The sequence below is a fragment of the Betaproteobacteria bacterium genome, from assembly GCA_016720065.1.
Lineage (GTDB): Bacteria > Pseudomonadota > Gammaproteobacteria > Burkholderiales > Rhodocyclaceae > SSSZ01.
In genome coordinates this window covers 1-57,671 of sequence record JADJXY010000001.1, presented here as the reverse complement: position 1 = coordinate 57,671, position 57,671 = coordinate 1, and the positions used below count along the sequence as shown (strand labels likewise).

Here is a 57,671-nt window from a genome sequence, read left to right as displayed (position 1 = left end):
CGATGATGAAGTGCTCGATGGCCTTGATGCCCACCGGCGCAGCATTGATGCCCAGAGTACAGGCGGCCTCGCAGGGGGCCGGGCAGATGCGGCCCGTGAAGTCGGGGAAGTTGTTGGTGGAGTGCAGCACGTCCAACGCCTGCTTCCAGTTGCCCTTGTAAACCAGGTCATTCCAGTCGGGAATGATGTTGTTCACGGGGCAGCCGTTGTTGCAGAACGGGATGCCGCAGTCCATGCAGCGGGCGCCCTGGGTCTTGGCCTGATCGTCCGACAGGGTCTGAACGAACTCCTTGTAATGCGTCAGGCGCTGTTCGACCGGCTCGTACGCCTCTTCCAGGCGCTCGAACTCCATGAATCCAGTCGGCTTGCCCATTATGCTGCCTCCGCCGGGCCGCCCCAAGGAGGCAGCGAGTCAATACATGAGAGCCGCGCCAGCGGCGGCACCGTGGTTACCCCTTCCCGCGGGGCGGAGGCGGAAAACAGCGGAGCAGCGCTCCGCTCCGCCGGAGCGTGTGCGCAATGCAGTGCGCACCCTCCGGAGAAATGGGGGAAGGTCTGTTTCATGCGGCCTCCTTCTGTGCTGCGGCGGCCATCTCGGTGAGGGCGCGCTTGTACTCGTGCGGATAGACTTTGACGAACTTCTCGCGGTAGGCATCCCAGTTGGCCAGGATGGCCTTGGCTGTCTTGCTGCCGGTGTATTCGGCATGACGGGTCACCAGCTCCTTGAGCTGGGTCTCGTCGGCTTCACCACGGTGCAGGGGCTCTCCGGCGGCGTGCCGGTTGGCGGGCAGCACCTTTTCCAGGGCGACCTGAGCCAGGTTGCAGCGCTGCCTGAAGGAGCCGTCCTCGTCCAGCACGTAGGCGATACCGCCCGACATGCCGGCAGCGAAGTTGCGGCCGGTCATGCCCAGCACCGCGACGGTGCCGCCGGTCATGTATTCGCAGCCGTGATCGCCCACTCCCTCGACGACAGCGGTGCCGCCGGAGTTGCGCACGCAGAAGCGCTCACCGCCCACCCCTGCGAAGAAGGCCTCACCCTCGGTGGCACCATACAGGACGGTGTTGCCGACAATGATGTTCTGCTGGGTGTTGCCGCGGAAGTCCGGACTCGGCTTGATGATGATGCGGCCGCCCGACAGGCCCTTGCCGACGTAATCGTTGCCTTCGCCGGTCAGCTCCAGGGTCACCCCCTTGGCCAGGAAGGCACCGAAGGCCTGGCCGGCGGTGCCGGTCAGCTTGACGTGGATGGTGTCGTCCGGCAGGCCGGCATGGCCGTAGCGACGGGCCACTTCGCCCGACAGCATGGTGCCGCAGGTGCGGTTGACGTTGATGATGGAGGTCTCGATCTGGACCTTCTGGCCCTTTTCCAGGGCCGGCTTGGCCTCGGCGATGAGCTTGTGGTCCAGGGCCTTGGCCAGGCCGTGGTCCTGGGACTCCACGTGGAAGCGGGGAACGTCGGCGGGCACGGCGGGCTGATAGAAGATCCTGGAGAAATCCAGGCCCTTGGCCTTCCAGTGTTCGATACCCTTCTTCATGTCCAGCAGGTCGGTGCGGCCGATGAGGTCGTCGAACTTCCTGATGCCCAACTGGGCCATGATTTCACGGGCTTCCTCGGCGACGAAGAAGAAGTAATTGACCACGTGCTCGGGCTGGCCGGAGAAGCGCTTGCGCAGTTCCGGATCCTGGGTGGCAACCCCCACCGGACAGGTGTTGAGGTGGCACTTGCGCATCATGATGCAGCCTTCGACCACCAGCGGGGCGGTGGCGAAGCCGAACTCGTCGGCACCGAGCAGGGCGCCGACGACCACGTCCCGGCCGGTCTTCATCTGGCCGTCGACCTGGACACGGATGCGGGAGCGCAGGCGGTTCAGAACGAGGGTCTGCTGGGTCTCGGAAAGGCCCAGTTCCCACGGGGTGCCGGCGTGCTTGATGGAGGACTGGGGCGAAGCGCCCGTCCCGCCGTCAAAGCCGGCGATCACCACGTGGTCGGCCTTGGCCTTGGCGACGCCGGCGGCAACGGTGCCGACGCCGACTTCGGAAACCAGCTTGACCGAGATGGAAGCGCGGGAGTTGGCGTTCTTGAGGTCATGGATGAGCTGGGCCAGATCCTCGATGGAGTAGATGTCGTGGTGCGGCGGGGGCGAAATGAGGCCGACGCCCGGCACCGAGTGACGCAGAAAGCCGATGTACTCGGACACCTTGTGGCCGGGCAACTGGCCGCCTTCGCCGGGCTTGGCGCCCTGGGCCATCTTGATCTGGATCTGGTCGGCGTTCACCAGGTATTCGGTGGTGACGCCGAAGCGGCCGGAAGCGACCTGCTTGATGGCGGAGCGCAGCGAATCGCCTTCCTTGAACACGTAATCACGCTCGATGCGCGAGGCCCCGACCACTTCGGACAGCTTCTGGCCGGCCTTGAGCGGCTGGAAGCGCTTGGAGTCCTCGCCGCCTTCGCCGGTATTGGACTTGCCGCCGATGCGGTTCATGGCGATGGCCAGCGTCGTGTGGGCCTCGGTGGAGATGGAGCCCAGAGACATGGCGCCGGTGGCGAAGCGCTTGACGATTTCCTTGGCGGGCTCGACTTCGTCCAGCGGAATCGGCGCGCCCTGGGGCTTGAACTCGAAGAGGCCGCGCAGGGTCAGGTGACGCCTGGTCTGATCGTTGATCAGTTGGGCGTATTCCTTGTAGGTGTCGTACTTGCCGGAGCGGGTGGAATGCTGCAGCTTGGCGATGGAATCCGGGGTCCACACGTGCTCTTCGCCGCGGATGCGGAAGGCGTACTCGCCGCCGGCGTCGAGCATGGTGGCGAGTACGGGGTCGTCGGAGAAGGCTTCCTTGTGCAGGCGAATGGCCTCTTCGGCCACCTCGAAGACGCCGATGCCTTCGACGTTGGAGGGGGTGCCGGTGAAGTACTTTTCGACGAAGCTCTTCTGCAGGCCGATGGCCTCGAAGATCTGGGCGCCGGTATAGGACATGTAGGTGGAGATGCCCATCTTGGACATCACCTTGTTGAGTCCCTTGCCGATGGCCTTGATGTAGTTCTTGGCGAACTTCTCGGCCTTCTCGGCATCGCCCTTGGCCAGGGAGTCGATGGTTTCCAGAGCCAGGTAGGGATGCACGGCCTCGGCGCCGTAGCCGCCCAGGAGCGCGAACTGGTGCACTTCGCGGGCGGAACCGGTCTCGACCACCAGGCCGGCGCTGGTGCGCAGGCCCTTCTTCACCAGGTGCTGGTGGATGGCGGAGGTGGCCAGCAGGGCCGGGATGGCGACGTGCTCGGCATCCACCTTGCGGTCAGAGACGATGAGGATGTTGGCGCCGGAACGGACGGCGTCCTCCGCATCCGCCGCCAGGGAAGCGAGGCGAGCCTCGATGCCGGCCGCGCCCCAGGCCACCGGATAGCAGACGTCCAGTTCGAGGGAACGGAACTTGCCCGAGGTGTATTTCTCGATGTTGCGCAGCTTTTCCATGTCGGCGAAGGACAGGACGGGCTGGGAGACCTCGAGGCGGATGGGCGGGTTGATGTCGTGGGTGTTGAGCAGGTTCGGCTTGGGGCCGATGAAGGACACCAGGGACATGACCAGTTCCTCGCGGATCGGGTCGATGGGCGGGTTGGTCACCTGGGCGAACAGCTGCTTGAAATAGGCGTAGAGCGTCTTGTTCTTGCTGGACAGCACCGGCAGGGCGGAGTCGGTGCCCATGGAGCCGGTGGCTTCCTCGCCGTTCTGCACCATGGGCTCCAGGATGACCTTGATGTCTTCCTGGGTGTAGCCGAAGGCCTGTTGGCGATCGAGCAGGGAAGCGGCGGAACCGTCGCACTTCTCGGCAGCTGCCGGGACTTCGTCCAGCTTGATGCGGATCTTCTCGATCCACTCGCGGTAGGGCTTGGCGTTGGCCAGGGAATCCTTGATTTCCTTGTCGTCGATGATGCGGCCCTGTTCCATGTCGATGAGGAACATCTTGCCGGGCTGCAGACGCCACTTCTTGACGATCTTCTTCTCGGGGATGGGCAGCACGCCGGATTCGGAGGCCATGACCACGAAATCGTCGTCGGTGACCAGGTAGCGGGCCGGACGCAGACCGTTGCGGTCCAGGGTGGCGCCGATCTGGCGGCCGTCGGTGAAGGCCACGGCGGCGGGGCCGTCCCAGGGCTCCATCATGGCGGCGTGGTACTCGTAGAAGGCGCGCCGGCTTTCATCCATGAGGGTGTGCTTTTCCCAGGCTTCCGGGATCATCAGCATGACCGCATGGGCCAGGGAGTAGCCGCCGCCCATGACCAGCAGTTCGAGGGCGTTATCGAAGGAAGCGGAGTCGGACTGGCCGGGGTAGTGCAGCGGCCACACCTTGTCCAGATCCTTGCCGAGGATGGGCGAGGAGATGGCCTGTTCGCGAGCCTTGAACCAGTTCACGTTGCCACGCACGGTGTTGATTTCGCCGTTATGGGCGATGTAGCGGAACGGATGGGCCAGATCCCAGGTGGGAAAGGTGTTGGTGGAGAAGCGCTGATGCACCAGGGCAAGGGCCGAGACGGTGCGCTTGTCCTGGAGGTCGAGGTAATACACGCCCACCTGGTCGGCCAGGAGCAGGCCCTTGTAGTTGACCGTGCGCGCCGAGAAGGACGGCACGTAAAATTCCTGGCCGTGCTTCAACTTCAGCTGCTTGATGGCGTTGGCGGCGCGGCGGCGAATGATGTACAGCTTGCGCTCCAGAGCATCGGTGACGAAGACGTCCGGGCCACGACCGACGAAAACCTGGCGGATCACCGGCTCCTTCGCCTTGACCGTCGGCGACATGGGCATGTCGCCATTGACCGGCACGTCGCGCCAGCCGAGGACCACCTGGCCTTCGGCCATGATGGAACGCTCGATTTCCTCGACGCAGGCGTGGCGGGACGCGGCCTCCTGGGGCAGGAAGACCATGCCGACGCCGTATTCGCCGGCCGGTGGCAGGTCAACGCCCTGCTTGGCCATTTCCTCGCGATAGAACTGGTCGGGAATCTGAAGGAGAATGCCGGCGCCGTCGCCCTGGAGCGGGTCGGCACCGACGGCACCGCGGTGATCCAGGTTTTTCAGGATCAACAAGCCCTGCTCGACGATGCCATGACTCTTCTGGCCTTTGACATGGGCAACGAAGCCCACGCCGCAAGCGTCGTGCTCGTTGGCCGGGTCGTACAAACCCTGCCGCTCAGGTACTGCCGGTTCCATCACTCGCGTTCCTTCAATAGACGTTGGCGTAGTGCCAAAGGTGAAAAAAGCCGGTGGGGCGCCGGCTTGTACGATGGTTTCGTGCGACCTGGGATTCTATCCCGAAACCCCTGTCAATTCAAGATTCTGCGCGGCCCTGGCGGCGCACCGGGATGGGTCGCCTCACCCCATTTTGGGGCAGCGGCGGGCGATCGCCGCTTCGACTTGCGGGGCTTTGGCGTCACCGTAAACGACTGCCCGGCCGACGGACTGCAACAGGACCAGACGCAGGACTCCGTCCTGGACCTTCTTGTCGTGCTGCATCAGTTCCAGATAGCGCCCGGTTCCAAGCGCGGGACCGCTGACGGGTAGGCCAGCGCGTTGAAACAGCCTTTCGCAGCGGACAACATCGTCCGGCGGCAGCCAGCCCAGGTCGTGAGACAGTTCGACGGCCATCATCGCCCCCGCCGCCACGGCCTCGCCGTGTAACCAGGTGCCGTAGCCCATGCCGGCCTCGATGGCGTGGCCAAAGGTGTGGCCGAGGTTGAGCAGGGCACGCTCCCCACTTTCCTTCTCGTCGGCGGCGACCACTTCGGCCTTGTTGGCACAGGAACGCTCGACGGCGAACATCAGCGCTTCCGCTTCCCGGGCGCGCAGGCGCTCGATATTGGCCTCCAGCCATGCGAGAAAGGGCAGATCCCGGATCAAGCCGTACTTGATGACCTCGGCGAGGCCGGCACTGAGTTCACGGTCGGGCAGGGTATCGAGGGTGGCAATGTCGGCCAGGACAAGGCGGGGCTGGTAGAAGGCGCCGATCATGTTCTTGCCCAGGGGATGATTGATCGCCGTTTTTCCGCCCACGGATGAATCGACCTGGGACAGCAGCGTCGTCGGCACCTGGATGAAGGGCATGCCGCGCTGGTAGCATGCCGCGGCAAATCCGCCCATGTCGCCGATCACCCCGCCGCCCAGGGCGACCAGGGTAGTGCTGCGTTCGCAATGGGAGCCCAGGAGCGCGTCAAAGATGCTGTTGAGGTTGTGCCAGTTTTTGTATTGCTCCCCGTCGGGGAGCACGACCGCCGCGGTTTCGACCCCGATAGCCGCCAGACTGCGCTGGAGACGGTCCAGGTAGAGGGGGCCCACCGTGGTGTTCGTGACGATCACCGCCTTCTTGTGGCGGAAGCAGGGCGCCAGCAGATCGCCCCGCTCCAGCAAACCCGTGCCGATGTGGATGGGATAGGAGCGGTCGCCCAGGGCGACGGTCAGGGTTCGCATGTTCTGAGGTACTCGCGCAACAAGTGGTTAACCATGGTGGAAGCCGGCATACGCGCCCCTTCGGCGATGCAATGAGCCGTTTCACGGTAGAGCGGGTCGCGCTGGGCGTAGAGATCCCGCAGACGAGCGAGAGGATCCTCGACGCGCAGGAGGGGCCGATTGCGGTCGTTGCGGGTGCGTTCGTGGAGGAGCTCCGGCGGCACGTTGAGATAGACGACCCAACCCGTGTCGTGGAGCGCCGAGCGATTTTCCGGGTTCAGTACAACCCCACCGCCGGTGGCCAGGACGATTCCTGACTCGCCCGTCAGGTCCTTGATGGTCTGGGCTTCCCGCCTGCGGAAGCCATCCTCCCCTTCGATTTCGAAGATGGTCGGAACACTGACACCGGTGCGCGCCTCGATTTCGTGGTCGGAATCCATGAAGCGGCGGCCCAGGCGCCGAGCCAACTGCCGTCCGACCGTGGTCTTTCCAGCCCCCATCAGTCCAACGAGGTAGATATTCATGGCGCCCGAATTCACCCCCGGATTTTACCCGATCGGGCCGCCCCAGCGAAAAGGGCCGGCATGTGCCGGCCCCTTCACGAGCATGGCCCCGTTCAGTTCAGGTTGAGATTCTCGCTGACGATCCGCGGCGTGATGAAGACCAGCAACTCGGTCTTGTCGTCGACAGTCTCGTTGTTCTTGAACAGCCATCCCAAGTAGGGGAGATCTCCGAAGACGGGAATCTTGTTGGTCGTGCTCTTGAGGTTCTGGGTAAAAATACCCCCGATCACCACCGTTCCGCCATTTTCGACCAGAACTTCAGTCTTGACATGCTTGGTGTCGATGGCGACGCCGGCCCCCTGGGTTGTCAGGGTCGATGGCGTATCTTTGTTGACGTCGAGAGTGAGCGTGATTTTTCCGTCCGGCGTGATCTGCGGCTTGACCTTCAGGGCCAGATTCGCTTTCTTGAACGACACGCTCGTTGCCCCGGAACTCGTCGCTTGCTGATAGGGGATTTCGACCCCCTGCTCGATCAGGGCTTCAACCTGATTGGCAGTCATCACGCGCGGGCTGGAGATTACCTTGCCACGACCATCGGCCTCCAAGGCAGAAATTTCGAGGTCGAGGAAGCGTGTCCGATTCTTGTCGTACAGGATGAACGACAAGGCACCCGCCGCGCCGGAGCGGGGCGTGGCAGGAAGGTTGACCATTTGCTGACCAAGGAAGGTTGGCGTTCCGCTGGTGATGCCCACGGCCTGCGAGGTGGTTTGAGCGTTGCCGCCACCGATCGCAAGATTGTTGCTTCGGCCATCCGCCCCACGGCCCGTGGACGGAGTGAAGGCCCCGAGCCGTACACCGATGTTCTTGGAAAAAGCATCGGATGCTTCGACGATACGTGCCTCGATCAGCACCTGGCGTGAAGGAATGTCGATTTCCCCGAGCATGCGGCGGATGTCGTCGAGCCGCGACGGGATGTCGGTAATGAAGAGTTTGTTGGAGCGAGAATCCATCACCACCTGACCGCGCTTGGAGAGGAGGGTCTGGGACTTGTCCTTGAGGGCGGCGAAGATGGTCTCCGCCTTGTGATAGTTGATCTGGAAAATCTCGGTACGGAGCGGTTCCAGGTCGCCGATTTGTTGCCGCGCTTCGTACTCGAGCTTCTCGCGGGTGGCGATTTCGTCGCGGGGGGCGATGAGGATCACGTTCCCGTTTTTGCGCATATCCAGCCCCTTCTGCTGGAAGATGATGTCCACCACCTGATCAGCGGGGACATCCTTGAGCACCAGAGTCGTCGTCCCGGTCACGGTTTCGCTGATCACAGCGTTCAAGCCCAACTCCTCGGCCATGAGGCGGAGAAGCGCCCGGACGTCACCGTTCTGGTAGTTGATGCTGACCCGTGGGCCCTGGTAGCCAATCTTCGTTCCCTGCACCAGCTTGTTCGGGTTCTCAATGATCTGCTTGACCTCGACGATGAACTGGTTGTCGGTCTGGTAGGCGTTGTGCTCCCACAGGCCCTTGGGCGTAATGGTCATTCGCACATTGTCCTGCTTGGACTCGGTCACCACGCCGGTCACCGGCGTGGCAAAGTCAGTGACATCGAGCTTACGGCGCAGATGGTCCGGGAGGTTGGTCTTCAGAAAATCAACAACCAGAGTTGATCCTTGCTGGCGAATATCGATACCGGTACCAACATCACTCAGATCGACGACGATACGCCCCTCGCCGTCCTTGCCGCGACGGAAGGTGATGTCGCGGATGGAGTGACGGGTGCCAACCAGACTTTCCTCGGCGAAACGCGTTGACTTCTGACCACTGGAATCCACCACCCGTGTCACGGGGGAGAGGGTGACCAGCAGGGACTTTCCTTCGACCCGGGCCGAGTAATTCATGTTGCGGACCAGGTTGAGTACCAGCCGGGTGCGTTCACCAGCCTGAACCACATTGAGACTCTTGAGATCGCCCTCATTGACCGACTGGGTATTGCGCCCCAGGCCATTTGCAGTGGAGGGAAAGTCAAAGGCAACCCGCGCCGGATTGGCGACGCTGAACCCGGCGGGGGGAGCACTCAGGGGCTCTTTGAGGTCTATCTTGACGATGACATCGCCACCCTGCTGAGCGACATTGAGGGCTTCGATGCTGTTCTGCTGGGCACCCGCGCTTCCTGCCGCGGCAAGGCAAAACACGGCGGCGAGGGCCGAAAACCAGTTCTTGAATTTCATTTCTTGCTTGCCTCCTTGCCTTGCAGGTACAGAGAGCTGGTCCGTTCGCTCCAGTCGCCCGCAGCATCCTGAATCAGTTCGCGCAAAGTGAGTTCCTTCTCGGTGATGTCGGTGACCACGCCGAAATCGAGGCCGATGTAGTCACCGATCTTCACTTGCTTGACCGCCTGGTCCACCTGGATGACAGCAATATGCTGTCGATTGACGTTGAGATATCCGATCATCCGCTGCGACTCCAGCGGGTACTTCTCGAGGATGCTGTTACGCACTTCTCGGGCTTCAAAATCGGGCTGCAAACCCCCTTTCGACACACCCTTGCCCCGCTTTGAATCGGGTTCGATCTTGGCTGCCTTGAAAGGATCGAGGATATCGGTGACCTCGTAGGGAACGGGTTCGTAGGGCTGGACGCTGGGAAGTTTCGGGATGTTGGGTTTCATGTCCCTGGTGTTTTCCTGCATCCATTGACGCAGGTCTTCATGGTCCCCTGAACACCCCGCCAGGGCCAGACCGCAGAAGGCAATCATCAGACACTTCACTTCTTGCCTCCCTTCGCATCTTTTTCCTTCTTCTTCTGAGCGGCGATTTCGGACTCGTCCAGATAGCGGAAGGTTTTGGTGACCGCGTCGAGAGCCAGACCGCCTCCTGCCCCCCCTACCGAGATGTTGTTCAGCGTAACGATGCGCGGCAGCTTGGCCACATCGGCGGCGAACGCACCAAAATCGTGGTAACCGCCGGTGATGCGCACCGTGATAGGAAGTTCGGCGTAGAAGCCCTTGATCTGCTCTGCACCAGGCTTGAAGAGCTCGAACTTGAGTCCGCGCCCCAGACCGGCCTGATTAACCTCAATGAGCAGGGCGTCGATTTCCGAGCGATTGGGCAACTGCTTGAGCAAAGCTCCGAAGGAACGGTCGATTTCCTCGAGCTGCTGGGTATAAAGCGGCAGATTCACCGCCTGCCGCTTCTTGTCGAGGAATTCCTGCTTGAGGCGCTCCTCGTCCTGCCGTTTGGTATCGAGGGTCGACAACTGATCGTTCCACAGCAGAGCCCAACCCGCCCCCAGCAAAGCCACAAAGAGGGCAATCAGAAGAGCGATCTTGGGAGCACGCGGCCACGAACCCGGATCGTTCGGGTTGAGGTTGCGGAAATCGTCCAGCAGTGCCTTGAAGTCAAGCTTTCTGAGACTATCCAGGGAAGGGGCCTTGGCGTTCATTTCTTACCCTTTCCGCCGGCGTCCTTGGCTCCGGCCTTGCTGGCATCGTCCGGCTTGGCTCGGGTCAGATAGACGTTCATGTTGAATTCGTTCAAAGGCCGCTTATCGACGACCACGGACTTGATTTCGAGCAGTTCGGGACGCTCCAGCCAAGGGGAGGCCTCCAGATTGCGCATCAAGGTGGAAACGCGGGCATTCGATTGGACATAGCCGCTCATGCTCACCTTGTCATTGCTCTGCTTTACCGATTTGAGGTAGATCCCTTCCGGAACCTGACGCACAAGCTCGCTGAGAAGATGCACGGTCTCACCCCGGTCGCGCTGCAGGCTCTCGATGACCTCCTTGCGTTTCTTGAGCGCTTCCACCTGCTCCTTCAAGCGCTTGATCTGATCGATCTCCTTGTCGAGGACGGCGATTTCCTTCTTCAGAAAGTCGTTCTTCTCCTCCTGATTGCCGATATAGCCATTGATGACGCTATAGACCAGGAAAACCACCAGGCCGCCCAACAGCGCGGTAAGCCCCAGAAGGCTGAAGAACTGCTGCCGGCGCGCCTTGCGTGCCAGCTCGCGGTGAGGGAGAAGGTTGATTCGCATCATGATGGATCGAACCTCCTCAGAGCCAGCCCGCAGGCCACCATCAGCGAGGATGAGTCGGCCAGCAGTGACTTTGCCTTGACCTTGTCCGAGAGGACCATGTTGGCAAAGGGATTGGCCACGATGGTATTGACCTGGGTTCGGGTCGCGACCACCTCGTCGATCCCCGGAATCACGGCACATCCCCCGGAAAGCACGATGTGGTCGACCTGATTGAACTGGGTCGAGGTAAAGAAGAATTGCAGCGCCCGCGACACTTCCAGAGCCAGGTTTTCCACGAAGGGGTTGAGCAACTCGGTCTCGTAACCCTCGGGAAGATTGCCCGTGCGCTTGGCAGCCTCGGCGTCCTCGTGACTCATGCCGTAGTGTCGCGCAATGTCCTGGGTCAGTTGAGCTCCCCCAAAGGCCTGCTCCCGGGCATAAACCTGCTGGCCGTTGCGCATGACAGTGAGAGTCGTCGCGACGGCCCCGGCGTCGACCACGGCGACGACCTGATTCTTGCCCCCCTCGGGCAACTGCTTTTCGATCAACTCGAACGAGGCCAGGGCAGCGAAGGACTCGACATCCATGACCATGGCCTTGAGGCCCGCGGCTTCGGCCACCGCCACGCGATCTTCGACGCGCTCCTTCTTGGAAGCAGCGATGAGCACCTCGATTTCGTCAGGCACGGCGGGCGCGGGCCCGAGCACCTGATAGTCGAGATTCACTTCGTCGATGGAGAAGGGAATGTACTGGTTGGCCTCGGTTTCGACCTGAACTTCCAGTTCGTCGTCCCGCAGGCCCGCCGGCATGATGACCTTCTTGGTAATCACCGCCGACCCGGGCAGCGCGAGGGCGACGTTGCGGGTCGAAGTTCCCATGCGTTTCCAGGCCTTCTTGACGCAATCCACCACGGCTTCCAGATTGACGATATTGCCGTCCGACACCGCATCCTTGGGCAACACCTCGATGGTGTAGCGCTCGACGCGGTAACCCTCTTTCCCGCCGGCAGACAGTTCGACCATCTTGACAGAGGACGAACTGATATCGAGCCCGAGCAAGGGGCGCGCCTTGGGATTGAATAACGCTGACAGATCGAGACCCACCTGACCCCCAAAAAAACCTTACAGAATGCGAAGTTAGGCAAACAACCAATAATTCACTTCAGATGCTAGCAACAAGCCCAGGGCATGTAAAGCCTTTTTTGGGCCGGCCACCGGCCAGCGTATAATCCGCGCAACGCCGCTACCCGAGCCCCATCTTGTCGAGTTCCCGCCTGATTCTACGCCTCATCGCCTACCCCGTCGCAGCCCTGGCCGGCCTTGTGGTCATGGCCGTCGCGCTTGCGCTCATCGTCCTGGTCCTCACCTATCCCAATCTTCCCTCCCTGGAAGTACTGACCGATTACCGGCCCAAGATACCGCTGCGGGTTTACACCTCGGACGGCTTCCTGATCGGGGAGTTTGGCGAGGAGCGCCGGGCCGTGGTGGCTTACCGCGACGTGCCCGAAGTCATGAAGCAGGCCATCCTGGCCGCCGAGGATGAGCGCTTCTTCCAGCATGGCGGCGTCGACTATCAGGGCGTTCTGCGCGCCGCCCTGGCCAATCTGACGAGCGGCGGCAAGAAGCAGGGCGCATCGACGATCACTCAGCAGGTCGCCCGCAATTTCTTTCTCTCCAGCGAAAAGACCTACACCCGCAAGCTTTACGAAATGCTGCTCTCGTTCAAGATCGAGAGCAGCCTTTCCAAGGAACAGATTTTCGAGCTTTACCTCAACCAGATTTTCCTGGGGCAGCGGGCTTATGGTTTTGCGGCGGCGGCCCAGATTTACTACGGCAAGTCCCTGGCCGACATCTCGGTGGCTGAAGCCGCCATGCTGGCCGGCCTGCCCAAGGCGCCTTCCGCCTTCAATCCAGTCGTCAATCCCAAGCGGGCCAAGATTCGCCAACAGTACGTGCTGCGCCGCATGCACGAACTGGGATTCATCGACACCAAGCAGCACGAAGCTGCGCTGAAGGAAACTCTGGTGGTGAAGCGCGATCTCTCGGACTATCCGGTGCACGCCGAGTTCGTCGCCGAGATGGCGCGCCAGATCGCCGCCGAGCAGTTCCCCGACGAGGTCTATACCCGGGGCTTCCGCATCGTCACCACCCTGACCCGCGACGAACAGCAGGCCGCCTACACCAGCCTGCGCAAGGGGGTCATGGATTACGACCGTCGCCACGGCTACCGGGGCGCCGAGTCTTTCGTCGACCTGGGCGCGGCGCCCGCCGACCAGGAGGAGTTCCTCGACGAAGCGCTGCAGGACGTTCCCGATGCGGGCGACCTCGTCCCCGGCATCGTCGTCGCGGCGAACCCCACCCAGGTCAAGGTCTATCGCCGGGGTGGCGAGACGGTCACGCTGAGTGGCGATTCCCTCAAGTTCGCCGCCCGCATGCTCGACGACAAGGCGCCGCCGCAGAAGCGCCTGCGGCGCGGTGCCGTCGTCCGCCTGCAAAAAGGCGAGAAGGGCTGGCAAATTGCCCAACTGCCCGAAGTGGAATCGGCCTTCGTCGCGGTCGACCCCCGTGACGGCCGCATCCGCGCCCTGGTCGGCGGCTTCGATTTCAACCGCAACAAGTTCAACCACGCTACCCAGGCCTGGCGCCAGCCGGGCTCCAGCTTCAAGCCTTTCATCTATTCCGCTTCCCTGGAAAAGGGCTTCAGCCCCTCGACCATGGTCGAGGACGAACCCATCGTCATCCCCGCCAGCCAGACCGGCTCCCAGGCCTGGGAGCCCCACAACTACGATGGCAAGTACGAAGGTCCGATGAAGCTACGCACCGCCCTGGCCAAGTCCAAGAACATGGTATCCATCCGCATCCTGCAAGCGATCACCCCGGCCTACGCCCAGGACTACGCTACCCGCTTCGGGTTCGAGGCCGAGAGGCACCCCCCCTATCTGACCATGGCCCTGGGGGCGGGGGCGGTGACCCCCTGGCAGATGGCCTCGGCCTACTCGGTTTTCGCCAATGGCGGCTACCGCATCCAGCCCTACGTGGTCATGGAAATCCGCAACGAACGCAACGAAGTCATCGCCGCGGCTGCTCCGGTCAATGTCGGCGAGGAATCCACCCGGGCCATCGACCCCCGCAACGCCTTCCTCATGGACGGCATGCTGCGCGACGTCACCATCTACGGTACCGCGGCCAAGGCTTCCGTAGCGCTCAAGCGCCACGATCTGGCCGGCAAGACGGGCACGACCAACGAGTATGTCGATGCCTGGTTCTGCGGCTACCAGATGACCGTCGCCGGCTGCGCCTGGATCGGCTTCGACCAGCCCAGGAAGCTGGGCGACAAGGAAACAGGGGGAGCCGCCGCCCTGCCCATCTGGATCGGCTACATGACCCGCGCCCTGCGGGACGTCCCGGTCAGCCTGCCGGAAGCCCCCGCGGGGCTGGTGGCTTACGGCACCGGACGCGATCGCAGCTATGTTTACAGCGAGAACGCCGAGAAGGAAGAAGCGGCCGCCTCAGAAGCCTCGAACGGGGAAACCCCACCCCAACCCGACCTGGACAAGCCCCCAACGGATTGAGGCTACGACGCCTTCACCGGCCCCCTCAACCGCAATCCTCAACCGCAATCCTCACCGGCACCCCGGCCTGCTCGCCCACCAGTTGCGTCAAACGCCCGAACAATTCGGCGCCACTGCGCGTATCGACCCAGCGCTGACCATCCCAGCGAAAATGGAAGCCCCCCGAGCGCGCCGCCACCCACATTTCCCGGGCCGCGCCGTGGCGATTGACGACCATGCGACTGCCGTCGGCAAACTCGATTTCCAGGATGCCGCCCCCCGCCCTTTCCCAGTCCAGGTCTGCGCCAGATGCCTCCAGGGCGGCCTCCAGCCTTGCGAGCACTTGCTCGGCACGGGATTCGAATTCGCTGTCGTTCATGATGTGCTACCATCCCCCGATTACTGACCGATCCGTCATTAACATGTCCCGACTCCCCCTGGCACTGCTGTTTTCCGGACTGATCCTGGGGGGCTGCGGCACCAAGGGCGCCCTCTCCCTGCCACCCGGACCAGCGCCTGATCCCCTTCTGGGCAAGTCATCCGCCCGCCAGGAAGCGGGGGGCCATGTTAACACGGACACCTCCTCCCCCAGCCGATGAGCCCCTTCTCCCGCCAGGCCGGCGTGCTCCACGCCGAGTCCGTCAGTCTTGCCCATATCGCCCAGCACTTCGGCACCCCGGCCTACGTCTATTCCCGTGCGGCTCTGGAAGCCTCCCTGGGGGAATTCACCGCGGTGCTTGGCGCCCATCCCGCCGGTGCCAGGGCTCTCGTCTGCTACGCCGTCAAGGCCAATTCCAATCTCGCCATCCTCAATCTCTTCGCCCGTTTGGGCGCCGGCTTCGACATCGTTTCCGGCGGTGAACTGGCCCGGGTTCTGGCCGCTGGCGCCGATCCGGGCAAAGTCGTCTTTTCCGGTGTCGGCAAAACTGGCGAGGAAATGCGGCAGGCCCTCCAGGCCGGCATCTTCTGTTTCAACGTCGAGAGCGCCGCCGAACTCGAACGCCTGAATGCCGTGGCCGGCTCCCTGGCCAAACGCGCCCCGGTGAGCCTGCGCGTCAATCCCGACGTGGATCCCAAGACCCACCCCTATATCTCCACCGGCCTCAAGGAAGCGAAATTCGGCGTCGCCTACGACCAGGCCACCGCACTCTACCGCCGGGCCGCCGCCCTGCCCCATCTGGAAGTCACCGGCATCGACTGCCACATCGGTTCCCAGTTGCTCGATCCCTCACCTTTTACCGAGGCCCTGGACCGCATCCTCGCCCTGGTCGACCGGCTGGCGGCCGACGGCATCACCATTCGGCATCTCGACCTGGGCGGCGGCCTCGGCATCCGCTACCGGGAAGGGCAGGAGCAACCCACAGTCGCCGCCTACCTGACGCCCCTTCTCGACCGCCTCGCGGGCCGCGGGCTCCAGGTGGTCCTCGAACCGGGGCGCCGCCTGGTGGGCAACGCCGGCGTCCTGCTCACCCGGGTCGAATACCTGAAGCCCGGCGAGGAGAAGAATTTCGCCATCGTCGATGCCGCCATGAACGACCTCATGCGCCCCGCCCTGTACGAAGCCTGGCACGACATCGTGCCGGTGGCGGAGCATGAAGGGGAAACCCGCGCCTGGGACGTGGTGGGGCCGGTCTGCGAGACCGGCGACTTCCTCGGCCAGGACCGGGCCCTGGCCCTGGCTCCCGGCGACCTGCTGGCGGTTCTCTCGGCCGGCGCCTACGGCATGGCCATGAGTTCCAACTACAACACCCGCCCCCGGGCCGCCGAGATCCTGGTTGACGGCGAGCAGACCCATCTGGTGCGGCGACGGGAGACCATCGCCGAACTCTACTCCGGCGAGTCCTGCCTGCCGCGATGAAACCCTGGCCGGCCCTCCTTCTGGCGGCGCTGGCCGTCACTGCCTGTAGCGAAAAGGCACCCGAGAAGAAGGGCCCGCCTCCCACTCTGATCACTGTCGTCCAGGTCCAGCCGGCTCGTTTCGAAGTGGTCGAGCGCACCCTGGGTTCCCTGGAAGCCGTCCTCGACCCCAAGGTAGGCGCGGAGATCGCAGGCCGCATCGTCGCCGTCCACGTGCACGGCGGGCAGCCCGTAAAGAAGGGGCAGGTCATGGCCCGCATCGACCCCCTGGACGCCACCCAGCAGGCCGCCGCCGACCGGGCCGAGGTCGCCCGCCTGGAGGCCCTTCTGGGCCAGCAGGAACGCCTGGTCACGCGCCAGAAGGAACTGGTCGAGCGCAATTTCATCTCCCGCAACGCCCTCGACGACGTGACCGCCCAGCGGGATGCCTTGCGCAGCCAACTCGCCGCCGCCCAGGCCCGCAGCGAGATTTCCCGCCACGGTCTGGGGCGTACCGAAGTCATCGCCCCCTTCGACGGCAACGTCGAGGTTCAGATCGTCAGCCTGGGCGACTACGTCAAGGTCGGCGACCCGGTGTTCCGCCTCATCTCCAACGCCCGCCTGCGCGCCAACCTGCCCTTCCCGGAAAGCGCCGGCCCCCGCCTGCGCATCGGGCAGCCGGTACGCCTGCTCAGTCCCATGGCGCCCGATTCCCCCGTCGAGGGCGCCATCGAGGACATCCGTCCGACGCTGCTCGAAGGCAGCCGTGCCATCGAAGTCATCGCCCGCATCGACAATCCCGGCGCCCTGCGGGGAGGGGGATCGGTGAACGCCACGGTCATCACCGGCGCCCGCGAAGGCGCCCTCATGGTGCCGGAACAATCGGTGGTCCTGCGTCCGGCAGGCAAGGTCGTCTATGTCGTGGAAGGGAGCAAGGTCCGCCAGCAGATCGTCCGCACCGGCGGCAAGGAGGGGGGTCTGGTGGAAATCCTCGACGGCCTGAAGGGAGGCGAGCGCGTGGCCCTGGACGGCGCCGGCTTCCTCACCCAGGATGCCCCCATCACGGTCAAAGGCGCCCCGGCGGCAGCCCCCGCCTCGTCCAAACCCCAATGACCCTGCCCGAACTTTCCATCAAGCGCCACGTCCTGGCGTGGATGGTCAGCGCCGTGCTGGTCCTCTTCGGTCTCATCAGCTACGGCCGCATCGGGATGGACCGCTATCCCTACATCGAATTTCCCGTCGTTTCCGTCACCACGGCCCTGCGCGGCGCCAATCCGGAAATCGTCGATGCCTCGATCACCAACATCATCGAGAGCGCGGTCAATTCCACTCCGGGCATCGAGCACATCCAGTCCACCTCCTCGCCCGGCGTCTCGGTCATCGGCATCACCTTCGGGCTGGAGAAGAAGATCGACGTCGCGTTCAACGAGATCCAGGCCAAGGTCAATCAAGTGCTGCGCCGCCTGCCCGATGACGTGGACCCGCCGGTGGTCGCCAAGGTCGAGACCAACGCCCAGCCCATCATGTGGCTCGCCTTGCAGGGGGACCGCACCCAGCAGCAGTTGAACCAGTACGCCCTCAACGTGCTCAAGAAGCGCCTGGAGACCATCGATGGCGTGGGCGAAGTGCGCCTCGGCGGGCGCCGCGACCGCACCATCCGGGTGGAACTGCACCCGGAGCGCATGGCGGCCCTGGGCGTGACGGCCCAGGATATCGCCGCCGCGCTGGACAAGGAGCACGTCCAGATGGCCGGCGGGTTCGTCGTCGGGCAAAAGACCGAAAGCCTGGTCAAGCTCGACCTCGAGTTCCACAGCGTCGAGCGCCTGGGCAGCCTGGTGGTGGCGTGGAAGGGTGGCGCGCCGGTGCGCCTGGGCGATGTCGCCGATCTGGTCGATGGCCTTTCCGACTACCGCCAGTTGGCCCGCTTCAACGGCAAGATGACCATAGGCCTGGGCATCGTCAAGGTCACCAACACCAACACCGTCGCCATCATCGACCGGGTGAAGGAGCGCCTGGACAAGGAACTGCGCCCCCAGCTTCCGCCGGGACTCGAACTGCATGTGGTTTCCAACGACGCCATCTTCATCCTGGAAATCATCGACGCCCTCAAGGAGCACCTGCTCGAAGGCACTCTGCTGGCTGCCCTGGTGGTCTGGATCTTCCTCCTCTCGGTCCGTTCGACCCTCATCATCGCCCTGGCCATCCCGGTCTCCCTCATGGGGGCTGTGGCGGTCATCTATTTCGCCGGCTACACGCTCAATTCCCTCACCCTGCTCGGTCTCCTGCTCCTCATCGGCGTGGTGGTGGACGACGCCATCGTGGTGCTGGAAAACATCTTCCGCCACCGGGAGGAACTCGACCCCGACCCGGTTTCCGCTGCCATCAACGGCGCCAACGAAGTCTTCTTCGCCGTCCTGGCCGCCACCCTGGCCCTGGTGTCGATCTTCGCCCCGGTCATTTTCATGAGCGGCATCATCGGCCAGTTCTTCCGTTCCTTCGCCGTCGTCGTCACCTTCGGCGTCCTCGTATCCCTCTTCGTTTCCCTCACCCTCACCCCCATGCTGTGCTCCCGCTTCCTCACGGTACGGGAAAAGGGCCACGTCCGCCGCGGGCTTCCGGCACTCATCGCCCGCGGCTTCGCCTGGCTCGAAGCCTTCTACCGTCGCCTGCTGGCCTGGGCGCTGCGCCACCGCTGGAAGGTCGTCTTGCTCACCATCGCCGCCGTTGGGTCGAGCGCCTTTTTCTTCGCCAATGTCGGCAAGACCTTCGCGCCGGAACAGGACGAGGGACGCTTCCTGGTCAACCTGCGCACGCCCCTGGGTTCATCCATCGATTACACCGACACCCGCCTGCGGGCGGTGGAGGAAACCCTGGCCAGGCACCCGGAAATCGTCACCGAATTCGCCCTCATCGGTCTGGGCAGCGCGGGGCAGGTCAATCAGGGCCTGGTGGTGGCGCGCATGGCGCCCCGTGATCAGCGCAGCATCTCGCAGCAGGAACTCCTGCCCATCCTGCGGCGCGAACTGGCCGAAATTCCCGGCGCCCGCGCCTTCGCCGCCCCCTATCCCATGGTGCAGGGCCAGCGCGGCGAGCCCCTGCAATTCGTCCTGGCCGGGGAAAACCTCAACGAAGTGGCGCGCCTCTCGAAGGACCTGCTGCAAAAGCTCGCGACCGAACCCGGCCTGGGGCGCATCGATACCGATTTGCAACTCGACCTGCCGCAACTGGTCTTCGAGCCCGACCGCCTGCGCATCGCCGCCGCCGGCCTCAGCTCCCGCGATGTCGCCCTGGCCATCAACATGCTCACCGGTGGAGTCGATATCGGCAAATACAACGACGATCCCGGCGACGGCCAGCGCTACGACGTCCGGGTCAAGGCCCGCGACGGCGAATTCACCCAGCCCTCCGACCTGGCCAAGATCTGGCTGCGCAATCCGGAGGGCAAGATGATCCGCCTCGATGCCGTGGCGAGCTTCAAGGAAACCCTGGGCCCCGCCGTCATCGGCCGCTTCGATCTCCAGTACGCCGCCACCTTCTTCGCCACCCCGACCCTGCCCTTGGGAGAAGCGGTCAAGCGCATCCGGACCCAGGCCGCCGACCTGCCCCCCGGCTACCAGATCAAGCTCATCGGCCAGGCCGAGGAATTCGGCAAGACCACCCAATACATGGCCTTCGCCTTCACCCTGGCCCTGGTTCTGCTCTACATGGTCCTGGCCAGCCAGTTCAATTCCTTCCTGCAACCCCTCATCGTCATGCTGGCGCAGCCCCTCGCCATCATCGGCGGCATTGCCGCCCTGTGGGCCACCGGCCAGACGCTCAACATCTATTCCATGATCGGCCTGGTGCTCCTGATCGGCCTGGTGGCCAAAAATTCCATCCTGCTGGTGGACCTCGCCAACCAGCGGCGGGCCGGGGGCATGGGGGTGGACGAAGCCCTGTCCGACGCCTGCCCCATCCGCATGCGCCCCGTACTCATGACCTCGGCCACCGTCATCCTGGCCCTCACCCCGGCCGCCCTGGGCCTGGGGGCGGGGTCTGAGACCAATCAACCCCTGTCCATTGCGGTCATCGGCGGCATGGTGTCCTCGACCCTGCTCACCCTGGTGGTGGTTCCCGCGGTCTATTCCCTGGTGGAAAACTTCCTCGCCCGGCACCGGCGGCAAGCGACTGCTCCCAGCGCCGAGTGAGCCGTGGGCGGACTGCGCATCGACAAGTGGTTATGGGCGGCGCGCTTTTACAAGACCCGCAGTCTCGCCACCGATGCCGTCGATGGCGGCAAGGTCCACGTGAACGGCCAGCGAGTGAAACCCGCGCGGGAACTGCGGGTCGGCGACATCCTCACCGTCACTGCCGCGGAATCCTGGGAGCTCACGGTGCGCGCCCTCTCCGACCGCCGCGGCCCGGCCGCGGAAGCCCGGCAGCTCTATGAAGAAGCCCCGGCCAGCCTGGCCGCCCGGCAGGCCGCCCGGGAATCCCGCCGCCTGATCGCGGACCCCGCAGCGGAACGCCACGGACGCCCCACCAAGCGCGACCGCCGCCAGTTGGGGCGTCTCAGCTGAGCACCAACGCCAGCGACAGAGGCAGGAAGATCAGGGCCGCCAGATTGCCCACCAGCACGATGGACGCGACCCGCTGGGGCTCCTGCTTGTAGCGCTCGGCGAAAAGGAAGTTGAGCACCGCCGGCGGCAGGGAACCGAAGACGATGAGCATGGCCGCCTGCTGGCCCTCGATGCCCAGGGCCTGGACGACGCCCCAGGCCACGGCCATGCCCAGCAGGGGCCGGGCGAAGGCCCCCAGCAGCGAGACCTTCCAGTCCCCCAGGGACACATCGGTCATGCGCACGCCCAGGGAAAAGAGGAGCAGTGGTACCGACACGTCCCCCAGCATCTTGATGGCGGTGACGGCCGGCGCCCAGAGCGGAATCTTGAACGCCGCCACCACTAGGCCGGCGAAGGCGGCCGCCACCACCGGCACGCGCCAGAGAGTGAGCAGCCGCGCCCGGGGGTCGAGGAGCCGCGCCCCCAGGGTGAAGTGCAGGGTGTTTTCCACCATGAAGAGGATCACCGCCGCCGCCAGGGCGTTTTCGCCCCAGGCCAGCACAGCCAGCGGCAAGCCGATGTTGCCGGAGTTATTGAACAGCATGGGCGGCACGAAGGTCTTGGCCGGAACATCCAGCAGCCGGGCCACCGGCCAGGCCACGAGTCCGCAAGCGAGCAGGACCAGCAGCGCCGCCAGGGCCAGGGGGCCGAAGGCCGCCAGGTCGAAGGACTTGCCCGCCATGGCGGCAAAGACCAGTGCCGGCACGAAGACGTCCATATTGAGGCGGTTGGCCACCGCCATTTCCGGCTTGTGGCGCCGGGCGTAAAAAAACCCCGCCGCGACGATGCCAAAGATGGGAAAGAGGATGGCGACGATGCGCAGCAGCAGGCCGCCCTCCTCCGTCACAAAACGTACCGGGAAAGATCCTCGTCGCCGGCGAGGTCGCCCAGGCGCCCATCGACGTAGGCCGCGTCCACCTTCACCTCGGTCAATCCCGCCTTCCCCGCCGCGAAAGAAACCTCTTCCAGCAGTTTTTCCATCACCGTGTACAGGCGTCGGGCGCCAATGTTCTCGGTCTTCTCATTCACCTGGAAGGCGATTTCCGCCAGACGCTGAATGCCGCATTGGGCAAAGTCCACCGTCACCCCCTCGGTCGCCAGCAACGCCTGGTACTGACGCGTGAGGCAGGCGTCGGTCTGGGTCAGGATGCGCTCGAAATCGGCCACCGACAGGGAATCCAGCTCGACGCGGATGGGAAAGCGGCCCTGCAATTCGGGAATGAGGTCCGAAGGCTTGGCCAGATGAAAAGCGCCGGACGCGATGAACAGCACGTGATCGGTACGGATCATGCCGTACTTGGTCGATATCGTGGTGCCTTCGACCAGGGGCAGCAGATCCCGCTGCACCCCCTGGCGGGAGACCTCGGCGCCGTGAGCTTCGGAGCGGCTGGCGATCTTGTCGATCTCGTCGAGGAAGACGATACCGTTCTGTTCCACGTTTTTCACCGCCTCCAGCTTGACCTCCTCGTCATTCACCAGACGGGCCGCCTCCTCGTCGACGATCAGCTTGAGCGCCTCCTTGATCTTCAGCTTGCGGCTCTTCTTGCGTCCGCCACCCATGTTCTGGAACATGCCCTGGATCTGTTGGGTCAGTTCTTCCATGCCGGGGGGCGCAAAGATTTCGGCCTGCATGGACGGCGCCGCCACTTCGATGTCGATTTCCTTGTCGTCCAGTTCCCCCTCCCGCAGCCTCTTGCGGAATTTCTGGCGGGTGGCGTTATCCTCCGTCTGCCCGCTACCTTCGGCGAAAAAGCCTGGGCTGCGGGCCGGAGGCAGAAGGGTGTCGAGAATACGATCCTCGGCGGCATTCTCGGCCCGGGCGCGCACGCTCTGCATGGCGCGCTCGCGCTGGCTCTTGATGGCGATCTCCACCAAATCGCGGATGATCGTGTCCACATCCCGCCCGACATAGCCCACTTCGGTGAACTTCGTCGCCTCGATCTTGATGAAGGGAGCGTTGGCCAGGCGGGCCAGGCGCCGGGCAATCTCGGTCTTGCCCACACCGGTGGGGCCGATCATCAGGATGTTCTTCGGCGTGATCTCCTGGCGCAGGGGCTCGGCCACCTGGGAACGGCGCCAGCGATTGCGCAGCGCGATGGCCACCGCCTTCTTGGCCTTGCCCTGGCCGACGATGTGCTTGTCCAGCTCGTGGACGATTTCCTGGGGCGTCATGGTGCTCACTCCAACACCTCCAGGGTGAAGTTGCGGTTGGTGTAGATGCAGAGATCGCCGGCGATCTCCAGGGATTTTGTGACGATCGCGGCGGGATCGAGGTCCGTATTCTCCAGGAGCGCCCGCGCCGCGCTCTGCGCGTAGGCGCCGCCGGAGCCGATGGCCACGATGCCCTGCTCGGGCTCCAGCACGTCGCCGTTGCCGGTGATGATGAGGGAGTTCTGGCTGTCCGCCACCGAGAGCATGGCCTCCAGGCGGCGCAGCATGCGGTCGGTGCGCCAATCCTTGGCCAGTTCGACGGCGGAGCGCAGCAGGTTCCCTTGGTGCTTTTCCAGCTTGGCCTCGAAGCGCTCGAAGAGGGTGAAGGCATCTGCCGTGCCACCGGCGAACCCGGCCAGAATGCGGTTCTGATAGAGGCGGCGCACCTTCCTGGCGGTGGCCTTGACGACGATATTGCCCAGAGTCACCTGACCGTCGCCGCCCATGGCGACGCGGGGGCCCCGGCGCACCGACAGGATCGTGGTGCCGTGATATTGCTCCATGGAGATATTCCTAGTTTTTGGGGACGATGATGCGCGCGACACTCGGCAGATCGACGATGCCCATCAGTTCAGCCACCAGGTGGTGGGGATTGCGAATCAGGACTTCCTTGCCCTGACGCTTGACCGGCTCGAGGATGTTGCGCAGGAGGCCGGCGGAGAAGAAATCGAGGCGCTTCACGGCGGCGAAGTCGATCACCGGCCGCTCGTGCAGATCGATGAAGGCGCGCAGATCGTCGAAACGACAGTTCTTGAGTTCGCCGCTAAGAAAATGGATGTCGCTCGGCGGAATGACGCTGGGCGCCAGCGCAGGGGCAGGTTTGGTCACGGTCTTGAGCACCTCCCAGGAGGGGGGAGACACCTCGAAGGTGACCGCATAATCCACCGCCTTTTCCTCGAAGGAATCCTGGCGGCCCAGATGCTGCAAGAGGTCCAGGAGCAGCAGCCAACTGTCGTGGGATTCGGCCTGACCCACGACCAGGCGTGTTTCGAGCCGCCCGGCGAGTCCCTCCGCCCCGTCCAGGCTCACCGCCACGCCGGTCTTGCGCGCCAGACGGAAGAGTTCGACCAGCCCCCGGGCGGCGTCTTCATCGCAACTGGCCAGCTTGCCCAAATCGACGCGCTGCGCTTCCTTCTTCTGGATGCCCGCCTTGATCTGGGCGAATTCGGGCCCGGCGGCGCCGTTCAGCACGCCTTGCAGAACGATGGCCTTGGGACCGCCGGCCAGCGGAGCCGCCGGCTTGTCGTTCTCGCTGCGCCACGCCGGCGGGGAGGTTTCACAGGCCTGGGAAAATTCTTCGCCCAGGCGCTCGAAGGCCCCCCGGTCGCCCAGCACCTGCATCAGATCGAGGAGCATGCGCCACAGGCGTTCCGCGTTGGCGCCGGTATGGGCTCGGGCTGCGGCCTCCAGAACCGCCCGGGCCGCGGGATCCTGACCGTTGGCGAAGAGCACGGCCGCCTGCTCGATGTCGGCCTGGACCGGATCCATGTCCTGGTCCACCTCGATGGCCATGACGGCCGAATCGGTGAAGTCGAACTGGGAATCGCCGAATTCCAGCACCGGCAGTTCCTTGCGGGGCTCCTCCTTTGCCGCGGGCGCCGCCGGAGCCGGCGCCGAGGCTGCCGGGCCTGCCCCTTGCTGGTCGGCAGCCGGCTCCCAGACCGCCGACTCCTCGGGTGCCGGGGCCGGAGGCGCCTTGGGCCGCGCAGCCTTGCGCTCCGGCATTTTTTCAGCGGGTTTTTTGAAGAAGGAGAAAACCATGGGGGGTCGGACCTCGGGGAAAGGCTGTTTTAGCACGGCGCCGATTGCCGCGCAATGCTGCGTCCGGGTTTTTGCGGGCTAAGACTTTTCCTCCACACTCCCCCGCCGGCCACGGGGAATTCCCGATGCTGCCGCCGCCAGCCCGACGAGCACCAGACACAGGACGGGACCGAAGGGCTGATCGAAGGCCAGTGCCAGGGAGAACGCGAGCACGTAGGCGCCTACCCCCGCGGTCACCGCCAGGACGAGACCCTGTCGCCAGCTCGCCCCCCGGGCAAAGGCCAGCCAGGGGGGAACGAAGGCCAGGGCAAACCCGGCGATCACCCCCAGCGAAAGGGTTGCCGCCGCCAGAGAAGCCACCACCAGCAGATCGAAGCCCAGGTGGATCGCTCGCGCCGAACGGCCGTTCAGGCGGTGATGACGCGGAAAAATCTCGGCCAGCAACAAATCCTTCGACAGGGCGGCGAGAAGAGGCAGAACCAGCGCCCCAACGCCCAGGGTGCCCAGCAGATGAGCCCGCTCGGCAAAATAGAGCTGACCGTCGAACAGGGCATGGCCCAGGCGCTCGGCGAGGGGAAGGTTGGCGGCCAGCAGGACCGCCACAGCCCAGCCCCCCACCAGGTAGAAGGCATAGGTGCTCCCCCTCACCGGCGCATCGCCGGAGCGGCGGCGCAGCAGGACCGCCACCACCGCGGCCGCCATCCCCCCGACGACCAGTGGGATCCCGAGGGCGAGGGCCGCAAGCGACCCGGCAGCGGCAAGATTGCCGTAGGCCAGCGCCGCCAGCCACTCATGGCGCAGGCGCAGGTAGCAGCCCAGCACGGGCAGGAGAACCGCCAGAAGGAGGCCGGTCAGGAAGGGGACGACAAAGAATCCGGCCAGCACGTCGCTCATGGCAGTGCCCCCTCCTGTGCTGCGGCGGCACCCATCCCGCCCGGGAGGGACGGCGGGCGCGGCGTCAGTTCGACGCTCCGCGCGCCCAGGCCGGCGACAAAATCAGCGTCGTGGCTCACCAGCAGGATGCCCGCCCCCGCCGCCGCCCTTTCCCGCAGCACGCCGCTCAGGTGGGCAAGTCCGGCAGCATCGAGGTTGTTGGTCGGTTCATCCAGGAGCAACACATCCGCCGGCGCCATCAGGATGGCCCACAAGGCCAGATACTGGCGCTGCCCGCCGGACAAGCGGTCCAGCCGGCGGTCCAGGCAACGCTCAAGCCAGGGCGGCAGCCCCGCGGGAACCGCCCCGGTGAGCCCCAGGAGATCCCGACCGCACAGGGGCAAACCCTCCAGGGGGGGCATCCCCTGGGTCTGAAAGCCCAGGCGCAGCCCCGGCGCCAGGCTCGGTTCCCCGGAGAAGACATGGCCCTCTCCCGCCAGGGCCGCAAACACGGTGGACTTGCCGGCCCCGTTGGGACCGGCCAGGGCGACGATCTCGCCGCGGCCGACGCTGAAGCTTAGAGGCCCCGCCACCGGCCGCTCCCAACCGACCACCAGGTCGCGCACGGCGAGGAGGTTCACCGCAGCGCTCCCGTCAGGCGGGCCAGGGTGTCGTCGAAGAGACCGAACAGATCCTGAGCGCCTTCCGACCCGCCGACCGTGAAAGGCAGGACCACGGCCGGAATTTTCGCCCGCCCCGCCACCCACAGGCTCGGCCCTTCACCCTGGTAAGCCGCCCGCAGCACCATGCGGGCCGGCTGGGTCTGCTGCCGCGCCAGGAGCTCGGTCAGATGGCCGCTGGAGGGCTCCACCCCCGGCTTGGGCTCCAGGGTGCCGGTCTCGGTCATGCCCAGCCAGGCCAGGAGGTAGCTGAAGGAGCGGTGATGCACCAGGACCGCCACCCCCTTCAGCACCGCCCCCTGCCTCTCCCAGCGGGCCATGGCCGCCTGCCACTTGTCGGCGAAGGCCTGGCCGTTGGCGCGGTAGGCTGCGGCGTTGCCGGGATCGATCTCGGCCAGCCGTACGGCAAGGGCCGCCGCCACTTTGAGCACGTTGCGCGGATCGAGATGGAGATGGGGGTTGCCGGCAGCGTGCACGTCGCCCTGGGCGCGATCCACGCTGGCCGGCACCTCGATGGGCGTCACCCAGCGGACCGCCTCGAAGTAGCCCGGCCTGCCCGGCTGGATGAGGGCATTGCCGCAATCCCGCAGCACCACCGGCAGCCAGCCGACCTCCAGATCGGCGCCGCCGGCCACCACCAGGTGCGCCGAACGGGCCTGAGCCAGCAGCGAGGGCCGCGCCTCGATGCGGTGGGGATCCTGGAGGGCATGGGTGGCGGCGTAAACCTTCACCTTGTCTCCGCCGATCTCGCGGACCAGCGCTGCCCACTCGGGTACGGTGGCGAAGACATTCACCACCGCCCAGGCGGGCACGGCGGCCAGCAAGAAGAAAGTGAAGCCAAAAATGCGTTTCATGGCCGCCTCCTAGAACTTGTGGGCGCCGTGGGCCCCCAGGCTCATGATGTATTGCAGGGTCCACTGGTGGTCGGTCAAGCCCGCCATGGAGCGGTCGTGGGCGTACTGCAGGCGCACGCGGGAGAACTCGCTCCAGCTGTAATCGGCCATGAGGGACGCCCGCTTCGGCTTGTAATCCTCCACCACCAGGTTGGCGGCGTTGCTGCCGAAATCGCGGCGGCCGCTGTCCAGTTGCTCGTAACGCAGGCCGGCCCGCCACTGGGGCGAGAACTGATAGACCCCCTGGGCGTACCAGCCGTTCTGGCGGGTACGGTAGCGGCTGGTCACGCTGTCGCCCGCGGCCAGCGGGTCGCAGGCATTGCCTGCGCCCTCGTCGTCGGAGCAGGTCAGCTCACCCTCCTCCCGGCGCTGGAAGTACTCGGTCTGGAACTTGAAGTTGCGGTACTTGGGATTGCCGTCCGGCGCCCACTTCCAGACCAAGTCGGCCCCCCAGGTGCGGGAGCGCCCGCTGAAGGCGCCGACCGCCTCCAGGCCGCCCAAGTCCTCGAAATGCGCCTCCCGGTCGCGGGCCGCCGTACGCAGGTAGGACACGCCCGCCCGCCAACTGTGGGCGATGCCAACGTCGCCGCCCACATGGGCGAACAGGGCACCGGCCCCGCTGCCGTTCTTGTTGCGGTCGCTCCCCGGAAAGTTGGCGCCGCGGCCGATTTCCGCCCCGAATTCCAGGAAGAAGGGTGCCGGCGCCAGCCACTTGAGCTGCAAGCCGTCCTGGGCATAGCTGCCGTGGCTGCCGAAAAGGGCCTGGTAGATCAGGGGCGCGTCGGCGAAATCCCACTGGTGCGCGTGCTGCTCGTTGAGATAACCGATGCCGGAACGGAAGCGCCCGCCCTTGAGGCCGACGCCGTGGCCGATGGCCAGGGACTGGAACCAGGCCTCCTCCACCTCCACCTCGCCGTCCTGCAGGGCCAGAACCGCCATGCCGCGCCAGTAGGGGTCGACGCTGGCCGACAGCATCAACTCCGTGTGATCCACGGAAAAGCCGCGGCGATTCTCCCCCTCGACGCTGCTCCCCTCGTGCTCGTGCCCACCGGCCGCGAAAAAGCCGGTGATGCCCCGCTCGGGCACGTTCTTCATCTCCTTGTACTTGCCCTGGAGGAAGAGGCCGATCTCCGGATGGAAGTCAGCATGGGCGGGAGCCGGCCGGGCCGCTGCGGCCGAAGAGGCGACGGCGCTCGCCGCCTCCGCCTTGCGCTCGGCGCCGACGGCCTTGGCCTCGGCCTGGGTCAGCTTCTGTTCGAGGGCGGCGATGCGCTGCTCGTAGGTTTTCTTCATCTCGTCGATCTGGGCGCGGATGGCGGCCAGGTCGGCGTCGTTGGCGGCGTGGGCGCCCCCGGCAAAAGCCAGGGCGAGCGCCAGCGCGAGTGTTCGCTGCTGCATGGAAATCTCCTGAAAACGCAAAGGCGGACGCCGCCCCCCGCGGGCGCGGCGCGACAGAAACGGCGTTTCAGGCGAAAGGCGGGGCGCCCTGGCGGGCCGGGGGGGCCGGCAGGAAGGCGCGGCCGGTGACCGGCGTGGCCTCCGGCATGCCTTGCAGCGGGACGATGGGCGGCAGCGCCGCCAGGGAAGGCAGGGCCGACCCGAGGTCGTGGGCGGCCAGACACAACTCGCAGACGTGGGACGGCAGCGGCCCTTCCTCGCCCGCCCCGTGCTCTACGGCATGCGCCCCCGCCGCCACCTGGGCGAAGAAGAGGACGCAGACGAGGAGAAAACGGTGGAGGGCGGTCACGGCGATAGTGTACGGGAGGAAGAGCGCCGCCTCAATCGACTTGCACCAGCAAGCCCTTGAGGTATTCCCCTTCCGGGAAGTTCAAACCGACGGGATGATCCGCCGCCCCCGCCAGCCGGCGCACGATGCGCGCCTCGCGGCCGGCGTCCAGGGCGGCGCCGGCGACGATTTTCTGGAACAGCTCCAGCCCGATGCCGCCGGAGCAGGAATAGCTCATGAGCAGCCCCCCCGGCCGCAACAGGCGGCAGCCCAGCAGGTTGATGTCCTTGTAGGCCCGGGCCGCGCGCTCCGCGTGGGCGGCGGAAGGGGCGAACTTGGGCGGGTCGAGGACGATGAGGTCGAATTGCCGCCCGCCCTTCCTGAAATCCCGCAGGGCCTGGAAGACGTCGGCCTCCAGCCACTCGGTCCGGTCGGCGGGCAAGGCCGGGTTGAGCGCCAGATTGGCCCGGGCCTGGTCCAGGGCGGGACCGGAGGAATCGATGGAGAGCACGCTGGCCGCGCCCCCGGCCAGGGCCTGCAAGGAAAATCCCCCCGTGTAGCAGAAACAGTTGAGGACGTCCTTGCCCGCCGCCATTTGGCCCAGGAGCAGGCGGTTGTCGCGCTGGTCCAGGTAGAAGCCGGTCTTATGGCCGCCGGCGATGTCGACCCCCAGGCGGACACCGTTTTCCAGGATGGCGAGCGGCACGGCCGGCGCCTCGCCATGCACCCAGCCGGTGGTGGGCTCCAGGCCTTCCAGGCCCCGCACGTCGGAATCGGAACGCTCGAAGACCCGGGCGCAGCCGGTGGCCTTGACCAGGGCGGCGACGATGGCGCCGCGCCATTTTTCGGCGCCAGCCGAGGTGAGCTGCACCACCACCGTGTCGCCATAGCGGTCGGCGATGACCCCGGGCAGACCATCGGATTCGCCGTGAATCAGGCGCAGCCCCTCCTGCCCGGCAAGCTCCGGCAGGGCCGCGCGGCGGGCCACGGCGGCGGCGACACGGCGCTTGAAGAAGGCATCGTCGACGGACTCGGCGCCATCGAAGGTCCAGAAACGGGCGCGGATCTGGGATTTCGGGCTGTAGGCGGCGCGGCCCAGGGAGCGGCCGTCGTCGGCCAGCACTTCCACCGTGTCGCCAGGACGGGCCCGGCCTTCCAGCCGGCCGACGGAGCCGGCGAAGAGCCAGGGGTGGCGTTTGAGCGCCGAGCGCTCCTTGCCGGGGAGGAGGATGAGTTGAGCCATGGAGAAAAGACTTTCGCGAAAAGGAAACACCCCGGAGACCCCCACGGGGGCTGCACCGGGAAGGCGGTGCGTCAGGCGGGGATCGCCTCCGCGGCCAGCAGAACGGTCAGCTCATCCACACTGATGGGCTTGGCCAGCAGGAATCCCTGCCCGTAATCACAATCCAGGGCGTAGAGGGTGGAAAGTTCCGCCTCGGTCTCGATCCCTTCCGCAACCACCGGGATCGACAGGGCCCGGGCCATGCGCAGGACGGCATCGACGATGGCCAGACCCTGGCTGCCTTCCCCCATGGCCCGGATCAGGCTGCGGTCGATCTTGAGCTTGGCGTTCTTCATGCCGCACAGGGCGCCCAGGGAACTGTAGCCGGTGCCGAAATCGTCGACGGCCAGGCGATAGCCGCGGGCTTCCAGGCGTTCGACCAGGGCGCGGCCGCCCTGGGCCTCGTTGAGGGAAACACTCTCGGTCAGTTCGAACTCGATCCGGTCCGGAGCCAGGCCTAGACGATCCAGTTCCCGGAAGAAAAGCGCCTCTCCCTCGTTGCGGGCAAACTGCCGAAAGGAGAGATTCACCGCCAAAGGCGGAATGGCAATGCCCTTGGCGGCCAGCCCGACCAGGTCGGCCGCCACCCGGCGCAGGACCGCAAGGCCGATTTCGGGAATGAGCCCGCAGTCCTCCGCCACCGGGATGAATTCCGCCGGGGACACCGGCCCCCGTTGCGGGTGATTCCAGCGCAGCAGGGCCTCGGCGCTGGCCACCCGGCCGGACCTGAGATCGTAGATGGGTTGATAGACCAGCCGGAACTGCTCCCGGGCACAAGCCTCGCGCAGGGCCTGCTCCAGCTCCAGCCGCTGACGGGTCTGCTGCTCGATGACGCTGGAGAAAAACTGGTAGCCGTTCTTGCCCCGCTGCTTGGCGTGGTACATGGCGGCGTCGGCCCGCTGCAGGAGTTCATTGGCCGTCACGCCGTCGGCGGGGGCCAGGGCAACGCCCACACTGGCGCCCACCGTGATCGAGCGCTCGCCGACGCGAATCGGCTGACCCATCAATTCCACCAGCTTGGCGGCAATGCGCCCCACGGCTTCGGCGCTGTCGGGCTGATCCAGGAGGACGACGAACTCGTCGCCGGAAATGCGGGCGACAAAGTCGTTGGCCCGCAGCGAGCGTTCCAGACGCTTGCCCAGATCGATGAGCACCTGGTCCCCCGCCGCGTGGCCGTGGGTGTCGTTGACCTGCTTGAAACCGTCGAAATCGACGAAAAGCACTGCGAATTCGCGTCCGTCCCGGCGCAGGCGGGCCACCGCGGCATCCAGGGCGTCGCGGAAGGAATTGCGGTTGGGCAGGCCGGTCAGGGTGTCGTAGAGGGCCAGATAGGCCATGCGCTCCTCTGCGAACACAACGCTTTGCCGCAGGCGCGCCGAAAAGAAGGCTGCCAGGATGGCGCCTATGCACACCACCGCCAGGCCGGAGCCGAGGAAATAGAGCGTCTGCCGGAAAACCGGCTCCAGGGACGCGCTCATCTCGATGCGCCCCACGGCGCGGCCCTGGAGCTGGATCGCTTCATCCACGGCAATTGCGGGCATGGGCAAGCCGAGCAGCAGCGGCTCCCCGTGCGCCGCGGAATATTGGGCGATGACCCGCCCGCCGGGCAGGACCAGGCGCGCCCGGGTCACCGCCGGCGCCGATTCGCAGGCCGCCAGGATTTCCGCCGCGTCCGCCGCGTTGCCGAAGGCCAGGGCAGCGGTGCTGTTGCTGCCCACCACCCGGGCCAGGGAGAGCAGTCCCCGCTCCGCCGCCGCCTGCCAGATGAAATGCTGGATCACCGCCAGAACCCCCACCAGACACAGGGTCACCCCGGTGCTGATGACGATTTCGCGAATGCGGCGGCGCTTTCCTCCCCGCAACTCAATCCTCCTTCACGTAGCGCGCGAGACGCAGCACCTTGGCGCTGACCGACATGCCGGCGCGGCGCAGGGCGCCCAGTCCGATGTCGAAAGCGACACGCTTGCCGTCCTGCACCACATTGACCATTACCCCCTGCTCCACCAGACCGTGGCCGCTGGACAGGGTAAGCAGCCCGGCCTCGCGGCCGGCACGGGGGGCGGCAATGCCCGCCGCAGGCAGGTAGACCGCCTGGCAGCCGGTCAGTTGCCCGGACGCCACGGTACGCACCCGGACCTTCCCCGCCCCCAGGGGCTGGCCCTCCAGGGTGCCGAGTCCCGCCGCCAGTTCATCCCCCTCCACCACACAGAAGTGAAAATCCTTGGCCCCTGCGCTCCCCTCCGGCCATTGCACGAACTGGACGATGTTGTAGAGCACCGCCACCCGCAGGGCCACGTCCCCCGCCGGCTGAGCCCGCGCCGGCCCCACCGGGCCGCACACGGCAAGGCAGAGGAGCAGGGTACAGACGGTGCGCGGCGTCCCCATGGTCGATGGCTCAGAAATGCCCCAGCCACTGGAGGAAGGCCTGCCGTCCTACCTGGGGCATGGCGTCGATGGGTGCGTAATAGCCCGGCGTGGGATCGCGATGGCGCCGATTGCCCAGGTCGGTGACCCCCAGGCGCACTTCCGCCTCCGCCCCCAGGCGGCGGTTCACGGTCAGGTTGACCAGGCCGTAGCCTCCCACGTCGCCCAGCTGGGTGCGCCGCCGGCCGGTGCCCAGGAATTCGACCCCCACGTCCCAGCCCGCCAGGGCAGGAAAATAGGCCTGCACTTTGGCCAGGTTGCGGGGGGAGTTGGTCAGCCAGCGCCTGTCCTCATCCCGGGCCTCCTGGTGGGTGAGGCTGCTTTTGAGGCGCAGGCCAGCCTCGTTGCGGTACTCGGCCTCGATCTCGCCCCCCACCACATGGATGTTGCCACCGTTCACGTAGCGGGAAAGGCCGTCGGCAGGGTCGATCCGCTGCTCCAGGGCGCCTTCCAGGTCGTAATGGAAGAGGCTCGCCCCCAGCCGGAATTCGCGCCCCAGGAAATGTTCCAGCGCCAGTTCCTGGGTGGTGATGCGTTCCGGCTTCGCCCCCGGGGAGGGCTTCTGGGTGACGTTACCGTCCCCGTAGAAGCGCTCGTACTGATTGGGTGCGCGGAAGGCGCGGCCGTAGAGCAGCTTGATCGCCGTCGCCCCGTCGGGCCGGTAGATGGCCGCCAGCCGCGGCGACCACTCGCCGGAAAAGTCGCTCACCTTGTCGAAGCGCAGGCCGGCGTTGAACAGCCAGCGTTCGGAAAGGCGCCATTCGTCCTGCGCGTAGGCGCCCGCCGTATTGGCGGCGCGGCGTACGTCGAGGTAGGTGAAGGCCGGGTTGAGGTCCGCATTGCCCTGATCGAGGCGCCAGTTGCGCCGCACTTCCACCCCGCCGACCACGACATGGTTGGCCAGGCCCCGATAGGTCAGGCGATACTCGCCCCCCGCCACCTGGGCCTGGGCCCGGTCGCGATTCACATAATTCGGCGTGCCGGCAAACGGCCAGTCGGCGCGGTAACGATAGTGGTTGGCGTATAGCCGCACCAGGCGGCTCAGGGTTTCGCCGGGCATGGATTCGTAGGCCGCTTCGACAAAGGCCTGCTCGTCCATGCCTTCCGAAGCCACACCGAAGCGGGTGCCGTAGGGCGCCGCCGGATTGTCCTTGGTCCGCCGGTTGAAGCCCGCCGAGAGGCGCAGCCCCCCGGCCGTGAATTTGGCGAAGAACTTGGCGTAGCGGTCTCCATCCAGGCGACTGGCGCTGGCCCCGTACTCGTCGAAGCGCAGACTACCGCCCCCGTCGTCGGCGAGACTCGCGTAGAAGACCACATCCTGCCCGCCGGCCAGGGTGCGCCCGAAGGCCAGGCTGGAGCGCCGGCTGCGGCGGGTACCGATCTCCACCCGCGGCTCCCAGCCGTCGATCTCGGCCCCGCTGCGGGTGACCAGATTGACCACGCCGAACAGGCCATTGCCCCCGTAGAGGGAAGAAGTGGGCCCGGCGAAATACTCGACCCGCTTCAGGATCGGGGTATCGAGAATGGCCTCGCTGCCCACCTGGGCCTGGTCGTAGATGCCGTCGTTGAGGCGCAGGCCGTCCACCAGCAGGAGGACGCGGCTGCCGTAGTCATCCGGCCGGTTGAAGCCCCGCACCCCGAGAAAGCTGTAGGAATGGTCCTGTGTCACGTCGATGCCGGGCAAGCCCCGCAGGGCGTCCGCCACCGTGCGGTAACCGAAGGCGCGCATGTCGTCACGCTCCACCACGCGCACCAGGGCCGGCGCATCCAGGGTGGTCTGGGGAAACTTGGAAACCGAGGACACCTCCAGCTTGAGGAGGCTCTCCAGCGGCAGATGCAGGGTATCCAGGGTGGCGAGTTCCTGCGCCGCCGCGGGCAGGCCCGTCATCATCCCCAAGCCCAGCCAAAGGCCGGCGCCCCGGCGTCTCGTTCTTGTCCGCATCTTCTGCCCCTGTTGCCGGCTGCCAGCGCGGCGCCAGCCGCTCTCTCCGCGCTGGCCCCGCCGCCTGGCGCAATCCCGGATTCCCGGTGGTGTGCGGCAATTTTTCCACCATCCGCCCGGGCCTGCACGGAATTTTTCGCCGCCGCCGCGCCGACGAAAAAAAACCGGCCCCTTGCGGCGGCCGGTTTCTGGCGGAAAGCTCCGGGCTTAACCCAGGGCCTTGCGATTGCGCTGGTGGCACTCCGCGGCGTACATGACCTTGAACAGGGTCTTGCCGGTGCCCTTGAACAGGCGCTTGGTGGATTTGGAAACGCAACGGCGCTCCAGGGAAGAACGGCGGTTACGGTTGATGGCCATGACTAACTCCTTGATTTGGGGAATTTTTCGAAACGGCGGATGTTAGCCCCAAACCCGGGGCCGGGTCAATGTTTGCCGGTGCGGCTTCGGTCCCAACCGGGGCTCACCCCGGCCGGCCCGCCACGCAGAAGCCTCGGATGCCTTGCGCCAATTGCGCCAGGGTCTCGACCATGGGCATGCCGTAGTAGCGACACACCATGTCCACATTGCCTTTGCGCCAGTAGCCCGGCGGGCAGCACACCAGGGCCTTGCCCGTACGCGCGGCCAGACCCAGCTCCAGCAGGCTGATGGGCGCCTGGGAAGTCGGCGCGAAGTAGAAGACGATGAGGCCCGCGGCTTCCATGGCGTCCAGCTCCCACTCCACCTGCTGCGCAAAAGGGGGCGACACCACATCCGCCGGCCAACTGGAATCCCAATTTTCCCGGCGCGGGTTGAACAGAACGCCCTCGGTGCCGGCCAGCGCTTGCGCCAGCGCGGATTGCCAGTCTTCGGACGTCCCCATGTCGATCGACCCCGCCAGAAACACGCTGCGCTCGGCAGGCAAGGTCGTGAGGGCTTCAGGGGATCGGATTACGCGCAAGGGACTCCCGCCGCGGTGATGCCACTTTGGTGAAGAACCACTCCTGGCCCACGCAAAATGCGCGATCCCTGCTTGTCCTGAGGGACCCAGAAGTGAAACGCCCAACCGAGAGGGGTTGGGCGTTAAATTTTGGTGGTGGAGTTTAACAGGAAACGAAACCCACGTCTCCGCTGAGCCTCAGACCCGGTCGGAAGGGCCGCCATATGCGCGCGATTCCGGGGAAGGATTCCGCGCCCCCGCACATGCCCACGGCCGGAAGTTCAGAGAGGTCAAATGGCACGCGCAGCCGTCGCCTGTGCCGGGCGCTTTCGGGCCTGCAACTTGGCTTTCGTCGCATTCGCCGCCGTAATGCCCGGCACGAACGACGAAAGGAGCGCCATGTTGACCGAACCCGCCTTCACCGAAACCGAACTCGCGCTGCGCTGGAACATCAGCCCCAAGACCCTGCAACGCCGGCACTGCCCGGCATCGAGAAATGGGCGTAAATGGGTGTCGGAATGGCGCATACCAGCCGCCGCGTGGCCGGTCAGCCACGTTCCGTTTCATCGGCAAAGTCTTACATTAGACGAATAAACGGAACATACTTCCCCTATGCTTGCCGACACCCACACCCAGCGCGTCCTCGATCTGGCCAGCCAGAAGGGGCTGCTGTACGGCACGGCCAAGACGGTCGTGGACTGCTTCAAGCACCGCAACAAGATCGGTCTGGACGTGGCGCTGGAGGCGCTGAAAGATGCTTGGAGGGCGCGCAAGGCGTCGGCAGACGATCTGTGGCGATACGCCAAGGTTTGCCGGGTCGCCAATGTGATGCGCCCCTATATGGAAGTGGTCGCCCATGAGTAATCGCGCGACCTCGCTCCCATGAGCGCCTGATCGCGCGCGTGCTCAGCCTTTTTCAATATTCCGTTTTCACCAACGAACCAAAGCCCCCGAAGCACTGGAAGCCATTTTTGTTCTTGTGGGATGGCAATGTTGCGTCATAGGTTTTCCGGCGGAATTGCTTCCCACAACTCGGACACTTGAACACATAGGTGGGCCCAGTCTGCCCGGTCAGCGTTTTTGTGGCTCTGCCAGCCGAGACCCTTGGTCGCGAGTTGATCGATTGTCTTGGTGCGGCAAGGCGTTGAACCGGCGGTGCCGCCAATGGCCCGGTCGGGGTCAGCTCGATCTGGTACCGGGGGGTGAATGGCGTTCTGCTGACCTCGACACCTTGAATCCGATCCACCCGGTAAGTTCTGGATTCCCCGGTTTCATGCTTGACGGCACAAAGCAGCAGATTTCCGTCCATGCTGCGGCGAAGCGAGTACGGCTCGATCAGTCGCCAAGAGTCCTGATAGCGCAAATTGACGCACAGTCGGTTGGCGGCAGCGAATCTCACGGACTCCAGCGGAATTGCTGTGCGCCATGAATAAACCATCGCCGGCGGTTGCCATGCGCTGTCCAACGAGCCAACGATTGGCGCCGATCCCAGTGAGGGCTTTTCTGCTTCACCATAGAGCCAGCGAAAAACGTTCGGAATCTCGTTCCAGAACTGCTCGAGGTCGGGCAAGACAGGCAACTGATGGGCGAGCATGTCCTCCCACTCGGCGGCCAGCTTGATCTTGGCATCCTCACGCTGCAGGCTTTCGATGGTCGGGACAGGGATGCCCTTGAACGCGCATTTTTCCTGCAGCGTTTTCAGGACCACACCCCGGTCAGGTTGAATCTCATCATGCCGGTACAGATGCACGACATCGTAGAGATCACGCGGGCGCTCCCGCTCGGCCAAAGCTCGCATCTTCTCGGCAAAAACCTCCTCGAAGCAGTAGCTCAAGACATGGATGCCATCATCGGGACAGTCGCTGTAGGGGTGATGCACCACCCTTTTCTGTGGCGGCAGAACGAGTTTCTCCTTGCTGGTCAGGTCGAACTTGATTCGCGCCAAGTTGCGCTTCTGCATGAGGGGGCCGACGTAATAGACGCGCCCCTCCGCGTACCGACCGCCGTCGAGCACTGACAACTTGAACCGAATCTGCTCTCCAGGAATCTCGATGCCGCTCTGCTCATAGACCCATTCCGCCATTTGACGGAATGCCTGCAGCAGGTACTCCTCGTCGAGTTGTGCTTCCTCCGTCACCGTGAAATCGAGGTCCTCGGAAAACCGGTACGTCTCAAAGTAGCATTTCTTCAAGCACGTTCCGCCCTTGAAGACCCAGTTTTCCGAAAGCTGAGGATTCGCGGCAATGCCGGCCAGCAGCCAACCGAGGACGTAGTCCTTTTCGACGACGTGCAGATCCAGCGAAAGCTCGCGCGCCAGTTCCGAGATTTCCTGCTTTTCGATCACTTCACACCCGCCTTCCAGTCGCGGGGCACCCAGAGCCGCCACCGCATCACCAACGCCTCGGCAGGCATTTTGGGATCGATGCGTGCGTTGCCCATCGTCAGATGGCGCTGGCATCGCTCGATTGCCTCGGCCTCCTGCGGAGCGTTCGCTTCCAACAGAAACCCCAGGCGTTTGAATACTGCGCCGTTACCCAGACGCTCGGCATACTCCATCAACTGGTCGAGGTTCTTGGCATCGGAACCGAGGTAGTTTCTGAACATATCCTGGACGGAGCGAATGCCACCGCCAAGCTGGGGATCGGACAACATGTCCAGCATGGTTCTGCTGGGGTCGGAAACGGAGACTTTCACCGAGCCGCGCCAAACCGTCTTCAGGCCGAACATTTTTTCCGGGGCAATGGTGGAGAGCCAAAATGCCGCCCCTTTGAGCGTGGGCTTTCTGTTCCGTGGACGCGTCGTGGTCATCACCACCGTTGTCCGAAAAATCTGTTCGGTCAGATCCCAATGCTCAGCCGCACTCCAGCCGCCGATGTAGCACGGCGAATAGAGACTGACGGCGACCAGCCAGGAATCTTCGAGTGGCAAATCAGACCGCTCGGCCTCCAACGGCACGGGCACGTAAAGCCCTCGGGCGACCCGCGACAACCAGCCCTTCTTGCACCACCGTGCCAGCAACTTCGATGCGTCAGCCTGGTCAAGCCCCATGACCCTCGCGGCTTGCTCATTGGTGATCGTTCCCTTTGTGCCGCGCATGACGGCGGACAAGCGCTCGCGGTCAAGCTTGCCTAGACCAGACAGGTGATGGCTTACGTTCCCCATGGCGCATTTACTCTCATATCGTGCGAATTATGGCGCTCACCGTGTACTTAGTCAATCTGTAGCAGTGCCATTGTTCGCTCAATATACGAATATCTGCGCTTTTAATATACTTCCACAGCTCAGCTCTGCCTCAGCACGCCCGCAAACGCCAGTGGCAGCGGGTCAATCCGGTCTGATCCCGACTACCAGATCAGTTGGAGGGGCTAGCTGGCCGCCGCCGCCAGCCAGATCAATTACCGTTGTTCCATCGTTGTTCAGAAAATGATTGACAGTTTGATTTGCCGTGCCTAAGATGCGCAACGGAACAACAACTGAACAACGGAGGGAGTCATGGAGAAGCGATATGTCGCCACCCTGAGCCGGTCGCAGGGTCGCAGCGCGTGGGCTGTTATCTTTCGGCATCCGATAAGGGTCGACCCGAATACCGGGAGAAATGGCCTCCGAGTGCGGCAGGGACTTGGAACTTCCGATGATGCCGAAGCCAATGATCTGAAGGAACAGCTTAATCAACTCCTGGGCGACGAATCCTATTGGAGCCTGCCGGCAAAGGCAGAGGCTGAAAAGCGGTTCCACCGCCGGGTCGTAGAGATCTTTTATCACGGCATGGAACCGGAGGAGCGCGACTTTGGCGCCATTCGTGAGTCGATCATTCCTCTGCCGACATCGGAGGACTCCGACTATCGGCGAGCATTGCTCCTCGGAACGACGGGCGCCGGCAAGACGACGCTGCTGCGGCAACTGATCGGCACGGACCCCGAGACCGAGCGCTTTCCGTCGACCTCGACGGCGAAAACCACCGTGCATGAGACCGAGGTCGTACTTGCGCACGGCCCGTACAAGGCGGTGGTCACCTTCTTTCCCATCGACGAAGTCCGCGAGCATCTGAATGAGTGCATCTCGGAGGCCGTTTTGTCCGCATACCGGGGAGACGGTGACGGCGAAGTGCTGCGCAAGTTGTTGATGCACGTGAACCAACGGTTCCGCTTCAACTACGTGCTTGGCAATGGACCTCTGGCCGCGCACACCGACGACGACGATGACGAGGACGCCGCCGCTGAGCCGACTGAGGAGGCTGCCGCTGACGACGCGATTGATCTCGAATCCTCCAATGCGTTGTTGTCCGAGACGCTGTCCGCGCTGCACACCATCGCGGCCCGTCACGGCGACCAACTCAAGACCGAACTTGGTGCCATCGACGAGAGGGATCAGCGAGTCGTCGACGAGTTATTCGAGGAGGAACTTGACCGCCGGCTTCGGGAAGATGACGAGTTCCACCGTGTCAGCGACGAACTCATGGACGAAATCGAACTTCGCTTCTCGCTGCTGGCCGATGGTACGGTGCGCCGCAACAAGCAGGGCTGGCCGCAGTCGTGGTCATGGGAGACGGATGACCGCGCGACGTTCGTCAAGACGGTCACGCGCTTCTCCAGCAACCACTCCCCTCGCTTCGGACGTCTGCTGACGCCGCTGGTGAATGGCGTCCGCGTGTCAGGCGCGTTCCTGCCCGCATGGAGCGGCGGGCAGCAGCCAAAACTTGTGCTTCTCGATGGTGAGGGACTTGGCCATACGCCCAAATCGGTCGCGGCCATCTCGACCTCGCTGACCCGGCGCATCGAGTCGACTGACGCCATCGTGCTCGTCGACAACGCTGTTCAGCCGATGCAGGCCGCACCGGTAGCTGCCATGAAGGAGATGATCACCTCTGGCAGCGCCAGCAAACTGCTACTCGTGTTCACCCACTTCGACGAAGTCAAGGGCGACAACCTGCCCAACGCAGACGCCAAGGAGCGGCACGTCCTGGATTCCGCCGAGAACGTCTTGGCTTCGATCGGCGAGGAACTCGGTCCGTTCGCGGAGCGCGCCCTTCGCTGGCGTTTGAACGAGGCGTGCTTTTTCGTCGGCGGGATCGATGAGGATCTGGATGCCACGAAGAAGGCTCAGAAGCGGACCATCGGCCAGTTGCAGGCGCTGCTGGCCGCCATCGACACCATCGTGGAGACGCCAGCGCCAGTCCTCGCGAAGCCGGTGTATGACCGGATGAATCTCGTTCTGGCCGTTAAGAACGCGGCCGAAAGCTTCCACGATGCGTGGTGGCCACGGCTAGGCCTCACGTGCAAGCCAGGTGTCGGGAAGGAACATTGGAAGCGCATTTGGGCGTTGAGCCGCCGCCTCAGCACGCCAGGACTCAGCGACGAGTACGACAACCTCAAGCCGGTAGCGGACCTTCGTAAACAGATCCAGGATCGCCTGTACATCCTGTTGCAAAACCCACTGCGCTGGGACCCCATCGAACCTACGGACGATACCCACAAACAGCAGGTTTTTGACGGGGTTGCCAATACGCTTTCGGCCAAGATTCTCGATCTTGCAACCCGCCGGGTGCGCGCAGAGCGCATGCCGGAGTGGCAATCGGCATTTAACCAGTCAGGCCGGGGCTCTAGCTATGCGCGTGCCTCAATCATCGGCGAGCGGATCTATGACCGTGCCGCCCCCATTCCGGACGTGACGCCCTCGCCAGATCGGAACTCCTTTCTGCACGAAGTTGCTGCTGTCGTCGAAGGTGTTTGCCAAGAGATGGGGGCGACCCTTAGCTAACGCCCGCGCATCAACGACTGCCGAGCCGTATCGTTTGCGGGTCGCCACAAACCCGGCAAATTCCGGCTCGAAACCCGCATGAGTGGGCGACGCTGCCGGATATCAGTGGCACACCGATCCGGTACACCGACGGTCAGTCCAAGGTGTTCGAGGCGTTGTGGTCGGTCAAGGGCGAAGCCACAACGGCGGAACGGATCATGCGGCGCGCGGACCTGGACAGCGCCAAGCCGAGCGACATGTTCAAGATCAAGGCGAAGGACAAGGGCAAACCAGAGCCTGCGGCACAGCACGCGGCCTACGGTGCGCTCGTGATCACGCAGCAACGTGCAGGGTGGTACTCGATGCCATGCGCAGCGGGCGCGTTGGCGTGATCCCAACGATCTCATGAAACCAGACGTCAAGAAAAGAAATCTTCATGACATAGGCCCAGTACCCGATGCGCCCAGGCTCGCGCTGACTTCCAGAGCCCGCACTTTTTTCATCTCTTGGAGTATTTGAAATGACCGGAAAGAACCAATGGGTTGTACCCGTCAATGGCGGCGATCAGTGGGGCGTGCGCGGAGAAGGCAACGACCGCATCACATCCATCCATGACACGCAGCAAGAGGCGATTGACCGCGCGCGGGGCATCGCCATCAACCAACAGAGTGAGTTGTTCATCCAAAGACGAGACGGGCAGATCCGTGAGCGCAACAGCTACGGCAACGACCCGTACCCGCCCAAGGGATGACTCTGAGGCTGGCCTCGCCACCTTGCAGGTTGATGCACGACTCTGCTGGTGCAAACAGGCAAGCAAACCGCTCCCGATGGCACGCGCACAAGTGTTTGATGAACAACACTGACTACGTGTGCCACGGCTTCGAGGTTGGCGCAGGTTTCGAGAGAAGAGAGGGCGGAACAGGGGCGAACCGGGTGAGTTATGGCGCTCGGGCAACGGACCGGCGGCACTCGCAGAACGGCCCGGAACCCCGCACCGTCTGCGGAACCCGGATACGAAAACGCCCAACCGAGAGGGGTTGGGCGTTAAATTTTGGTGGAGGAAATGCCCGCGCCACGGCTGCGGGCCTACCCAACGTACACCGTCATCGCGGAAAAGCTCCACGCCATCGCATTGCTGGGCATGACCAACAGCCGCCTGAAGGACTACTTCGATCTGTCGGTGCTGTTGGAACGAGAAACTCTGGACACTGCTCTGCTGGCCCAAGCGATCAAGGCCACGTTCGAAAGACGGGGCATGGCGGTTCCTGACGCGCTGCCAGTCGGCCTGACGGACGAGTTTGCGCACGACGCTTCGCGCCAGGCGCTGTGGCTGGCATTTCTCAAGAAGAACGAACTTCCGCCAGAACCCTTGCCCGCCATCGTTGGCCGCTTGAGCGTGGCATTGGCACCCGCGTTGAACACCGTCGCTCGTTGAATATCCCTTCATAGGGCAGCCGCTTCGCGCCCTTCGCCACGGTCAGTGGCGGTCTCCATACGGACTTTGCATGGAGACCACGATGACTAATCGACTTTGCGCGCACTGCGGCCACCCCTTCGAACCCCGCCCACAGGTTCCCGACCAAGCGTTCTGCTCCGCCCCTGAATGCCAGCGGGCTCGCAAGCGCGACTGGCAGCGGGCAAAACTCCAATCCGATCCTGACTACCGCATCAACCAGCAGGCGGCCCAGCGCGCGTGGTCACAGCGCAATCACGACTATTGGCGCAATCACCGAGATGCACAACAGGTCAACGGCGATCAAGGGGAGCAACCTACCGCCACTCATCGGCAGCCAGTCATCGATCCGGTAAAGATGGACGTGTCAGCTCTGCCTTCCGGCATCTACCGGATCACAAGACGTCCGGAGTTTCCCAATGGAACACCGGGCTCATGGGTGGTTGAAATTACACTGCTGTGCGAAACCTGCGAATGCAAGATGGATGCGTCAAGAGATGACTCGATCGACACCCAGGGAATCCAGCGTTAACTTCAAGCCCAAATGGGCTCTCGATCATCCTGGATGGCAACAATTTCAACCATGTGCATTCCGGCCGCGCATTGCAGGCCACGTGTATGCCAATGAGGTGAAAGGCAGGCCCGAGAGCAAGTTCACACAACATAAAGTGATCGGGTCTATGCAGGCAGAAGAGTTCTCCATTCCGGGGGCGGATCAGCCACCGACATTTCGGGCCGCCGAGTACGTGCGGATGTCGACCGAGCACCAGCAGTATTCGACGGAAAACCAAGCCGACAAGATCCGCGAGTACGCGGCTCGGCGCAACATCGAAATCGTTCGCACCTATGCCGACGAGGGCAAGAGCGGCTTGCGCATCGATGGGCGGCGGGCGCTGCAGCAGTTGATCAAGGACGTCGAGACAGGCAGCGCGGACTTCCAGATCATTCTGGTCTATGACGTCAGCCGCTGGGGCCGATTCCAGGACGCCGATGAGAGCGCCTATTACGAATACATCTGCCGTCGCGCGGGCATCCAGGTCGCGTACTGCGCAGAGCAGTTCGAAAACGACGGTTCGCCTGTGTCGACCATCGTCAAGGGCGTCAAGCGTGCGATGGCTGGCGAATACAGCCGCGAGTTGTCGGCCAAGGTATTCGCCGGGCAGTGCCGCCTGATTGAGTTGGGTTTCCGCCAGGGTGGCCCCGCTGGCTATGGTTTGCGGCGCGTGCTGATCGATCAGTCCGGCACGCTCAAAAGTGAATTGGCTCGCGGCGAGCACAAGAGCCTGCAAACCGACCGCGTCATTCTGCAGCCGGGACCGGATGATGAGGTTGCTGTGGTCAACCAGATCTACCGCTGGTTTGTCACCGACAACCTGACGGAGCTGGACATTGCCGAACGGCTGAACGCACAAGGAACGCGTACTGACCTTGGGCGGGATTGGACACGAGCGACCGTCCGCGAGGTGCTGTCCAACGAAAAATACATCGGCAACAACATCTACAACCGTCGGTCTTTCAAACTCAAGAAGCTCCGGGTGGTTAACAGCCCCGACATGTGGATCAAAAAAGAAGGTGCGTTCGAGGGCATCGTGCCACCGGAGCTTTTCTACACGGCGCAGGGGATCATGCGCGCAAGGGCGCATCGGTACAGCGACGAGGAGTTGATCGAGAAGCTGCGCAATCTGTACCAGCGCCACGGTTACCTCTCCGGCCTGATCATCGATGAGGCTGATGGCATGCCGTCTGCGGCGGCCTATGCACATCGATTCGGCAGTTTGGTTCGCGCCTACCAGGCGGTGGGCTTCACTCCGGATCGCGACTACCAGTATCTGGAGGTGAATCAGTTTCTGCGCAGACTACATCCAGAGATCGTCAGCCAGACTGAACGCATGATTGCCGACGTCGGCGGCAACGTCGAACGCGACCCGGCCACCGACCTTCTCACCGTGAATCGCGAGTTCACCGTTTCACTGGTGCTGGCGCGGTGCCAATTGCTCGACAACGGGCGACGGCGCTGGAAGGTGCGCTTCGACACCAGCCTCGCGCCCGACATCACGGTGGCCGTGCGGCTGGACGACAGCAACCAGGCTGCCCTGGACTACTACCTGCTGCCGCGACTGGACTTCGGTCAGGCACGTATCCATTTGGCCGACCACAACGGCATCGAGTTTGAGTGCTATCGCTTCGACAGTCTGGACTACCTCTACGGCATGGCGCGGCGCATCCGCATACGGAGGGCCGCATGAGTCAAGACAAAGAGCATCGGCATTCGGAGTTGCGGATGATTCCGCTCAACCGGATTGAGGTTCTCAACCCCGAGAGCGCAACAGCCGGGTCTTCGAGCAGATCGTCGGCAACATCCAGAACATTGGCCTGAAAAAGCCAATCATCGTGACGCCGCGTCCAGGGAGCAATGGCGAGCACTATCTCCTCATCTGCGGCGAGGGGCGGTTCAAAGCCTTCAAGACGCTCGGGCATCAAGAGATCCCGGCAATGGTGATTAACGTCGATGACGAATCGGCCTTCATCATGAGCCTCACCGAGAACATCGCCCGACGAAAATTCAGCCCGTTGGAATTGCTGTCCGGCATCGAGCAGCTGCGGGATCAGGGCTACGACAAGAAGTCCATTGCCCAAAAGACAGGCCTGAGTCCGGAGTACGTGCAGGGCATCCTGCAGTTGCTGCAGAACGGTGAACAGCGACTGCTGATGGCCGTCGGCAGCGGGCGCATCCCTCTCAACGCGGCGATCACCATCGCTGGCGCGGGCAGCGACGAGAAAGCCATTCAAGCCGCATTGCAAGATGCCTACGAAACCGGAAAGCTGCGTGGCAGCCAGTTGATCCAAGCCCGTCGTGTGATCGAACGTCGCCGCACCCAAGGCAAATCCATCGGCGGCAGGATGACCTCCCGCAAGACCAATGAGGATGTCACCACGTCCAGCCTGGTGAGGAACTACCAGCGGGAAGTCGAGCGACAGAAGCTGCTGGTCAGGAAAGCAGAGACAGCTCAACGCAACTTGCTGTTCATTGTCGGGGCCCTGCGCCAACTGCTGGCCGACGAGAATTTCACCACCCTGCTACGCGCGGAGGGGCTGGACACACTGCCACAGTATCTGGCGGAGCGGGTCTGGGCTCGAGGGAGCGGCGCATGAGCAAACCGCCCCTGGGCTTCGTGCCGGAACCATTGATTTTGTCCCTCTCGTCCGTCCTGCCTTCGCGCAAGACGCCAGAAGGCTTGCTTGCCTCACGGAAATTCAAGCAGATCACCGCATCTATCGAGGCGGTCGGGCTGATCGAACCCCTGTCGGTGGGAAAGCCCAACCGCGAGGGGCAGCACATCTTGCTGGACGGGCACACACGACTGGTCGCGCTGAAACAACTGGGCTTCGACAAGGCTCCCTGCCTGGTGGCCACGGATGACGAAAGCTACACCTACAACAACCGGATCAATCGCCTCTCCAGCATCCAGGAACACTTGATGATCCGCCGCGCTGTCGAACGGGGTGTCACCCCCGGAAAAGCTGGCGAAGGCCCTTGACGTGGACATCAGCCACATCATCAAGAAGCTAAACCTGCTGGAAGGCATCTGCCCGGAGGCCGCCGAATTGCTGCGCGACCAGACGTTTTCGGCAAACCTTGGTGCGGTCCTGCGCAAGCTCAAGCCAACGCGTCAGGTTGAGTGCGTCGAACTGATGGTCAGTGCCAACAACATCACGGTCGCCTATGCCCAAGCCTTGGTTGCGGCGACACCCAGCAATCTGCTCGTCGGCGAGACCAAGCCCAAGAAGATGACCGGTGTCAGCGCCGACCAGATGGCCAAGATGGAGAGGGAGATGGGCAACCTCCAAGAGCAGTTCAAGCTCGCCGAGCAAACCTACGGTCAGGACATCCTCAACCTGGTGCTGGCCAAGGGCTATCTTGCCAAGTTGATGGCGAACGAAGCCATTCTGCGCCACCTGACGCGGAATCACCCCGACGTGCTGAACGAGTTTGACAGCATCGTCCGCATGGTGGCGCTGGACAAATAAACGGTGCGCAATCAGGCGTAGTGAGCGAAATCCTTCCCATAGGAAGGTCGTGACGGCGTCCACGCAGGCGGCCACGGTTCTTTAACAATCTGGAAGCATCAGGGTCATCGCCCCCAAAACGGAGTTTCTGCTTCCCTCCGTGATCAAGGGCGGTGACCGACAGGCTTGCCGCTGGCCTGCCCACGCGCATCAGGGCCTGCGACTGGGCGAACAGCGGCACCTATTTTTCCTTGCTCAGACACAAGTGATGTCGCATAATGTAATCAAAATGATGATATAAGTGGCGCCATGATGAGTAGTCAATCCGATTTTTGCGGTCTTCCGGTCGTCTTGCATGGATGAGGAGTCTTTGACGATGCACCCCCAGCGTGTCGAAACTTTGAGTCATGCCCAGCGCGAGCGCTTGGCCTATATCGACTTCCGTCTGTACTTCATGGGGGAGGTTGGCCGGCCTGATTTGGCAAGCCGCTTTGGCGTAGCACCCGCAGCAGCCACTCGCGACCTGGCTCTGTACCGCGAAGTTGCGCCGCAAAACATCGAGTTCGACGGAAGTAGCAAGATCTACAGGATTGGCAATGCGTTCGCGCCTATGTTCGACCATGCCCCGCAGCGGGTATTGTCAGCGCTTTCGCTTGGGTTCGGCGATGGTGTGAACGGCGAGTCGCGGCCAATGCTTCCTTGCGAATCACCAGCTGCACTGAGTAGTCCCCGCATGGATGTACTGGCACCGATCTGTCGCGCGATCCACGCCAAGCGTCCTGTGGCCATCCGCTACCACTCGATGAGCAGCGGCGAGTCTGAACGGGTGATCGTGCCCTTCGCCTTGGTCGACACCGGCCTGCGCTGGCACGTCCGGGCCTTTGATCGCAAGAGCGGCGAGTTCCGGGACTTCGTCGTCACCCGCATCGAAACACCGACATTGCTCGATGAGGAGCCCAAAGCCAACGAGCGCCCAGACAACGACATCCAGGTGGACTCGGATCGTCGAATTGGACTTGGTACCTCACCCGCGCTTGAACCGTCCCGAGATCATTCGAATGGACTACGGGATGAAAGATGGTTCGATTCGCATGCGCGTCCGTGCGGCAGTCGCTGGCTACATGCTCCAGCGTTGGAGCGTCGATGCCTCGCCAGACCACAGCTTGCAGGGTCACGAGTACAGACTTTGGCTGAAAGATCATTTGGCGCTTTACGGCGTCAAGAATGCTGTGTTGGCTCCGGGCTACCGATCACCCGACCACAACAAGGGGGAACAATAACGTGGCCTACGATCCTAAATACGCACTGGAACTGCTCCGCATCGGTTCCGGGCGTGCTGACGCAACCTTCCGAGACGGCCAGGAAGATGCCATTCGCCATATTGTCGAAGGCAAAGGCCGTTTGTTGGTCGTGCAGAAGACTGGGTGGGGTAAGAGCTTTGTCACTTCATCGCGACGAAATTGTTGCGGGAAGCTGGCGCAGGCCCCGCACTATTGATCTCGCCGTTACTGGCGCTGATGCGAAATCAGATTGCAGCAGCAGAGCGGATGGGCGTTCGCGCCGCCACGATTAATTCCGACAACATGGACGACTGGACGGCAGTCGAAGGCAAACTTGCCAACGGGGAAATTGACATTCTGTTGATCTCGCCCGAGCGGCTGGCAAACGAGCGCTTCCGCACCCAGGTTTTGGCGGGTATCGCCGCACAGATTTCCATGCTGGTCATCGACGAAGCGCATTGCATTTCCGACTGGGGGCACGATTTCCGCCCTCACTACCGACTGCTGGAGCGCATCGTCAAGACGCTGCCCCCCAATCTTCGGCTCCTTGCTACTACGGCGACGGCGAACAACAGGGTGATGGATGACCTCTCTGCGGTCCTTGGGCCAAAGCTGGACGTGTCGCGGGGTGATCTCAATCGCACCTCGCTCTCTTTGCAGACCATCCGCTTGCCAAGCCAAGCCGAGCGCCTTGCATGGCTGGCCGAGCAACTCGCCACGCTGCAGGCCACGGTATCATTTACACGCTGACGGTAAGGGATGCCAATCAGGTCGCAGATTGGCTAAAAACCCAAGGCTTCAACGTGGAAGCATATACCGGAGAAACCGGTGATCGCCGCGAGCAACTGGAACAGGCGTTACTCAACAATCAAGTCAAAGCGCTGGTTGCGACGACAGCATTGGGCATGGGCTACGACAAACCCGATCTGGCGTTTGTCATTCACTATCAGATGCCGGGCTCGGTCGTCGCCTACTACCAGCAGGTTGGTCGCGCAGGACGAGCGCTGGATTCCGCCTATGGCGTGCTGCTCAGTGGCGAGGAAGAGTCTGACATCACCGACTGGTTTATCCGAAGCGCCTTTCCGACCCGCCAAGAAGTCGCTGATGTTTTGGGCGCACTTGAAGAAGATCCCCACGGTCTGTCCGTACCCGAGCTACTGACCCGCGTCAATCTTAGCAAGGGGCGCATCGAGAAAACGATTGCATTACTCTCTCTGGAAGCACCGGCTCCCATTGCCAAGCAAGGCAGCAAGTGGCAGCTCACGGCTGCAACCCTGAACGAAGCATTTTGGGATCGTGCGGAGCGTCTAACGGCACTTCGGCGAGACGAGCACCAACAAATGCAGGACTACGTCAGTCTGCCGTTTGGTGAACACATGGGCTGTTGAGTTGCACGCAAAACTGACCCACTAGCCCCATAGATTTGCATCGAATTTTGACCCACGTATAGACACTGACCTGCTCGGGAACGAGCGGGGGAATCAGGAGTGATCGACGTGGCGTTATTAAGCGTAATCAGGCGCTGGCACCTGCGGGATGGCATGGCCATCCGTGAAATTGCCAGGAGAACGGGCTTGTCCCGAAACACGATCCGGAAGTATCTGAGCACCGGCATCGTCGAGCCGAAATATCCTGATCGACATAGCCCGAGCAAGCTTGATCTGTTTGCGCCGAAGTTGGCCGCATGGCTCAAGACGGAAGCGAAGAAGAATCGCAAGCAGCGGCGAAATCTGCGGCAGATCTATGCCGACCTTACCTCTCTGGGTTATGAAGGCTCCTATGACCGGGTCGCTGCCTTCGCCAGGAATTGGCGACAAGCGCAGCAGGAAGCGGCCGGAACGACCGGTCGTGGCACTTTCATTCCGCTGACCTTTGCTCCAGGCGAAGCCTTCCAGTTCGACTGGAGCGAAGACTGGGCGGTCATTGCCGGCGTGAAGACCAAACTACAGGTGGCCCAACTCAAACTCTCGTACAGCCGGGCCTTCTTCCTGCGGGCCTATCCGTTGCAGACCCATGAGATGCTGTTCGATGCCCACAACCATGCTTTCCGGGTCGTGGGTGGCGTTCCCCGGCGCGGCATCTACGACAATATGAAGACAGCGGTGGATCGAATCCGGAAAGGCAAAGCCCGAGACATCAACACCCGTTTCAAGGCCATGGTCAGCCACTTCCTGTTTGAAGCCGAGTTCTGCAATCCGGCCTCCGGCTGGGAGAAGGGGCAGATCGAGAAGAACGTCCAGGACTCCCGGCATCGCATCTGGCAAAGGTGCACCCGCCTTCGAGAATCTGGATGCCCTCAATGCCTGGCTGGAACAGCGCTGCCTGACGCTGTGGCAAGAACTGCGTCACCCTGAATTGCCCGGCACTGTCGCTGAAGCCTGGATCGATGAGCAGGCCCAATTGATGGCCGTGCCATCCCCTTCGATGGTTTCGTCGAACATACCAAACGCGTCTCGCCGACCTGTCTGATCAACTTCGAACGTAACCGTTATAGCGTTCCTGCTTCATTTGCCAACCGGCCGGTCAGCCTGCGGGTCTATGCCGATCATCTCGTGGTGGCGGCCGAAGGCAACGTGATCGCCGAGCACCCGCGCATCATCGATCGGCGACATGACTTCAGTCGCACAATCTACGACTGGCGGCACTACCTCTCTGTCTTGCAACGCAAGCCCGGTGCATTAAGAAATGGCGCACCCTTTGCCGAATTCCCCGACGGCTTCAAGCGCCTCCAGTCAGCCCTCCTGAAACGGCCAGGGGTGATCGGGAAATGGTCGATATACTTGCCCTGGTGCTCCATCACGATGAGCAAGCCGTACTGACAGCGGTCGAGATGGCCCTTGATGCGGGGGCTGCCTCGAAACAGCATGTACTCAATCTGCTCGGACGATTGGTGGAGTTGCCGCCACCGGCGCCAATCGATGCGCCGCAGGCGCTGGTGCTAAGGATCGAGCCACAGGCCAACGTCACGCGTTACGACAGTCTGAGGGAGGTACGTCATGTTGCCTGAGGCCATGATCACCACGCTGAAGTCGTTGAAGCTCTTCGGCATGGCACAAGCCATTGAGGAACTGGCGGCCCAGAGTTCGCCAGCCTATCTGAATGCGCAATCAATCCTGGATAGTCTGCTCAAAGCCGAACTGGCGGAACGGGAAGTTCGATCGGTCAATTACCAGATGAAGATTGCCCGCTTCCCGGCTTACCGTGATCTGTCGGGATTCGATTTACGCAAAGCGTCGTCAATGAAGCTTTGGTTCGTCATCTGCATCGAGGAGAGTTCATGGACTCTGCCCACAATGTCGTACTGATCGGCGGGCCTGGCACCGGCAAGACCCATCTGGCCACCGCCATCAGTGTGCAGGCCATCATGCATGCCCATCAGCGGGTCCGCTTCTTCTCGACAGTCGATCTGGTCAATGCGCTGGAACAGGAGAAACTGGCCGGCAAACAAGGACAGATTGCCCATCGACTGGTGCATGCTGATCTGGTGATTCTTGATGAGTTGGGCTACCTGCCTTTCAGTCAGAACGGCGGCGCCCTGCTATTCCATCTGATGAGCAAACTCTACGAGAAGACCAGCCTGATCATCACGACAAACCTGAGTTTCTCAGAATGGGCCAACATATTCGGCGACCCGAAGATGACCACTGCGCTACTCGATCGGCTGACCCATCACTGCCATATCGTCGAAACCGGCAACGAAAGTTACCGCTTCAAGAACAGTTCAACCAAGGCTAGCAAGGAGGTGAAGACTAGAAATCCAGCAATGACCTGAGCCATACTTCGGCTCATTCGGGTGGGTCAGATTTCAGTGCAAATCCCGGGTCAGTTTTGCGTGCAACTCAACATGCCGTGATCCAGCTGCCGCCCGACCTGTTCTTCGGCACCACGATTGCCACCTGCATCATCGTCCTGAAGAAATCCAAGCACGATAACGCCACGCTGTTTATCGATGCCAGTGCCGAATTCGTGCGCAGCGGCAACAAGAACAAGCTACTGCCCGAACACCAGCAAAAAAATCCTCGATGCCTTCACCGGCCGCCAGAGCATTGAGCACTTCGCACGGCTGGTCGAGAACGGCGATATTGCTGCCAACGGCTACAACATCGCCGTGTCCAGTTACGTTGAGCAGAAAGACGAGCGCGAGGCAGTGGATATTCGGGTACTCAACGCCAAAATCAGCCGTATCGTGGAACGGCAAGCGGAATTAAGGGAGCAGATCGATGCCATTGTGGCCGATCTGGAAGGAGAACAAGTATGAGCCAGATCGACGACCTGATTGCAAAGCTATGCCCAAACGGCGTTGACTTCAGGGCTATTGGTGACTTCGGCGAACTGGTGCGCGGCAACGGAATGCCGAAGGCCGATTTCGTGGAGTCTGGGGTTGGGTGCATCCATTACGGACAGATTTACACCTATTACGGCATCTGGACAGCGGAGACAAAGTCCTTTGTTCCGGCAGAAAAAGCCGAAAAACTCGCCAAGGTCGATCCTGGCGATCTGGTGATTACCAACACCAGCGAGAACATCGAGGATGTTTGCAAGGCGGTTGCGTGGATCGGAGAAACGCAGATCGTCACGGGCGGGCATGCCACGGTCCTGAAGCACGACCAAGATCCGAAATACCTCTCTTACTACCTGCAAACACCACACTTTTTCGCAGAGAAGAAAAAGCACGCGACAGGCACGAAGGTCATCGACGTTTCGGCAAAGAGTCTTGCAAAAATCAGGATTCCAGTTCCGCCGCTTGAAGTGCAGCGCGAGATTGTGAAAGTGCTTGACACCTTCACCCAGCTGGAGGCGGAGCTGGAGGCGGAGCTGGAGGCGGAGCTGGAGGCGCGTCGGCGGCAGTACAAGTACTACCGCGACGCGCTCTTGACATTCGGCGAACGCACGGACGCTGAAGCAAGCAAGCAAGCAAGCAAGCAAGCAAGCAAGCAAGCAAGCAAGCAAGCAAGCAAGCAAGCAAGCAAGCAAGTATAAGGTGGATGACCATGGGTGAGATTGGAAAATTCACGCGCGGCCGTCGATTCACCAAGGACGATTATGTCCAGGAAGGAATCGGCTGCATCCACTACGCTGACATTTATACCCGACACGGAACCTCGGCGTCGGCGGCTGTCTCGCATGTGCGGCCGGACATGGCGTCGAGCCTGCGCTTTGCAAAACCGGGTGACATCGTTATCGCTGCGGTCGGTGAAACGGTCGAGGATGTCGGCAAAGCGGTTGCTTGGCTTGGCACCGAGCAGGTCGCGATTCACGACGACTGCTTTACTTTTCAGCACTCGATGAATCCGAAGTTCGTGTCGTACTGCTTCCAGACGGAACGACTGAATGCAGAGAAGAACAAGTTTGTCGCCCGCGCAAAGGTCAAGCGTCTGTCTGGCGAGAGCTTGGCAAAACTCACGATTCCCGTTCCGCCCATTGAAGAGCAGGAACGCATAGTCGCCATCCTCGATAAATTCGATGCGCTGGTGAATGACCTGACGAGCGGCCTACCCGCCGAAATCAAAGCCCGCCGTCAGCAGTATGAGCATTACCGCGACCGGCTGCTCACGTTCAAGGAAGCAACATGAGCGAAGACCTCATGCCCTTTCGCTACGAGCCGATTGCGCTGTCTAACGAGAGCACGGTTGTCGCCGAATTTCAGCCCGAAGCCCTGGGAGTGCGCGAGGCGGCATACCAGTCCGAAGCTGAACTGGAAAAGGACTTCCATCAAGCAGCTCCAGGTGCAGGCCTATGACTACCTGCCCATCACATCGGAGGCTGAGCTGGTAGCCAATCTCCGCCGCCAGTTGGAAAAGCTCAACAAGGTCACCCTGTCGGATGCAGAGTGGGAGCGATTCTTCAGCACCTGCATTGCAGGCGCGAATGACGGCATCCTGGAAAGACCGCACGCGTTCAGGAAGACCATGTGCAGGTCTTGAAGCGCGACGACGGTAGCACCAAGAACATCTACCTGATCGACAAGGCCAACATCCACAACAACGCCTTGCAGGTCATTAACCAGTACGAAGTCGAAGGCGCTCGTGCCAACCGTTATGACGTGACGGTGCTGGTCAATGGCCTGCCGATGGTGCATATCGAATTGAAGCGTCGGGGCGTGGACATCCGCGAGGCCTTCAACCAGATCAACCGCTACCAGCGCGACAGTTTCTGGGCGGGCTCGGGCTTGTTCGAGTACGTGCAGCTTTTCGTCATCAGCAACGGTACGCTGACCAAGTATTACAGCAACACAGTGCGTGACGGGCATTTGAAGGAACAGTCCGCCAAGCGCAGCAAAAGCAAGACCTCCAACAGCTTCTCCTTTACCAGTTGGTGGGCCGACGCGAAAAACCAGCCCATCACTGAGCTGACAGGTTTCACGAAAACCTTTTTTCGCCAAGCACTCGCTGCTCAACGTCCTCACCACATCCTGCGTGTTCGATGTGGATCGCAAGCTGCTGGTGATGCGGCCCTACCAGATTGTCGCGGCCGAGCGCATTTTGCAGCGCATCGCCACGGCCACCAACCACAAGCAGCTCGGCACCGTCGCGGCAGGCGGCTACATCTGGCACACCACCGGCAGCGGCAAGACGCTGACCAGCTTCAAGGCGGCGCAACTTGCCGGGGCTTGCCAGATATCGACAAGGTGCTCTTCGTGGTGGACCGAAAGGATCTGGACTACCAGACCATGCGCGAATACGAGCGCTTCGAGAAGGGCGCAGCCAACTCGAATACATCCACGGCTGTGCTGCAAAAGCAGCTGGAAGACCCGAACGCCCGCATCATCATCACCACCATCCAGAAGCTTTCCCGCTTCGTCGTCAAGAACAAGAAACACCCGGTGTATGACGCGCACGTGGTGGTGATCTTCGACGAGTGCCACCGCAGCCAGTTCGGCGACATGCACGCCGAAATTACGCGCGTGTTCCAGCGGTACCACCTGTTCGGCTTCACCGGTACGCCGATCTTTGCCGAGAACTCCGGCACCACAGGTAACCCGCTGCGACGCACCACGCAGCAGGCCTTTGGCGACAAGCTGCACACTTACACGATTGTCGATGCCATCAACGACAAGAACGTGCTGCCGTTTCGCATCGACTACATCAACACGATCAAATTGCCTGCGGGCATCAAAGACAAAAAGGTGTCGGCCATCGACACCGAACGGGCGCTGCTAGCGCCGGAGCGCATCACACAGATCGTGGGCTACATCCGCGAGCACTTCGACCAGAAAACCAAGCGTGCCAGCACATACCGCCACGATGGCAAACGGCTGGCTGGTTTCAATTCGCTGTTCGCCTGTGCGTCCATTGATGCCGCCAAGCGTTACTACGCGGAATTCGTTGCACAGCAAAGGAGTTGCCCGAGGCCCAGCGGCTCAAGGTGGGCTTGATCTACAGCTTTGCCGCGAATGAAGATGAAAGTGATGGCCTGCTCGGCGAGGAAGACTTCGAAACCGAGGGGCTGGATCAAGGCTCGCGGGATTTTCTGGATGTCGCGATCCAGGATTACAACGCACTGTTCAGCACCAGCTTCGACACCTCGGCAGACAAGTTCCAGAACTACTACAAGGACTTGTCGCAGCGCCTGAAAAACGTGAGCTGGACATCGTCATCGTGGTCAACATGTTTCTGACCGGCTTTGATGCCACCACGCTCAACACTGTGGGCGGACAAGAACCTGAAGGCTCACGGCTTGATCCAGGCCTATTCGCGTACCAACCGCATTCTCAATTCTATCAAGACCTACGGCAACATTGTTTCCTTCCGGAATTTGGAGCAGGAAACCAACGACGCGCTCGCCCTGTTTGGCAACAAGGATGCCAAGGGCATCGTTCTCTTGAAACCTTACGCCGAGTATTACAAGGATTACGAAAGCGCGTCGGAGAACTCACGGCTGGATTCCACTCGGAAAGCCATTGTTGGCGAGGCAGCACAAAGGCATTCATCAAGCTATTCGGCTCGATTTTGCGGCTGAAGAACATCCTCACGGCCTTCGATGATTTCGCTGGCCACGAAATCCTCTCCGAGCGCGAATTTCAGGACTACCAGAGCCTGTATTTGAACCTGTACGCAGAATTCCGGGCGACGTCGGCTGCCGAGAAGGAGTCAATCAACGACGATGTGGTGTTCGAGATCGAGCTCATCAAGCAGGTTGAAATCAATGTTGACTACATCCTGCTCTTGGTCGAGCAGTACCTGAAGAAAAGGGTTCGGGCGACGATAAGGAAATCCGCGCCACCATCGAACGCGCCATCAATTCCAGCCCTGGCCTGCGCAACAAGAAAGACCTCATCGAACAGTTTGTCGATTCCGTGGAACACCAAGGCCAAGGTGGACGCGCAGTGGCAAGCCTTCGTTGCGGCGAAAAAGACCGAGGAGCTGGAACGCATCATTGCGGAGGAAAACCTCAATAATGCCGAGGCGGCACGTGAATTCATTAGCAATGCCTTCCGCGACGGCAGCATCTCGGCAACCGGTACTGCCATCACCAAGATCCTGCCGCCGGTATCGCGGTTTTCCAAGAACAATGGCCACGCAGCCAAGAAGCAGACGGTGCTGGACAAACTTGCCGCTTTCTTCGAACGGTATTTCCGGATTGGCGTGATGAAGAGAATTCGATGAACCCGATCCAAACAACCGATCAAGCCAAGATTTCTGCGCTTTGCAGAGAGGCTGAGCGGCTGGAAGGAAGAAGACGCCTTGTATTCGAGCAAGGGGGCATTTCAACGCCGAAGACATGGGTTCGCCGCAACTACTGGCTGGGTGTGCCAGCAACCGCTCTTGGTGCGATTGCAGGTGCTGCATTGGTCAAAAGCCAACCTAAAGTGGGCCAGTGCCTTCACCTTGTTGGCGTCGCTACTGACCGGTTTGATGACCTTTCTCAAGCCCAACGAGCGCGCTGCAATGCACCAGGCCGCTACCGGACAGTTTTGGCTCTTCGGAATGAAGCCCGCTTTTTCCGCGAGATCGAATTGCTTGATACGAGTCGGCTGGGCGAGCTTCCTGAGAGATTGAAGGCCCTTTCCTCGTACACGCAATGAGCTGAACCAGAAGAGCCCAAGTATTCCAAGACGCGCATTTGTCGCTGCACGCAAAGGCATCGAAGAAGGCGAAGCCACCGGCAAAGTGTGGACAAGGATAAATGACAAGATGTCGGTATTGAGTTTTCTGACGGACACGGCCAGCAAGTGCCGTGCTCTCCACAACTGAGCAGTCGTCGATCACGACTTCGATCACAACACTTCAATCGCGGATGGCGCTGCACTTTGACAGCGGCGTAATTGCGCAGCATTTCCGGGATTCGGCTCTTCAACGCGAGGCACGATCCTGCCTCGCTCAATGGACGAACAGATCCGATATTGATTACATGGTGGTCTTCAGCGATGGCAGCGCCACGCCGCAGACTTACCTGAATAGGTTGAAGGCTTTTGTCGAAAAACGGTACTGGCTCATCGGAAATCTATCAGTCCAGCCCGACCATTGTTCTCGGAGTTGAACCACATCAAGTTCGATCTGGTGCCCGCGACAAAAACGTGGCTCGGCGAGCTTCAGATTCCCAACGGGTCAGGCGGTTGGATGA

Annotated in this window: 40 protein-coding genes and 12 pseudogenes (1 of these 52 running past the window's edge); 24 read left to right on the top strand and 28 right to left on the bottom strand. The window is 62.8% G+C overall.

Features of this window, described 5'->3' with window-relative positions; all coding sequences use genetic code 11:
• The 9 genes from IPM73_00260 to IPM73_00220 form a co-directional block, all read right to left on the bottom strand.
• Positions 1-373, bottom strand: the 5' end (the start) of a protein-coding gene (locus tag IPM73_00260; GenBank protein MBK8916531.1) for a glutamate synthase subunit beta. 1,097 nt of this gene lie to the left of the window's left edge; 373 of the gene's 1,470 nt are visible here — the first part of the coding sequence; the start codon lies at positions 371-373; its stop codon lies off the left edge, out of view.
• A gap of 187 nt (positions 374-560) precedes the next feature.
• Positions 561-5,198: a glutamate synthase large subunit gene (gltB, locus tag IPM73_00255; GenBank protein MBK8916530.1), complete on the bottom strand. Its 4,638-nt coding sequence runs from the start codon at positions 5,196-5,198 to the stop codon at positions 561-563.
• Between the two features lie 162 nt (positions 5,199-5,360).
• Entirely contained in the window at positions 5,361-6,452 is a 1,092-nt protein-coding gene (gene aroB, locus IPM73_00250; GenBank protein ID MBK8916529.1) for a 3-dehydroquinate synthase, read from the bottom strand.
• Complete coding sequence (locus IPM73_00245; GenBank protein MBK8916528.1) at positions 6,440-6,955, bottom strand: shikimate kinase; 516 nt, start codon at positions 6,953-6,955, stop codon at positions 6,440-6,442. Before IPM73_00245 ends, aroB begins: the two co-directional genes overlap by 13 nt.
• A 92-nt stretch (positions 6,956-7,047) precedes the next feature.
• On the bottom strand, positions 7,048-9,153 hold the full coding sequence (gene pilQ, locus IPM73_00240; GenBank protein ID MBK8916527.1) for a type IV pilus secretin PilQ: 2,106 nt from the start codon (positions 9,151-9,153) through the stop codon (positions 7,048-7,050).
• The gene (locus IPM73_00235) at positions 9,150-9,677 is read right to left on the bottom strand and encodes a pilus assembly protein PilP (protein MBK8916526.1); all 528 of its coding nucleotides are present in this window, start codon (positions 9,675-9,677) and stop codon (positions 9,150-9,152) included. The genes pilQ and IPM73_00235 overlap by 4 nt, the downstream gene beginning before the upstream one ends.
• 8 nt (positions 9,678-9,685) lie before the next feature.
• A complete protein-coding gene (locus IPM73_00230) occupies positions 9,686-10,363 on the bottom strand; it encodes a type 4a pilus biogenesis protein PilO (GenBank protein MBK8916525.1) in 678 nt (225 codons plus the stop codon).
• A complete protein-coding gene (locus IPM73_00225; protein MBK8916524.1) occupies positions 10,360-10,959 on the bottom strand; it encodes a PilN domain-containing protein in 600 nt (199 codons plus the stop codon). The genes IPM73_00230 and IPM73_00225 overlap by 4 nt, the downstream gene beginning before the upstream one ends.
• The gene (locus IPM73_00220) at positions 10,956-12,041 is read right to left on the bottom strand and encodes a pilus assembly protein PilM (GenBank protein MBK8916523.1); all 1,086 of its coding nucleotides are present in this window, start codon (positions 12,039-12,041) and stop codon (positions 10,956-10,958) included. The genes IPM73_00225 and IPM73_00220 overlap by 4 nt, the downstream gene beginning before the upstream one ends.
• Positions 12,042-12,265: 224 nt before the next feature.
• Between IPM73_00220 and IPM73_00215 the strand changes: the two genes are divergently transcribed.
• Positions 12,266-14,509, top strand: coding sequence for a penicillin-binding protein 1A (locus tag IPM73_00215; GenBank protein MBK8916522.1), 2,244 nt, complete (start codon positions 12,266-12,268; stop codon positions 14,507-14,509).
• 25 nt (positions 14,510-14,534) lie between these two features.
• Here IPM73_00215 and cyaY read toward each other — a convergent pair whose 3' ends face one another.
• A complete protein-coding gene (gene cyaY / locus IPM73_00210; GenBank protein MBK8916521.1) occupies positions 14,535-14,867 on the bottom strand; it encodes an iron donor protein CyaY in 333 nt (110 codons plus the stop codon).
• 43 nt (positions 14,868-14,910) lie between these two features.
• On the opposite strand from cyaY, the gene IPM73_00205 reads away from it, so the two are divergent.
• From IPM73_00205 to IPM73_00185, 5 genes are read left to right on the top strand one after another with little or no spacing between them, the layout of a single operon-like run.
• A complete protein-coding gene (locus tag IPM73_00205) occupies positions 14,911-15,087 on the top strand; it encodes a hypothetical protein (protein MBK8916520.1) in 177 nt (58 codons plus the stop codon).
• Positions 15,084-16,346 carry a diaminopimelate decarboxylase gene (gene lysA / locus IPM73_00200; GenBank protein MBK8916519.1) on the top strand — a complete coding sequence of 421 codons (1,263 nt, stop codon included), beginning with the start codon at positions 15,084-15,086 and terminating at the stop codon, positions 16,344-16,346. The genes IPM73_00205 and lysA overlap by 4 nt, the downstream gene beginning before the upstream one ends.
• The gene (locus tag IPM73_00195; protein ID MBK8916518.1) at positions 16,343-17,437 is read left to right on the top strand and encodes an efflux RND transporter periplasmic adaptor subunit; all 1,095 of its coding nucleotides are present in this window, start codon (positions 16,343-16,345) and stop codon (positions 17,435-17,437) included. Before lysA ends, IPM73_00195 begins: the two co-directional genes overlap by 4 nt.
• Entirely contained in the window at positions 17,434-20,511 is a 3,078-nt protein-coding gene (locus IPM73_00190; protein ID MBK8916517.1) for an efflux RND transporter permease subunit, read from the top strand. The genes IPM73_00195 and IPM73_00190 overlap by 4 nt, the downstream gene beginning before the upstream one ends.
• Before the next feature lie 12 nt (positions 20,512-20,523).
• A complete protein-coding gene (locus IPM73_00185; GenBank protein MBK8916516.1) occupies positions 20,524-20,883 on the top strand; it encodes an RNA-binding S4 domain-containing protein in 360 nt (119 codons plus the stop codon).
• Here the strand turns inward: IPM73_00185 and IPM73_00180 are convergent.
• From IPM73_00180 to IPM73_00105, 16 genes are all read right to left on the bottom strand, one after another.
• A complete protein-coding gene (locus IPM73_00180) occupies positions 20,876-21,751 on the bottom strand; it encodes an AEC family transporter (protein MBK8916515.1) in 876 nt (291 codons plus the stop codon). The genes IPM73_00185 and IPM73_00180 overlap by 8 nt on opposite strands.
• A gap of 14 nt (positions 21,752-21,765) precedes the next feature.
• Positions 21,766-23,103, bottom strand: coding sequence for an ATP-dependent protease ATPase subunit HslU (hslU, locus tag IPM73_00175; GenBank protein ID MBK8916514.1), 1,338 nt, complete (start codon positions 23,101-23,103; stop codon positions 21,766-21,768).
• On the bottom strand, positions 23,100-23,636 hold the full coding sequence (gene hslV / locus IPM73_00170; protein ID MBK8916513.1) for an ATP-dependent protease subunit HslV: 537 nt from the start codon (positions 23,634-23,636) through the stop codon (positions 23,100-23,102). Before hslV ends, hslU begins: the two co-directional genes overlap by 4 nt.
• A gap of 10 nt (positions 23,637-23,646) precedes the next feature.
• A complete protein-coding gene (locus IPM73_00165) occupies positions 23,647-24,858 on the bottom strand; it encodes an anti-sigma factor antagonist (GenBank protein MBK8916512.1) in 1,212 nt (403 codons plus the stop codon).
• Between the two features lie 114 nt (positions 24,859-24,972).
• Positions 24,973-25,788: a metal ABC transporter permease gene (locus tag IPM73_00160; GenBank protein ID MBK8916511.1), complete on the bottom strand. Its 816-nt coding sequence runs from the start codon at positions 25,786-25,788 to the stop codon at positions 24,973-24,975.
• Positions 25,785-26,408, bottom strand: a complete 624-nt coding sequence (locus IPM73_00155) for an ATP-binding cassette domain-containing protein (GenBank protein ID MBK8916510.1) — start codon at positions 26,406-26,408, stop codon at positions 25,785-25,787. Before IPM73_00155 ends, IPM73_00160 begins: the two co-directional genes overlap by 4 nt.
• Entirely contained in the window at positions 26,405-27,301 is an 897-nt protein-coding gene (locus tag IPM73_00150) for a zinc ABC transporter substrate-binding protein (GenBank protein ID MBK8916509.1), read from the bottom strand. Before IPM73_00150 ends, IPM73_00155 begins: the two co-directional genes overlap by 4 nt.
• A gap of 9 nt (positions 27,302-27,310) precedes the next feature.
• Positions 27,311-28,738 (bottom strand): TonB-dependent receptor, encoded by a 1,428-nt coding sequence (locus IPM73_00145; protein ID MBK8916508.1) that lies wholly within the window; start codon positions 28,736-28,738, stop codon positions 27,311-27,313.
• A gap of 67 nt (positions 28,739-28,805) precedes the next feature.
• Positions 28,806-29,087, bottom strand: coding sequence for a hypothetical protein (locus IPM73_00140; GenBank protein ID MBK8916507.1), 282 nt, complete (start codon positions 29,085-29,087; stop codon positions 28,806-28,808).
• 31 nt (positions 29,088-29,118) lie between these two features.
• The gene (locus tag IPM73_00135; protein ID MBK8916506.1) at positions 29,119-30,309 is read right to left on the bottom strand and encodes a class I SAM-dependent methyltransferase; all 1,191 of its coding nucleotides are present in this window, start codon (positions 30,307-30,309) and stop codon (positions 29,119-29,121) included.
• Positions 30,310-30,380: 71 nt separating this feature from the next.
• Positions 30,381-32,210 (bottom strand): EAL domain-containing protein, encoded by a 1,830-nt coding sequence (locus tag IPM73_00130; protein ID MBK8916505.1) that lies wholly within the window; start codon positions 32,208-32,210, stop codon positions 30,381-30,383.
• 1 nt (position 32,211) lies between these two features.
• Positions 32,212-32,733: a YfiR family protein gene (locus tag IPM73_00125; GenBank protein MBK8916504.1), complete on the bottom strand. Its 522-nt coding sequence runs from the start codon at positions 32,731-32,733 to the stop codon at positions 32,212-32,214.
• Positions 32,734-32,743: 10 nt separating this feature from the next.
• Entirely contained in the window at positions 32,744-34,663 is a 1,920-nt protein-coding gene (locus IPM73_00120; GenBank protein ID MBK8916503.1) for a TonB-dependent receptor, read from the bottom strand.
• A gap of 258 nt (positions 34,664-34,921) precedes the next feature.
• Positions 34,922-35,071 carry a hypothetical protein gene (locus tag IPM73_00115; protein MBK8916502.1) on the bottom strand — a complete coding sequence of 50 codons (150 nt, stop codon included), beginning with the start codon at positions 35,069-35,071 and terminating at the stop codon, positions 34,922-34,924.
• A gap of 103 nt (positions 35,072-35,174) precedes the next feature.
• Positions 35,175-35,651 carry a nucleoside 2-deoxyribosyltransferase domain-containing protein gene (locus tag IPM73_00110; protein ID MBK8916501.1) on the bottom strand — a complete coding sequence of 159 codons (477 nt, stop codon included), beginning with the start codon at positions 35,649-35,651 and terminating at the stop codon, positions 35,175-35,177.
• A 269-nt stretch (positions 35,652-35,920) separates the two neighbouring features.
• Positions 35,921-36,157 carry a hypothetical protein gene (locus tag IPM73_00105; GenBank protein ID MBK8916500.1) on the bottom strand — a complete coding sequence of 79 codons (237 nt, stop codon included), beginning with the start codon at positions 36,155-36,157 and terminating at the stop codon, positions 35,921-35,923.
• A 142-nt stretch (positions 36,158-36,299) separates the two neighbouring features.
• On the opposite strand from IPM73_00105, the pseudogene IPM73_00100 reads away from it, so the two are divergent.
• Positions 36,300-36,494 (top strand): annotated as a pseudogene (locus tag IPM73_00100) (hypothetical protein).
• Between the two features lie 52 nt (positions 36,495-36,546).
• Here the strand turns inward: IPM73_00100 and IPM73_00095 are convergent.
• Together IPM73_00095 and IPM73_00090 are read right to left on the bottom strand one after the other, a co-directional pair.
• Entirely contained in the window at positions 36,547-37,974 is a 1,428-nt protein-coding gene (locus IPM73_00095) for a nucleotidyl transferase AbiEii/AbiGii toxin family protein (GenBank protein ID MBK8916499.1), read from the bottom strand.
• Positions 37,971-38,792, bottom strand: a complete 822-nt coding sequence (locus IPM73_00090) for a type IV toxin-antitoxin system AbiEi family antitoxin domain-containing protein (protein MBK8916498.1) — start codon at positions 38,790-38,792, stop codon at positions 37,971-37,973. The genes IPM73_00095 and IPM73_00090 overlap by 4 nt, the downstream gene beginning before the upstream one ends.
• A gap of 330 nt (positions 38,793-39,122) precedes the next feature.
• Here IPM73_00090 and IPM73_00085 point away from each other — a divergent pair, with 330 nt between their 5' ends.
• The 17 genes and pseudogenes from IPM73_00085 (at position 39,123) to IPM73_00005 (ending at position 57,587) form a co-directional block, all read left to right on the top strand.
• The gene (locus IPM73_00085) at positions 39,123-41,387 is read left to right on the top strand and encodes a GTPase domain-containing protein (GenBank protein ID MBK8916497.1); all 2,265 of its coding nucleotides are present in this window, start codon (positions 39,123-39,125) and stop codon (positions 41,385-41,387) included.
• A 92-nt stretch (positions 41,388-41,479) separates the two neighbouring features.
• Positions 41,480-41,758: a hypothetical protein gene (locus IPM73_00080; protein MBK8916496.1), complete on the top strand. Its 279-nt coding sequence runs from the start codon at positions 41,480-41,482 to the stop codon at positions 41,756-41,758.
• A gap of 128 nt (positions 41,759-41,886) precedes the next feature.
• Complete coding sequence (locus IPM73_00075; GenBank protein ID MBK8916495.1) at positions 41,887-42,117, top strand: DUF2188 domain-containing protein; 231 nt, start codon at positions 41,887-41,889, stop codon at positions 42,115-42,117.
• Between the two features lie 297 nt (positions 42,118-42,414).
• Positions 42,415-42,801: pseudogene (locus IPM73_00070) on the top strand (nucleotidyl transferase AbiEii/AbiGii toxin family protein).
• Positions 42,802-42,883: 82 nt separating this feature from the next.
• Positions 42,884-43,351, top strand: a complete 468-nt coding sequence (locus IPM73_00065; protein MBK8916494.1) for a hypothetical protein — start codon at positions 42,884-42,886, stop codon at positions 43,349-43,351.
• Positions 43,352-43,499: 148 nt separating this feature from the next.
• Positions 43,500-45,065, top strand: a complete 1,566-nt coding sequence (locus IPM73_00060) for a recombinase family protein (GenBank protein MBK8916493.1) — start codon at positions 43,500-43,502, stop codon at positions 45,063-45,065.
• Positions 45,062-45,972 (top strand): annotated as a pseudogene (locus IPM73_00055) (ParB/RepB/Spo0J family partition protein). Before IPM73_00060 ends, IPM73_00055 begins: the two are co-directional and overlap by 4 nt.
• Positions 45,969-46,848, top strand: a pseudogene (locus IPM73_00050) (ParB N-terminal domain-containing protein). The pseudogenes IPM73_00055 and IPM73_00050 overlap by 4 nt, the downstream one beginning before the upstream one ends.
• A 355-nt stretch (positions 46,849-47,203) precedes the next feature.
• Positions 47,204-48,107, top strand: a pseudogene (locus tag IPM73_00045) (WYL domain-containing protein).
• Position 48,108: 1 nt separating this feature from the next.
• Positions 48,109-49,489, top strand: a pseudogene (locus IPM73_00040) (ATP-dependent DNA helicase RecQ).
• Positions 49,490-49,603: 114 nt separating this feature from the next.
• A pseudogene (locus IPM73_00035) lies at positions 49,604-51,114 on the top strand (IS21 family transposase).
• Positions 51,104-51,879 (top strand): annotated as a pseudogene (locus tag IPM73_00030) (ATP-binding protein). Before IPM73_00035 ends, IPM73_00030 begins: the two co-directional pseudogenes overlap by 11 nt.
• 74 nt (positions 51,880-51,953) lie before the next feature.
• Positions 51,954-52,365, top strand: a pseudogene (locus tag IPM73_00025) (N-6 DNA methylase).
• A pseudogene (locus IPM73_00020) lies at positions 52,362-53,680 on the top strand (restriction endonuclease subunit S). The pseudogenes IPM73_00025 and IPM73_00020 overlap by 4 nt, the downstream one beginning before the upstream one ends.
• Positions 53,677-56,713 (top strand): annotated as a pseudogene (locus IPM73_00015) (type I restriction endonuclease subunit R). The pseudogenes IPM73_00020 and IPM73_00015 overlap by 4 nt, the downstream one beginning before the upstream one ends.
• Positions 56,710-57,220: pseudogene (locus IPM73_00010) on the top strand (SLATT domain-containing protein). Before IPM73_00015 ends, IPM73_00010 begins: the two co-directional pseudogenes overlap by 4 nt.
• 64 nt (positions 57,221-57,284) lie before the next feature.
• On the top strand, positions 57,285-57,587 hold the full coding sequence (locus tag IPM73_00005) for a hypothetical protein (GenBank protein ID MBK8916492.1): 303 nt from the start codon (positions 57,285-57,287) through the stop codon (positions 57,585-57,587).
• The last annotated feature ends 84 nt before the right edge of the window (positions 57,588-57,671 follow it).

What these genes read in the sequence shown, in the direction of transcription:
- gltB (MBK8916530.1), bottom strand. Translation starts at nt 5,198, where the DNA reads ATGGAACCGGCAGTACCTGAGCGGCAGGGTTTGTACGACCCGGCCAAC.
- aroB (MBK8916529.1), bottom strand. Translation starts at nt 6,452, where the DNA reads ATGCGAACCCTGACCGTCGCCCTGGGCGACCGCTCCTATCCCATCCAC.
- IPM73_00245 (MBK8916528.1), bottom strand. Translation starts at nt 6,955, where the DNA reads ATGAATATCTACCTCGTTGGACTGATGGGGGCTGGAAAGACCACGGTC.
- pilQ (MBK8916527.1), bottom strand. Translation starts at nt 9,153, where the DNA reads ATGAAATTCAAGAACTGGTTTTCGGCCCTCGCCGCCGTGTTTTGCCTT.
- IPM73_00235 (MBK8916526.1), bottom strand. Translation starts at nt 9,677, where the DNA reads ATGATTGCCTTCTGCGGTCTGGCCCTGGCGGGGTGTTCAGGGGACCAT.
- IPM73_00230 (MBK8916525.1), bottom strand. Translation starts at nt 10,363, where the DNA reads ATGAACGCCAAGGCCCCTTCCCTGGATAGTCTCAGAAAGCTTGACTTC.
- IPM73_00225 (MBK8916524.1), bottom strand. Translation starts at nt 10,959, where the DNA reads ATGATGCGAATCAACCTTCTCCCTCACCGCGAGCTGGCACGCAAGGCG.
- IPM73_00215 (MBK8916522.1), top strand. Translation starts at nt 12,266, where the DNA reads ATGGCCGTCGCGCTTGCGCTCATCGTCCTGGTCCTCACCTATCCCAAT.
- cyaY (MBK8916521.1), bottom strand. Translation starts at nt 14,867, where the DNA reads ATGAACGACAGCGAATTCGAATCCCGTGCCGAGCAAGTGCTCGCAAGG.
- IPM73_00205 (MBK8916520.1), top strand. Translation starts at nt 14,911, where the DNA reads ATGTCCCGACTCCCCCTGGCACTGCTGTTTTCCGGACTGATCCTGGGG.
- lysA (MBK8916519.1), top strand. Translation starts at nt 15,084, where the DNA reads ATGAGCCCCTTCTCCCGCCAGGCCGGCGTGCTCCACGCCGAGTCCGTC.
- IPM73_00195 (MBK8916518.1), top strand. Translation starts at nt 16,343, where the DNA reads ATGAAACCCTGGCCGGCCCTCCTTCTGGCGGCGCTGGCCGTCACTGCC.
- IPM73_00190 (MBK8916517.1), top strand. Translation starts at nt 17,434, where the DNA reads ATGACCCTGCCCGAACTTTCCATCAAGCGCCACGTCCTGGCGTGGATG.
- hslV (MBK8916513.1), bottom strand. Translation starts at nt 23,636, where the DNA reads ATGGAGCAATATCACGGCACCACGATCCTGTCGGTGCGCCGGGGCCCC.
- IPM73_00165 (MBK8916512.1), bottom strand. Translation starts at nt 24,858, where the DNA reads ATGCCGGAGCGCAAGGCTGCGCGGCCCAAGGCGCCTCCGGCCCCGGCA.
- IPM73_00160 (MBK8916511.1), bottom strand. Translation starts at nt 25,788, where the DNA reads ATGAGCGACGTGCTGGCCGGATTCTTTGTCGTCCCCTTCCTGACCGGC.
- IPM73_00150 (MBK8916509.1), bottom strand. Translation starts at nt 27,301, where the DNA reads ATGAAACGCATTTTTGGCTTCACTTTCTTCTTGCTGGCCGCCGTGCCC.
- IPM73_00145 (MBK8916508.1), bottom strand. Translation starts at nt 28,738, where the DNA reads ATGCAGCAGCGAACACTCGCGCTGGCGCTCGCCCTGGCTTTTGCCGGG.
- IPM73_00135 (MBK8916506.1), bottom strand. Translation starts at nt 30,309, where the DNA reads ATGGCTCAACTCATCCTCCTCCCCGGCAAGGAGCGCTCGGCGCTCAAA.
- IPM73_00125 (MBK8916504.1), bottom strand. Translation starts at nt 32,733, where the DNA reads ATGGGGACGCCGCGCACCGTCTGTACCCTGCTCCTCTGCCTTGCCGTG.
- IPM73_00120 (MBK8916503.1), bottom strand. Translation starts at nt 34,663, where the DNA reads ATGATGACGGGCCTGCCCGCGGCGGCGCAGGAACTCGCCACCCTGGAT.
- IPM73_00115 (MBK8916502.1), bottom strand. Translation starts at nt 35,071, where the DNA reads ATGGCCATCAACCGTAACCGCCGTTCTTCCCTGGAGCGCCGTTGCGTT.
- IPM73_00105 (MBK8916500.1), bottom strand. Translation starts at nt 36,157, where the DNA reads ATGCGCCATTCCGACACCCATTTACGCCCATTTCTCGATGCCGGGCAG.
- IPM73_00090 (MBK8916498.1), bottom strand. Translation starts at nt 38,792, where the DNA reads ATGGGGAACGTAAGCCATCACCTGTCTGGTCTAGGCAAGCTTGACCGC.
- IPM73_00085 (MBK8916497.1), top strand. Translation starts at nt 39,123, where the DNA reads ATGGAGAAGCGATATGTCGCCACCCTGAGCCGGTCGCAGGGTCGCAGC.
- IPM73_00075 (MBK8916495.1), top strand. Translation starts at nt 41,887, where the DNA reads ATGACCGGAAAGAACCAATGGGTTGTACCCGTCAATGGCGGCGATCAG.
- IPM73_00065 (MBK8916494.1), top strand. Translation starts at nt 42,884, where the DNA reads ATGACTAATCGACTTTGCGCGCACTGCGGCCACCCCTTCGAACCCCGC.
- IPM73_00060 (MBK8916493.1), top strand. Translation starts at nt 43,500, where the DNA reads ATGCAGGCAGAAGAGTTCTCCATTCCGGGGGCGGATCAGCCACCGACA.